The sequence below is a fragment of the Lelliottia sp. genome, assembly GCF_045627565.1.
Classification (GTDB): Bacteria; Pseudomonadota; Gammaproteobacteria; order Enterobacterales; family Enterobacteriaceae; genus Enterobacter.
The window spans coordinates 1-57,671 of sequence record NZ_JAZQNX010000028.1; the positions used below are offsets into that span (position 1 = coordinate 1).

A 57,671-nucleotide genomic window follows, 5' to 3' on the forward strand; every position below is an offset into this window, starting at 1 on the left:
GGAAAACTGATGCCACGCCATGAGCTCACCCGCGGGCTTGAAAACCCAGAGGGCTAACGGGCTGTGGCATCAGGTCAAACGCATTGACAGTTTACCCGTCTGTTGACGGGGAACTGAAGTGACTTTAAACATACAAGGGCAACAGGCCGCAGAGGCCGTATGTTTGTCGGGTGGCGGCTTCGCCTTACCCGACTACAAAAACATCAGGTTCCGTAGGCCGGGTAAGCGCAAGCGCCACCCGGCTTTTTTACAGCTGCACGAACCCTTCCTTTGTGCGCAGCCAGCGCGGCGCTTTTAGCGTATCACTGTAAAATCTCACCAAATCCTGCAACAGATCTCCCGCCACTCTCTCATCACTCTTTGATAGCGAACGCGCCAACAGCAATTGCGTTAACAGCTGGCAGTACCTTCCCAGTTGATCCACTTCCGGCTCGAATTCCGGCACATCCAATGGCAGGTCGTCCACCGTAAGGCTTGTTTTTAAATGTTCCGGAACAGGTTCAAGCAGCGTAGGCTGGAGCAGAGCGAGACAGGCAGAGAGTCGTCCACACAGCGCCATCTTCTGGGCGGGATCGTCACATTCAACCAGCACGTCTACGAATCGCTCACAGTTGTCCGCCAGCGCGGTGAAATCGGTGGTGTGATCGAATGGGGTGGTAAATAAAGCGTGAGAAAAGTTAGGGGTAGTAGTCATACGACAGCCTCCAAAGAGTAGTTTTTATCCACCACTGGAGAGGCTAATCTCGCTGGTGGCGGAACCGAGCAGGGTTAGCCTTACCGGCCTCTTCGGATACCGGCGCGTCTTTCGACGCCCCCGCTCGGCCCACCTTTGGAGTGTAGCTAAGCGCGCGACACAAAAAAACTTGTGTCACCGAAGAAGTAAGTCAGGAGGCTAATCCCGACGCCTGATTTTGCAGGCGCGGCAAGAAGATACTGCTTTGCCGATCGGGTGGCAAGAGAGGCTCTGGAAGGCGGCTCGCAAAACGAAATATTATTTTAGGGTGCGGCCTGATGCCCTCACCCCGGCCCTCTCCCACGGGGAGAGGGAGCAAACACTAAAAACGGCAATCTTAGATTGCCGTTTTGCATTTACCTTGCTAGCCCTTCATCCATGCCCGGATCCCATCCAGGAACATCTGCGTCGCCATCATCACCAGAATTAACCCCATCAGGCGCTCCAGCGCGTTCACCCCTTTCTCGCCGAGCAGGCGCAGGAACAGCGACGATTGCAGCAAGATGATAAACGTCCCGCCCCAGGCGATCAGCAGGGCGATCACCAGATGGCTCATCTGATTAGGGTACTGATGCGAGAGCAGCATAAGCGTGGCAAGAATCGTCGGGCCGGCGACTAACGGGATCGCCAGCGGCACGATAAACGGCTCTTCACCTGCAGGCAGGCCGCTGCTGCTGCCTTCGGCGCTTGGGAAAATCATCTTAATGGCGATCAGAAACAGAATAATGCCGCCGGAGATTGAAACCGTTTCGGCGCGCAGATTGAGGAACGCGAGAATTTTTTCACCGGCGAACAGGAAGATAAACATCACCAGCAGCGCGATAAGCAGCTCGCGGATCATGATCGCCCGACGGCGCTTGGGTTCAGTGTGTTTCAGCACCGACATAAAGATGGGCAGGTTGCCGAGTGGATCCATAATCAGGATCAATAGCACCGCTGCGGAAATGATTTCAGTCATTATTTTTATCCCTGATAAAGCCTGTGGTTTCTATTGTAATTAGTGGTATTACTGATCGCAGCGCCATCATCGATTAATTTCGCTTGCGACTTTGGCAGCATTTTGTAATGTGAAGCATATCCCAGTTGAATACTGGTTTGCACAAACAGCACACACCTCTGCAGGAAATAATAGATATGAAAAACGTTGGTTTTATCGGCTGGCGCGGTATGGTCGGCTCTGTACTCATGCAACGCATGGTTGAAGAGCGCGATTTTGACGCCATCCGCCCGGTCTTCTTCTCCACTTCCCAGTTCGGGCAAGCTGCCCCTGCGTTCGGCGGCGCGTCTACGGGCACGCTTCAGGACGCCTTTAATCTGGAAGCGTTGAAAGCGCTCGACATTATCGTGACGTGCCAGGGCGGCGATTATACCAACGAAATTTATCCAAAGCTGCGCGAAAGCGGCTGGCAGGGCTACTGGATTGACGCGGCGTCTTCGCTGCGCATGAAAGACGATGCCATCATTATTCTCGACCCGGTAAACCAGGGCGTGATCACCGACGGCCTGAACAACGGCGTGAAAACCTTTGTGGGCGGCAACTGTACCGTCAGCCTGATGCTGATGTCGCTGGGTGGCTTGTTCGCGCAGGATCTGGTTGATTGGGTTTCCGTTGCAACGTATCAAGCCGCTTCTGGTGGCGGTGCGCGCCACATGCGTGAACTGCTGGCGCAGATGGGCCAGTTGCATCATCACGTGGCGGACGAGCTGGCGAACCCGGCTTCAGCCATTCTGGATATCGAACGTAAAGTGACTCAGCTGAGCCGCAGCGGCGATTTGCCAGTCGATAACTTTGGCGTCCCGCTGGCGGGCAGCCTGATCCCGTGGATCGACAAACAGCTTGATAACGGCCAGAGCCGTGAAGAGTGGAAAGGCCAGGCTGAGACCAACAAGATTCTCAATACCGCCACGGCGATCCCGGTTGATGGTCTATGCGTTCGCGTCGGTGCGCTGCGCTGCCACAGCCAGGCATTCACCATCAAACTGAAAAAAGATGTGTCGATCCCGACCGTGGAAGAATTGCTGGCTGCGCACAACCCGTGGGCGAAAGTGGTGCCAAACGATCGCGACATCACCATGCGCGAACTGACGCCTGCGGCCGTTACCGGCACGCTGACCACCCCGGTGGGCCGTCTGCGTAAGCTCAACATGGGGCCGGAGTATTTATCGGCCTTCACTGTCGGCGACCAACTCCTGTGGGGCGCCGCCGAGCCGCTACGCCGCATGCTACGCCAGCTGGCGTAATAATTTTTTCAACACAGGGGGTGATTTTCACCCCTTTTTTTTGCGTACTACATGGAGTAAAAACGCAGATGTTACATTTTTTATCGGGAGTGATGTAGAGCGTTGGCTATGCTTTAAGGGAGATTGAATTCTTACCTGAGGGTGGGACGGAGCAGATTGGACAATTTTGCTGCATCGTTCAGGTCACATTAAAAGTCGTTCCGGAGCGCTTAAATAGGGCGACATTAAAAAAAACAGGATGAATACCATGTCCGATCGTATTGATAGAGACGTGATAAATGCGCTAATTGCAGGTCATTTTTCCGACCCATTTTCTGTGCTAGGTATGCACCCAACAGAAATGGGGGTGGAAGTCCGTGCGTTGTTACCGGATGCCACCGAAGTGTGGGTCATTGAACCCAAAACCGGACGCAAAGTGGGCAAGCTTGAATGCCTCGATTCGCGCGGTTTCTTTTCAGGCGTGATTCCCCGCCGTAAAAATATCTTCCGTTATCAACTCGCCGTGCTCTGGCATGGGCAAGAAAACCTGATTGACGATCCCTACAGCTTTGGCCCCCTGATCCAGGAAATGGACGCCTGGCTGCTGTCCGAAGGCACCCATTTACGTCCCTACGAAACGCTGGGCGCACATGCCGATACGATGGACGGCATCACCGGAACGCGTTTTTCCGTGTGGGCACCCAATGCGCAGCGCGTGTCTGTTGTGGGGCAGTTCAACTACTGGGATGGTCGCCGCCACCCGATGCGTCTGCGTCGTGAGTCCGGCATCTGGGAGCTGTTTATCCCCGGCGCGCACAATGGCCAACTGTATAAATTCGAGATGATCGATGCCCATGGCAAACTGCGCGTCAAAGCCGATCCGTATGCCTTCGAAGCGCAAATGCGCCCGGCCACCGCCTCGCTGATTTGCGGTCTGCCGGAAAAAGTCGTTCAGAGCGAGGAGCGCAAACAGGCGAATAATTTTGATGCGCCGATTTCTATTTATGAAGTGCATCTCGGCTCATGGCGTCGTCATACCGACAATAATTTCTGGCTGAGCTATCGGGAACTGGCCGATCAGCTGGTGCCGTATGCCAAATGGATGGGCTTTACCCATCTGGAACTGCTGCCGATTAATGAACATCCGTTTGACGGTAGCTGGGGCTATCAGCCAACGGGGTTGTATGCGCCAACGCGCCGTTTCGGGACGCGCGATGACTTCCGCTATTTCATTAACGCCGCCCACGCCGCCGGATTGAGCGTCATTCTCGACTGGGTGCCGGGCCATTTCCCGTCCGATGATTTTGGTCTTTCTGAATTCGACGGCACTGATTTGTACGAACACAGCGATCCGCGCGAAGGCTATCATCAGGACTGGAATACCCTGATTTATAACTACGGGCGTCGCGAAGTGGCGAACTATCTGGTCGGCAATGCGCTGTACTGGATTGAACGCTTTGGCATCGACGCATTGCGCGTGGATGCGGTAGCGTCGATGATTTATCGCGATTACAGCCGCAAAGAGGGCGAGTGGATCCCGAATGAGTACGGCGGTCGTGAAAACCTCGAAGCCATTGAGTTTCTGCGCAACACCAACCGTATTCTCGGCGAGCAGGTGCCGGGTGCGGTGACGATGGCGGAAGAGTCGACCGATTTCCCTGGCGTGTCGCGCCCGCCGTCAATGGGCGGGCTGGGCTTCTGGTACAAGTGGAATCTTGGCTGGATGCACGACACGCTGGATTATTTCAAGCTCGACCCGGTGTTCCGTAAGTATCACCACGACAAACTCACTTTCGGGATGCTCTACAACAACACCGAAAACTTCGTGCTGCCGCTGTCGCACGACGAAGTGGTCCACGGTAAGAAATCGATTCTCGACCGCATGCCAGGCGACGCGTGGCAAAAATTTGCTAACCTGCGCGCCTACTACGGCTGGATGTTTGCCTTCCCCGGTAAAAAACTGCTGTTTATGGGCAATGAATTTGCGCAGGGGCGCGAGTGGAATCACGATTCCAGCCTCGACTGGCATCTGCTGGAAGGCGGCGACAACTGGCATCACGGCGTGCAGCGTCTGGTGCGCGACCTCAACCTGACCTATCGCTATCATAAAGCTTTGCACGAGATGGATTTTGACTCATACGGATTTGAATGGCTGGTGGTGGATGACCACGAGCGCTCGGTGTTTGTTTTTGTCCGTCGCGACAGTGCGGGCAATGAAATCATTGTGGCCAGTAACTTTACGCCTGTACCGCGTCCGCATTATCGCTTTGGCATTAATCAGCCGGGTAAATGGCGCGAAATCCTCAATACCGATTCCAGCCATTATCACGGCAGCAACGCGGGTAATGCGGGCGCGGTTCAGAGCGATGAACACGAAAGCCATGGCCGACCAAACTCGTTGAGCCTCACGCTGCCACCGCTGTCCACCATCTGGCTCGTCCGGGAGGGTGAATGACCCAACTCACGGCAGGAAAACCCGCACCGCTTGGTGCCAGTTTTGACGGCAAAGGGGTGAATTTCACCCTCTTTTCCGCCCATGCGGAGCGGGTAGAACTCTGTGTGTTTGACCGCAAAGGCAACGAGTATCGCTACGATCTGCCTGCGCGCGAAGGGGATATCTGGCACGGCTATCTTGAAGACGGCAAGCCAGGGTTGCGTTACGGTTTTCGCGTCCATGGCCCCTGGCAGCCTGAGCACGGGCTGCGCTTCAATCCGGCCAAATTACTGATTGACCCCTGCGCGCTGCGCGTGGACGGCGATGTCAAAGACGATCCCCTTTTCCTTGATGGTGAGCAGCAGCCCGATCCCCGCGATAGCGCAGCCATTGCGCCCCGAAGCGTGGTCGTGAGTGATGTGTATGACTGGGAAGGGGATAGCTCACCTGACATTCCGTGGAGCAACACGGTGATTTACGAAGCCCACGTGAAAGGGCTGACGTATCTCCATCCGGCGATCCCGAAAGAGATTCGCGGCACCTACAAGGCGCTCGGCCATCCGGTGATGATTGCCTACCTTAAACATCTCGGCATCACCTCGCTTGAGCTTTTACCGATCTGGCATTTTGCCAGCGAACCGCGTTTGCAGCGGCTTGGGCTGACCAATTACTGGGGCTATAACCCGCTGGCGATGTTTGCCCTTGATCCGCGCTACGCCTCGCATCCCGAGAGAGCGCGGGACGAGTTTCGTGATGCCGTAAAAGCGCTGCATCAGGCGGGCATTGAAGTGATTCTGGACGTGGTGCTTAACCACAGTGCGGAACTGGATCTCGACGGACCCACGCTCTCCCTGCGCGGAATCGATAACCGTAGCTATTATTGGATCAGGGAAGATGGCGATTATCACAACTGGACCGGCTGCGGTAACACCCTCAATCTCAGTCATCCGGCGGTGGCGGAGTATGCGCACGCGTGCCTGAAATACTGGGTTGAGACATTCCATATCGACGGTTTCCGCTTCGATCTGGCTTCGGTGATGGGCAGAACGCCAGCGTTCAGCCAACAGGCGCCGTTGCTTGAGGCGATCAAAAACTGTCCCGTGCTCTCGCGTGTGAAGCTGATCGCCGAGCCATGGGATATTGGTGAAGGCGGCTATCAGGTGGGGAATTTCCCGCCGCCGTTTGCGGAGTGGAACGATCATTACCGCGATGCGACGCGCCGCTTTTGGCTCGAAAAAAGTTTGTCGCTGGGTGAGTTTGCCGGACGATTTTCCGCGTCCAGCGATGTGTTTAAGCGTCAGGGGCGAAAACCGTTTTCCACTGTCAATCTGGTGACGGCGCACGACGGATTTACCCTTCGCGACTGCGTTTGTTTCAATCAGAAACACAATGAGGCGAACGGTGAGGAAAATCGCGATGGCACTAACAACAACCACAGTTTCAATCATGGTATAGAAGGGTTAGGCGGTAGTCAGGATGTCATCGAGCGGCGACGCGCCAGCGTCCATGCGCTTCTGACAACATTGCTGCTTTCACAGGGGACGCCAATGTTGTTGGCCGGTGATGAACATGGTCACAGTCAGCACGGCAACAACAATGCGTACTGCCAGGATAACCCCTTAACCTGGCTCGACTGGGAACAGGCGAACAGCGGACTGACGCATTTCACGGCTGCTCTGATTCAGCTTCGCCAGCGTATTCCCGCGCTCACTGCGGATACGTGGTGGGAAGAGGGCGACGGCAACGTCCGCTGGTTGAATAAAGATGCGCAACCGTTGAACGCGCAAGAGTGGCAGAACGGTATGCCATGTCTGCAAATCCTGCTTTCGGATAACTGGCTCATCACGTTTAACGCGACGCAAGATGTCGTTGAGATTGTTTTACCTGACGGGGAGTGGCGCGCCATTCCTCCTTTTGCTGGAGAGGATAATCCGGTGGTGGTGGCTGTCTGGCACGGGCCTGCACACGGAGTGTGTGTATTCCAAAGATGATAAAAAAGGAGTTAGTCATGGTTAGATTAGAGAAGAACGATCCCTTGATGTTAGCGCGCCAGTTACCCTTAAAAACGGTTGCGCTGATTCTTGCCGGTGGACGTGGTACCCGTCTTAAAGATTTGACCATCAAGCGTGCTAAGCCTGCCGTTCACTTTGGTGGTAAGTTCCGCATTATTGATTTTGCGTTGTCAAACTGCCTTAACTCCGGCATCCGCCGTATCGGTGTGATTACTCAGTATCAGTCGCACACGCTGGTGCAGCACATTCAGCGCGGCTGGTCATTTTTCAGCGAAGAGATGAACGAGTTTGTCGATCTGCTTCCGGCCCAGCAGCGCGTTCACGGTGAAAACTGGTATCGCGGTACAGCGGATGCGGTCACGCAAAACCTCGACATCATTCGTCGCTACGGTGCGGAATACATCGTGATCCTCGCAGGCGACCATATTTATAAGCAAGACTACTCGCACATGCTGATCGACCACGTCGAAAAAGGGGCGCGTTGCACCGTGGCGTGTCTGCCGGTGCCCGTTGCTGAAGCGGCGGCGTTTGGCGTCATGGACGTGGACGAAAACGATCTGATTATTGATTTCGTCGAAAAACCGGCGAATCCGCCGACCATGCCGTCAGACCCAACCAAGTCGCTCGCCAGCATGGGTATCTATATCTTTGATGCAGAATACCTTTACGACCTGCTGGAAGAAGATGACAAAGACGAGAACTCCAGCCACGACTTTGGCAAAGACATCATCCCGAAAATTACCAAAGCTGGCATGGCTTATGCACATCCCTTCCCGTTGTCCTGTGTGCAGTCTGACCCAACGGCTGAACCGTACTGGCGCGACGTCGGCACGCTTGAAGCGTACTGGAAAGCGAACCTGGATTTAGCGTCTGTAACGCCTGAGCTGGATATGTATGACCAGAACTGGCCGATTCGCACGCATATGGAATCGCTCCCGCCCGCGAAATTTGTGCAGGACCGTTCCGGAAGCCACGGCATGACCCTGAACTCGCTGGTGTCGGGGGGCTGTATTATTTCTGGTTCAGTCGTTGTGCAATCGGTGCTGTTCCCGCGTGTGCGGATAAATTCCTTCTGCAATATTGATTCGTCAGTATTGCTACCGGATGTGTGGATCGGGCGTTCGTGCCGCTTGCGTCGCTGCGTGATTGACCGCGCCTGTATTATCCCAGAAGGCATGGTGATTGGCGAAAATGCGGAAGAAGACGCGCGTCGTTTTTACCGTTCAGAAGAGGGCATCGTACTGGTCACGCGTGAAATGCTGCGCAAACTGCAGATCAAACAGGAGCGATGATGCAGGTTTTACATGTATGTTCAGAGATGTTCCCGCTGCTGAAAACGGGCGGGTTGGCGGATGTACTCGGCGCATTACCAGCGGCACAAATTGCAGAGGGCATCGACACGCGCGTGTTATTGCCCGCTTTCCCTGATATTCGTCGTGGCATCCCCGACGCTCAGGTGGTCAGCCGTCGCGACACGTTCGCCGGGCGCATCACCCTGCTGTTTGGACATTATAATGGCGTCGGTATTTACCTGATTGACGCGCCGCACCTTTACGATCGTCCAGGGAGTCCGTACCACGACACGAACTTATTCGCTTACACCGACAACGTGCTGCGTTTTGCGCTGCTCGGTTGGGTCGGGGCGGAAATGGCGACTGGTCTGGATCCGTTCTGGCGTCCGGATATTGTCCACGCACACGACTGGCACGCTGGTCTTGCACCGGCTTACCTGGCGGCGCGCGGCCATCCGGCAAAGTCAGTCTTTACGGTGCACAATCTGGCGTATCAGGGTATGTATCATGCCCATCACATGAATGAAATCGATCTGCCATGGTCGTTCTATAACATGCACGGGCTGGAGTTTAACGGGCAGATTTCGTTCCTGAAGGCCGGACTGTATTACGCCGATCATATTACGGCGGTCAGCCCGACGTATGCCCGCGAAATCACCGAACCTGAGTTTGGTTACGGGATGGAAGGGTTGCTGCGTCAACGCCAGCGTGAAGGACGCCTGACGGGCATTCTGAACGGTGTGGACGAAAAAATCTGGAACCCGGAAACCGATCTTCTGCTGGCATCGCGATTTAACCGTGATTCGGTTGAAGATAAGGCCGAGAACAAACGGCAACTGCAAGTGGCGATGGGACTCAAAGTGAACGACAAAGTCCCGCTGTTTGCGGTGGTTAGCCGTCTCACTAGCCAGAAAGGGCTGGATTTGGTGCTCGAAGCGCTCCCTGGATTGCTTGAGCAGGGTGGCCAACTGGCGCTTCTTGGTGCGGGCGATCCGGTATTGCAGGAAGGTTTTCTTGCTGCCGCCGCGGAACACCCGGGGCAAGTCGGTGTGCAGATTGGTTATCACGAGGCGTTCTCCCATCGCATTATGGGCGGTTCCGACGTGATCCTTGTGCCAAGCCGCTTTGAACCGTGTGGTTTAACGCAACTCTACGGATTGAAATACGGCACGCTGCCGTTGGTACGACGCACGGGTGGGCTGGCGGATACGGTGTCCGACACCTCGCTTGAGAATCTGGCGGACGGCATCGCCACCGGATTTGCGTTTGAAGACAGCAATGCCTGGTCGCTTCTAAGGGCGATTCGGCGGGCATTTGTATTATGGTCGCGTCCCTCTTTGTGGCGTTTCGTGCAACGCCAGGCGATGGCGATGGATTTTAGTTGGCACGTTGCGGCGCAGTCCTACCGCGATCTTTATCAACGCTTGAAGTCGTAAGGCGGAGTTACTGATATGAATGCACCATTTAGTTATGCATCCCCGACGCTCAGCATCGAGGCATTAAAACATTCCATCGCCTACAAGCTGATGTTTACGATCGGGAAAGATCCCGTGATCGCCAACAAACACGAGTGGCTCAACGCCACGCTGTTTGCTGTGCGTGACCGTCTGGTGGAACGCTGGCTGCGCTCTAACCGCGCCCAGCTGTCACAGGAAACACGTCAGGTGTATTACCTGTCGATGGAGTTTTTGATTGGTCGCACCCTTTCCAACGCGCTGTTATCGCTCGGTATTTATGACGATGTCAAAAACGCACTGGAAGAGATGGGGTTAGATTTAGAAGAGTTAATCGACGAAGAGAACGACCCCGGTTTAGGCAACGGCGGTTTGGGGCGTCTGGCGGCCTGTTTTCTTGACTCGCTGGCCACGTTGGCGCTGCCTGGGCGCGGGTACGGCATTCGCTACGATTACGGTATGTTCAAGCAAAATATCGTCGACGGGCGTCAGAAAGAGTCACCGGATTACTGGCTGGAATACGGCAACCCGTGGGAATTCAAACGCCACAACACGCGCTATAAAGTGCGTTTTGGCGGGCGTGTCCAGCTCGAAGGTAAAAAGAGCCGCTGGCTCGAAACCGAAGAGATCCTGGCGGTGGCCTATGACCAGATTATCCCTGGCTACGACACCGATGCGACCAACACATTGCGTCTGTGGAATGCGCAGGCCAGTAGCGAAATCAACCTCGGTAAATTCAACCAGGGCGATTACTTCGCGGCGGTGGAAGATAAAAACCACTCCGAAAACGTCTCGCGCGTGCTCTATCCGGATGACTCCACCTATTCCGGGCGCGAGCTGCGGCTGCGTCAAGAGTATTTCCTGGTGTCGTCGACCATCCAGGATATTCTCAACCGCCACTACCAGTTGCATAAAACCTACGACAATCTGGCAGAAAAAACGGCGATTCACCTCAACGACACCCACCCGGTGCTGTCCATTCCAGAGCTGATGCGCCTGCTGATGGATGAGCATAAATTTAGCTGGGAAGAGGCATTTGAAGTCACCTGCCAGGTCTTCTCTTACACCAACCACACGTTGATGAGCGAAGCGCTGGAAAGCTGGCCTGTCGATATGCTCGGCAAAATCCTGCCGCGCCATCTGCAGATCATCTTTGAAATTAATGACTACTTCCTGAAAACGTTACAGGAACAGTATCCCGAAGATACCGGCTTGCTGAGCCGCACGTCGATCATTGATGAATCCAACGGACGTCGCGTACGCATGGCGTGGCTGGCGGTGGTCGTCAGTCATAAAGTGAACGGGGTATCTGAACTGCACTCGAATCTGATGGTGCAATCGCTGTTTGCCGATTTCGCGAAAATCTTCCCGATGCGTTTCTGCAACGTGACGAACGGCGTCACGCCGCGCCGCTGGCTGGCGCTGGCGAACCAGCCGTTGTCGGAAGTGCTGGACGAAAATATTGGTCGCACGTGGCGAACCGATCTCAGCCAACTGAGCGAACTCGAACAGCACATGGATTTCCCGCTGGTGAACAAAGCGGTGCGTGATGCCAAGCTACTGAACAAAAAGCGCTTAGCGGTTTATATGGCGCAGCATCTGAACGTGGTCGCGAACCCGAAAGCGCTGTTCGACGTGCAGATTAAACGTATCCACGAGTACAAACGTCAGCTGATGAACGTGCTGCATGTGATTACGCGCTACAACCGCATTAAGGCCGATCCGACGGCCGAATGGGTGCCGCGCGTGAATATTTTTGCCGGAAAAGCCGCCTCGGCGTACTACATGGCAAAACACATCATTCACCTCATCAATGATGTCGCAAAAGTGATTAACAACGACCCGCAGATTGGCGACAAACTGAAGATCGTGTTTATCCCGAACTACAGCGTGAGCCTGGCGCAGCTGATTATTCCGGCAGCGGATCTCTCCGAACAGATTTCGCTGGCGGGAACGGAAGCATCCGGAACCAGTAACATGAAGTTTGCGCTGAACGGGGCGTTGACGATTGGTACGCTCGATGGTGCAAACGTGGAGATGCTGGAGCACGTTGGAGCGGATAACATCTTTATCTTTGGTAACACGGCGGAAGAGGTGGAAGAACTGCGCAAGCAGGGCTATAAACCGCGTGATTACTACGAGCAGGATGAAGAGCTGCGCGAAGTGCTAACGCAAATCGCCACCGGCGTGTTCAGCCCCGAAGAGCCTGGACGCTACCGTGACCTGGTCGATTCGCTGATTAACTTTGGCGATCATTATCAGGTGCTGGCGGATTTCCGCAGCTACGTGGACTGTCAGGAAAAGGTGGATGAGCTTTATCGTCATCAGGAGGAATGGGCCGCTAAAGCGATGCACAATATCGCCAATATGGGCTATTTCTCGTCGGACAGGACCATCAAAGAGTATGCCGAGAAGATCTGGCATATTGATCCGGTTAGGTTGTAAAAAATCTCACCCTAACCCTCTCTCACGGGGAGAGGGGACTGCCCCGGGCAGTTTTATAGGGCTGGCACAGCGCACCGAAGCAAAAGCAAAAAGGCAACGTATGTTGCCTTTTTTAATGTTTTCTCCCTCTCCCTGTGGGAGAGGGTATCAGACCGAACGGACTCAGGACGCTAACGACAACTCACGCTTTCCCGCATTTTGCGTCAGCCATTGCGCTACTCGAGACTGCTGCTCGGCGTCCAGCCACATCCCTTCTTTCGTACGACGCCAGATTGCATCGTCAAGGCGACGCACCCATTCGTGCTCAACCAGATACCGCAGTTCCGCTTCATACAGTTCGTGCCCAAAATGCTCGCCCAGATCGGCAATACTTTGCGCTTCACCAAGGATCAGCTCGGTGTTGCTGCCATAGGTGCGCGCGAAGTGGCGGGCCATCGATTCGGTAATGAACGGATAGCGGCGGCGCAGTTTTGCGGCGTAATCATCACGGTTACTGCCGATATCACCGCCAGGAAGCGTGGCGCCTTTCGTCCAGGCCGGACCGATATTTTTGTAGTACGGCGTCAGTTTTTCCAATGCATGTTCAGCCAGCTTACGGTAGGTTGTCAGTTTCCCGCCAAATACCGACAGCAGCGGCGCCTGGCCATTCACGTCATGAATATCGAGCGTGTAGTCGCGGGTGATAGCCTGTGGTGAATCTGACTCATCATCGCACAGCGGACGAACGCCAGAGTAAGTCCAGACCACGTCATCGCGCCCCAGCTGTTTCTTGAAGTGCGCGTTATACACCTTCAACAAATAGCCAATTTCGTTCTCGTCGATCTCGACGTTTTTCGGATCGCCGTTGTACTCCACGTCAGTGGTACCAATGATCGAGAAATCATCCATCCACGGAATAACAAACACGATGCGCTTATCTTCGTTTTGCAGGATATAAGCCTGTTTCTGGGTATGCGCACGTGGAACGACGATGTGGCTACCTTTGATCAGGCGAATCCCGTACGGGGAGGGCAGATGCATTCCTTCGTCAAAGAACTGTTTCACCCACGGGCCGGTAGCGTTGACCAGACCGCGCGCCTGCCAGCTGAATTTCTCGCCGGTATCAATGTCTTCGGCGTCGACAATCCACAGGCCGTTTTCACGGCGTGCAGCGGTCGTTCGCGTGCGGGTTTTCACTTCGCCCTCTTTCTTCACCACCATCTGCGCATTGGCCAGAACGAGGCGGGCATCGTCCACCCAGCAGTCAGAATATTCGAAACCGCGCACGATTTCCGGTTTCAGCACCGAATCTGCGCCAAAACGCAAACCGGTAGACGCGGGAAGACTGGTGCGTTTACCCAGATGATCGTACATAAACAGACCGATACGAATCATCCACGCGGGACGCAAATGCGGGCGATGAGGCAGGCGGAAACGCATCGGAATCGCCAGATGCGGAGCCATTTTCAGTAAAACTTCGCGTTCGGCCAGCGCTTCGCTGACCAGACGAAATTCGTAGTGTTCCAGGTAGCGCAGGCCGCCGTGGATCAGTTTGGAGCTGGCGGACGATGTCGCACAGGCGAGATCGTTGGCTTCCAGCATCAATACAGATAAACCGCGTCCTGCGGCATCTGCCGCGATGCCGGCACCGTTGATGCCGCCGCCTATCACAATCAGATCTTTGGTTTCCATGTCACCCTCATGCACTTTCGTTAAAGCTCATAAATGTTCGATATCGCTCATAATAGCAAAGGAACGCGTTTTTGGTAACATCAAAAAAACAATTTTGAGTGATAGAGATAACATAATGGCGTTTAGCCGCCGCCAGGACGTACACTACGCGGTAAAATAGTGCGGCCTGATACCCTCGCTCCAGCCCTCTCCCACGGGGATAGGGGGCTGATTTCCTCACCATGGGGTAATTTTTCTCTCTGAAGGAGAGGGAAACGTCGCACCAACCTGAATAATGAAAAGAGAAAAGTATGGATCAATTTGAATGCATTAATGTCGAAGAAGCCCATCAGAAAATGCATCAGGGAAAGGCGGTGTTGGTGGATATCCGCGATCCGCAAAGCTACGCGATGGGACACACGCCGGGCGCGTTCCACCTGACGAACGACACTCTGGGCACGTTTATGCGCGATAACGATTTTGAAACGCCGGTGATGGTGATGTGCTATCACGGCAACAGCAGCAAAGGTGCGGCGCAGTATCTGCTCCAGCAGGGTTACGATGCGGTCTATAGCGTTGATGGCGGCTTTGACGCGTGGCATCGCCATTTCCCGGCAGAAGTTGAGCACGCGTTTGGGGGCTAAAACCTCTATACTGTCCCCCTTTGTGTGGAACTAAGCGACTGCCGCCCATGTTGATGATTACCTCTTTTACCAATCCGCGCGTCGCTCAGGCGTTTGTCGATTACATGGCGACGCAGGGCGTCGTTCTGACTCTCCAGCAGCATACGCAAACTGACGTCTGGCTGGCGGATGCAAGCCAGGCCGAACGGGTGAATGCTGAGCTGGCGCGTTTCCTTGAGAATCCCGGCGACCCGCGTTATCTGGCTGCGAGCTGGACCAACGGCCATATGGACAGTGGATTGCACTACCAGCGCTTCCCTTTCTTTGCCACCGTGCGCGAACGCGCAGGGCCGTTTACGCTGTTGCTGATGGCAGCCTGCATTCTGGTGTTTATCATCATGAACGTGGTCGGCGATCAACGTGTGATGATCGCCCTGGCGTGGCCGTACGGTCCGGCGGTGCAATACGACGTCTGGCGCTACTTTACCCACGCGCTGATGCATTTCTCGGTTCTGCATATTCTGTTTAACCTGCTGTGGTGGTGGTATCTCGGCGGGGCGGTTGAGAAACGTCTCGGCAGCGGCAAGCTGATTGTGATCACCATTATTAGCGCACTGCTCAGTGGCTATGTGCAGCACAAATTTAGCGGCCCGTGGTTTGGCGGTTTGTCGGGTGTGGTGTACGCCTTGATGGGATATGCCTGGCTTCGCGGTGAACGCGACCCGGAAAGCGGCATTTATATGCAGCGCGGTTTGATAACCTTTGCATTACTATGGCTAATTGCCGGATGGTTTGATCTGTTTGGTATGTCTATCGCGAACGGCGCACATGTCACCGGGCTGGCCGTTGGGCTGGCGATGGCCTTTGCCGATACGCTGAATGCGCGAAAACGAACATAATTCCAGGGATATTTCATGAAACAGACACAGCGACATGACGCCATTATCGAACTGGTTAAAAAACAGGGATACGTCAGCACCGAAGAGTTGGTTGAGCAATTTGCCGTTAGCCCGCAGACCATTCGCCGTGATTTAAACGATCTGGCCGACCAGAACCGTATTTTGCGCCATCATGGCGGCGCGGCCTTGCCGTCCAGCTCGGTGAACACGTCCTGGCACGATCGTAAAGCGACGCAAACGGCCGAGAAAGAACGTATTGCCCATAAAGTAGCGAGCCAAATTCCTAACGGTGCGACGCTATTTATCGATATCGGGACCACGCCAGAAGCGGTGGCGCATGCGCTGCTCAATCATGAAAATCTGCGCATCGTGACCAACAACCTGAACGTGGCCACCACGTTGATGGTCAAGGACGATTTCCGCATCATTCTGGCGGGTGGCGAATTGCGTAGCCGTGACGGCGGAATTATCGGTGAGGCGACGCTCGACTTTATCTCTCAGTTTCGCCTCGATTTCGGCATTCTGGGGATCAGCGGTATCGACAGCGATGGTTCGTTGTTGGAGTTTGATTATCACGAAGTCCGCACCAAACGCGCGATTATCGACAATTCCCGCCACGTTATGCTGGTGGTGGATCACTCCAAGTTTGGGCGTAACGCGATGGTGAACATGGGCAGTATCAGCATGGTGAATGCGGTGTATACCGATGTGATGCCGCCAGCGGGCGTGTTGCAGGTGATCAACGATAACAACGTGCAGCTAGAACTGTGCTGAAGTAAAAACAGAACGGCAACTCAGTTGCCGTTTTAGTGTTTGCTCCCTTTCCCTGTGAGAGAGGGCTGGGATGAGAACATCAAGCCGCATTCCCCTAAACCCCATACCCCATCATTTTCAGCAGCTGTTGCGCATGCTGCACGGCGTCCTGGCGATGCGCCACGCCCAATTTCTGATATAAATTGCGAATGTGCGTTTTGATGGTGGTCGCCGCGACGGCCAGCTCACCCGCAATTTGCTCATTGCTGTAACCAGAATAAATCAGCCCCAGGACCTGCCATTCACGCTGCGTCAGCGGGCTGGTGCGAATCAATTCCGGCACTTCCGGGTGCGTCAGCAGACGTTCGACAAAGTTCTCATCAAAGTGCGCGAATTTATGTCGGTGATGCTGATTTATCTCACGCAAAATACGCTGGGCGCGGTGCTGGTCCAATTCCGGCAACGTATTGAGCTGAATCAGCTGGCGCAGCTGCTGCGCCATGACTTCGCCTTCAATCACAAAGTGGCTGATAAACCCGGTACGATTCGCCAATTGCAGCGCCTCCAGCAACACACGCTGCGCGTCATTTTTACGTCCTGCCTGCCAGTAAAGCTGATTAAGCAGTAGCAGGTTGCGGTTGAGATCGCTCATCAGACGCAGACTGCGGGCATTTTCGTTCAACTCTTCCAGCACGATTTCTGCCGGGTCAAAGTCCCCCAACAGGATCTGCACACGGGCAATATTGCGCCACTGGCTTTGCAGGAAGTGGTTGTTGGCAAACTCTGGTTTTGGCGTCTGGCGCAGCCAGTTGGCGGCAGATTTTTTATCGCCGATCATTTGCCAGTAAATCACCCGCACTTTATCCGCGTTAGACACCCAGTCGCTGTGGTACTGACCATTGCCGAGCAAGTTTTCCAGACGATTAAGATGATTGCGGGCGTTATCCAGATCGCCACGTGCCAGTGAGCACTGAACCAGCAGCGCCAGGCATTGCAGCTGCTGCTGCGGCTGAAACGCGGAAAGCACTTCGACACCGTGACGGGCGGAACTTTCGGCCTCATCCAGACGCGACCACGCCCACAGAAGCTGAGCGCGAATACGCAACAGGAACTCGTGCATCGGCAGCTGTTCCAGGTGCTGATCGTGAATCAACTGGAACGCTTTTTCCTGCGTCTCCCAGGCGGCTTGCAGGAACCCCTGCGCGAATAAAATTTCGCTTTGCTGGATCATGCTCCACAGCGCGTAATGCCAGATATCATGGCGGCGGGCCATCTGTTCCGTTTGTTGCATCAGCGCCAGCGACCGGCTGAGATCGCCTTTACAGTGCAGCACTTCGCCGTGTACCGACGTGGCGACGATCCGACTGTAGAAATTAGCCAGCGGCAGTTCATCGAGGGCGATCATCGCCAGGCGTTCGGCTTCTTCCGGGTCGCCGTCGTTAATCGCGACCTGCGCACGTAAGGCGTTAAATTCACCGTGCAGCGTCGGATCCATTTCGCCCTTCATCTCTTGTTCGGCGCGCGCCAGCAGCATGTTCACTTCGCTGTAGCGGTGCTGGCTTTGCATCAGCCAGGCCTGCAAAAGCACCAGACGCGGATTTTCCAGCAGGCTTTCCCACGGCAACGCGCGCAATGACTCTTCAAGCAGCGTCAGCTCGCTATGATTAAACAGGCCCCACGCATGGTTGAGCAAAATATCGCGCAGCATATTGGCGTCGCCCGCGGCCAGAGCATGATGAATGGCTTCGCTCGGGAAGCCTTGCGCCATCCAGCTTTCTGCGGCTGAGCGGTGAACTTCAGGTAATTCTGTTGCGAGTTCCCACTGACAGCGTTGGCGCAGGAAGCTGCCAAACAGCGGGTGGAAGCTGAACCATTCGCCCGAGTCGTCCATGCGTTGCAGGAACAGGCCCTGACGTTCAATTTCTTCGAGGCGCATTTGCCCGTTGTCTTCGCCGGTGACGCGCACAATGAGCGCATCGTTCATCGAGCGCAGCAGCGAGCTTTTCAGCAAGAACTGGCGGGTGGCGGGATCGACGCTGTCCAGAACTTCATCGACCAGATAATCGGATAAATGGCTGGCGTTGATACCTGACAGACGACGCGCTGACTGATGCGTCGGGCTGTTATTTTGTCGCGCCGAGAGGGCGATCAGCTGTAACGCGGTCGCCCAGCCCGCAACGTCATCGCACAGGCGGCTGCTTTCTGCGGCTTCAATAGGCGAGCTGAGTCGACAATCGAAAAACTGTTTGGCTTCCTGATGGTTAAAGGAAAGTTGTTGGCTGCCCACTTCCAGCAATTGATCGCGTACGCGCAGGTTGGCGATACCTAACTGCGGCAAGTTACGCGACAGCACGACCAGCGTCAGGTTTTCCGGCTGATGGCGCAGGAAGAAGCGCATGGATTCATGGATGACCGGGTTGGTGATCAGATGATAATCATCAATCACCAGATAAAGCGGGCGATGCCATTCGGCAAGTTCGATAAAAAGCTGTGCGAAAAGCGACGAAAGACTCGCGTACTGGCGCTTTTGCACCATGATTTCGCTGGTGACGCAGTGCCCGTTCGTGGCCTGCTGAATGGCGGCAATCAAATAGCTGGCGAAACGCTCTGGCTGGTTATCCCCTTCATCAAGAGAGTACCACCCTAAATCGCTTTTGCCGGAGGCCCACTGAGAAATGAGCGTCGTTTTTCCATAGCCTGCAGGGCTCGTTACCAGCGCCAGTCGGAAATTATTCGCGCCGGAAAGTTTCGCCAACAGACGTTCGCGGACCACGGTATGGTCAAGACGAACCGGGCGACTTAATTTGGACGGAATCAACATAAGTTTTCACTTCACTGTGGGGAAACGAGGAAATCGATTTTTTTTGGGCTTCGTAATTAATAGATATAAGGTCGGCCAGAAAGAGAACTATTGCAAGTTATGTCCGACTTTTCTGTGCCTTAATTTGCACTCTGTCACAATTTTATTTCGATCGGGGTGGGAACTTTTCGATATGCCCTATAAACCGCGTGGGTGCTGGCTTGTATGCATTTAGTGCGGTTAAACTGAAATCGGTTTCAGTCTGCCAGATACGCGTCAACGTTATAAATTTTCTGTGCCGGAGCGATAATAAAATAACGCGCCTGAATAATTACAAAATTCATAAATATTATTTCACGTAAACATTTATTTCTGGCTCATTTAATTTCATCCGAAACTGCATTTCATTTTTTTGACACTCTTCCGATTTATCCTGACGCCGAATGGGCACACTCGTTCTATGCTCAAGAGTGGCCTTGATCACACTTTAGCGCTCATCCCTGCTACTCCTCCCTGTCTAATCCCCGTCAGGAGGAGGAAGAGATAACATGAGCCAGGCACACTAGCGCCAATATCTTTACTTTATCTACAGGATGCCGATTCCCTATGTCACAGCCTACCTTCAATAAAGATCACTTTCAGGCAGCCCTGACGCGTCAGTGGCAGCGTTTTGGTTTGCACGCGGCAGAAGACATGACGCCTCATCAGTGGTGGCAGGCGGTGAGCGGTGCGCTGGCTGAATTGCTCAGCGCGCAGCCCGTAGCGAAGCCAGTGAAAAACCAGCGTCACGTCAACTACATCTCCATGGAGTTCCTGATTGGTCGTCTGACCGGGAATAACCTGCTGAATCTTGGCTGGTATCAGGAGGTGAGCGAGGTGCTCAACGAGCACAATATCCATCTGACGGATCTGCTGGAAGAAGAGACCGATCCCGGTCTTGGTAATGGCGGTCTGGGGCGTCTGGCGGCGTGTTTCCTGGATTCCATGGCGACCGTGGGACAATCCGCGACCGGTTATGGCCTGAACTATCAGTACGGCTTGTTCCGTCAGTCTTTTGCGGATGGCCATCAGATTGAAGCGCCGGACGACTGGCACCGCGGTACCTATCCGTGGTTCCGTCACAATGCGCAGCTCGACGTGCAGGTGGGGATCGGCGGCAAAGTGTCGAAGCAGGGCCACTGGGTACCGGATTTTGTCATTACCGGCGAAGCCTGGGATCTGCCGGTTCTGGGCTACCGCAATGGCGTTGCGCAGCCGCTGCGTCTGTGGCAGGCGAAGCACGCGCATCCCTTTAACCTGACCAAATTTAACGACGGTGATTTCCTGCGCGCTGAGCAGCAGGGTATCGATGCAGAAAAACTGACCAAAGTGCTCTACCCGAACGACAACCATCTGGCCGGCAAAAAGCTGCGCCTGATGCAGCAGTATTTCCAGTGCGCCTGCTCCGTAGCCGACATTTTGCGTCGCCATCATCTGGAAGGACGCAAGCTGGCGGAACTGCCGGATTACGAAGTGATTCAGTTGAACGACACGCACCCGACAATTGCGATTCCTGAGCTGCTGCGCGTGCTGATCGATGAGCACCAACTGAGCTGGGAGGCTGCCTGGTCGATCACCAGTCGTACCTTCGCGTACACCAACCATACCCTGATGCCAGAGGCGCTGGAGTGTTGGGATGAGAAGCTGGTGAAAGCGCTGCTGCCGCGTCACATGCAGATAATCAATCAGATCAACGACCAGTTTAAAGTGCTGGTGAAGAAAACCTGGCCGGGCGACAAAGACGTCTGGGCGAAGCTGGCCGTGGTGCATGACAAACAGGTTCGTATGGCTAATATGTGCGTGGTCAGCGGCTTTGCGGTGAACGGTGTGGCGGCGTTGCACTCCGATCTGGTGGTCAAAGATCTGTTCCCGGAATATCACCAGCTGTGGCCAAACAAATTCCATAACGTGACTAACGGCATCACGCCGCGTCGCTGGATCAAACAGTGCAACCCGGCGCTCGCCGCGCTGCTGGATAAAACGCTGAAAAAAGAGTGGGCCAACGATCTCGACCAGCTCATCAATCTGGAAAAACAGGCCGACGACGCGAAATTCCGTGCCAAATACCGCGCGATTAAGTTGGATAACAAAGTCCGTCTGGCAGAGTTTGTGAAAGTGCGCACGGGCGTTGAAATCAACCCCCATGCCATTTTTGATATCCAGATTAAACGTCTGCATGAATACAAACGCCAGCACCTGAACCTGCTGCACATTCTGGCGCTGTACAAAGAGATTCGCGAGAACCCGAGCGCCGATCGCGTGCCGCGCGTGTTCCTGTTTGGCGCGAAAGCCGCACCGGGTTACTACCTGGCGAAAAACATTATCCTCGCCATCAATAAAGTGGCTGAAACTGTCAATAACGATCCTGCCGTGGGCGATAAGCTCAAAGTGGTATTCCTGCCGGATTATTGCGTCTCTGCCGCTGAACTGCTGATTCCGGCGGCGGATGTCTCCGAGCAGATTTCTACGGCGGGCAAAGAAGCGTCTGGTACCGGCAACATGAAGCTGGCGCTTAACGGGGCATTGACCGTGGGCACGCTGGACGGTGCGAACGTTGAAATCGCCGAACAGGTGGGCGAAGAAAATATCTTTATCTTCGGTCATACCGTAGAGCAGGTGAAGGCGCTCAAAGCCAAAGGCTACGATCCGCTGAAATGGCGTAAAAAAGACAAAGTGCTGGATGCGGTACTCAAAGAGCTGGAAAGCGGAAAATACAGCGATGGTGATAAGCACGCGTTTGACCAGATGCTGCACAGCATCGGCAAACAGGGCGGTGACCCGTATCTGGTGATGGCCGACTTTACCGCTTACGTTGACGCGCAAAAGCAGGTTGATGTGTTGTACCGCGACCAGGACGCCTGGACCCGTGCGTGCATTCTGAACACCGCGCGCTGCGGGATGTTCAGCTCTGACCGCTCAATCCGTGATTATCAGGCCCGTATCTGGCAGGCAAAACGCTAAGGAAGCGCGATGGATAGCAAACGTCTGGATAATGCCGCGCTGGCGGCGGGGATCAGCCCCAGTTATATCAATGCTCACGGCAAACCGCAGTCAATTGGCGCTGAAACCAAAAGACGTTTGCTGGATGCCATGCACAAGGCAAAACCCGTCGCGAAAGCGGCGGTAAGCCCGGTTCCTGTCGTTAAGGTCTTTACCCATGGCAAAAAAATGCCGTTACCGATTGAAGGCAAAGGGGAATTTAGCTGGGAGCTGACCACCGAAGACGGTCACCAGCATAACGGCCACGCCACGGGGGGGAAAACACTGGCTCTTCCGGCAAAACTGCCGGAGGGCTACCACACCCTGACGCTCACTCAGGACAACCAACGCTTCGCGTGTCGGGTGATCGTCGCGCCGAAACGCTGCTATGAACCGCAGGCGTTGCTTGAAGGCAAAAAGCTGTGGGGCGCTTGCGTGCAGCTTTATACCCTGCGTTCGGACGATAACTGGGGCATCGGCGATTTTGGCGATCTGAAAAAGATGCTGGGAGAAGTGGGTAAACGCGGCGGCGCGTTTATCGGCCTGAACCCGATTCACGCGCTTTATCCGGCCAACCCGGAAAGTGCCAGCCCGTACAGCCCGTCGTCCCGTCGCTGGATGAACGTGATTTATATCGATGTTAACGCGCTGGATGATTTCAAAAAGAGCAAAGACGCGCAGGCGTGGTGGAAACTCAGCACTACGCAGCAGATGTTGAAGCAGGCGCGTGACGCGGATTGGGTTGATTATTCCACCGTCACGTCGCTCAAACTGGCAGCGCTGCGTCTGGCGTGGAAAGGCTTCTCAACGCGCGATGACGACCAGATGACGGCCTTTCGCCAGTTTATCGCTCAGGAAGGTGAAAGCCTCTACTGGCAAGCGGCGTTTGATGCGCTGCATGCGTATCAGGTGAAAGAGGATGAAATGCGCTGGGGCTGGCCGGTGTGGCCAGAGGCGTATCAGTCTGTTGATTCCCCAGAAGTGAAAGCGTTCTGCAAAAAGCACGCTGATGAAGTGGACTTTTTCCTGTGGCTGCAATGGCTGGCCTACAGTCAGTTTGCGGCCTGCTGGCAGCAAAGCCAGGGCGACAATATGCCGATTGGCCTGTATCGCGATCTGGCCGTCGGCGTGGCGGAAGGCGGGGCGGAAACCTGGTGTGACCGCGAGCTGTACTGCCTGAAAGCGTCAGTTGGCGCGCCGCCGGACATTCTGGGGCCGCTAGGGCAAAACTGGGGGTTGCCGCCGATGGACCCGCATGTGATGGTCGCGCGGGCTTACGAACCGTTTATCGATCTGCTGCGCGCCAACATGCAAAACTGCGGGGCATTGCGTATCGACCATGTGATGTCGGTACTGCGTTTGTGGTGGATCCCCTACGGGGAAACGGCTGACCATGGCGCGTATGTGCAATATCCGGTGGATGATCTGCTGTCCATCCTCGCGCTCGAAAGCAAGCGTCACCACTGCATGGTGATTGGCGAGGATCTTGGCACCGTGCCGGTTGAAATCGTCAGCAAATTACGCGACAGTGGCGTTTATTCCTACAAAGTACTGTATTTCGAGAGTGATCATGAGAAGACGTTCCGTTCGCCGAAAGCGTACCCTGAACAATCAATGGCTGTCGCGACAACGCATGATCTTCCTACGCTGCGAGGCTATTGGGAAAGCGGCGATCTCACGCTTGGCAAAACGCTAGGCCTGTATCCTGACGAAGTGGTGCTGCGCGGTCTGTATCAGGATCGCGAACTGGCAAAACAGGGTCTACTGGATGCGCTGCGTAAGCATGGCTGTTTGCCAAAGCGTACCGGGCATAAGGCCTCGTTGATGTCGATGACCGCGACGTTAAATCGTGGAATGCAGCGTTACATCGCCGACAGCAACAGTGCGTTGCTTGGGCTTCAGCCGGAAGACTGGCTGGGCATGGCGGAGCCGGTGAACATACCGGGCACCAGTTATCAGTACAAAAACTGGCGGCGCAAACTGTCCACAACGCTTGAAAAGATGTTTGCCGATGAAGGGGTGAACAAGCTGATTAAAGATTTGGATAAACGCAGAAAGGCCGTCGTCAAAAAGAAATAAAAAAACCCGCCAACCGGCGGGTTTTTTCTTTTAAATCACCATGTTCAGCAGTAGAACCCCGATAAGGCCGCACACCGAGATAATGGTTTCCAGCACTGACCAGGACTTGATGGTCTCGCCGATAGTCAGGTTGAAGTATTCCTTGAACAGCCAGAAGCCTGGATCGTTCACGTGGGAGAAAATCACGCTACCGGAACCGACCGCGATAACCATCAGCTCTGGGCTCACGCCGGTTGTCGCAATCAGCGGAGCCGCGATGCCGCCTGCAGTAATCGCCGCCACGGTCGCAGAACCCAGCGCGATACGCAGAACCGCAGCAATCGACCAGGCCATCAGCAGCGGAGAAATATTAGTGGAATGCATCATGGAGGCGATGTATTTGTCCACGCCGCTGTCGACCAGAACCTGTTTGAACGCACCGCCACCGCCGATGATCAACAGCATCATGGCAATGATTTTGATGGAAGAGGTCAGCGTTTCGTTGATCTGATCCATATTGCGGCCACGATTCAGACCAAAGGTAAACAGGGCAATCAGCACCGCAATCAGCGTCGCCATTACCGGGTCACCCAGGAATTCCGCAACGGACAGGAATGGATGGCCTTTTGGCAGAATCATCTCGGCAACCGCACGCATCGCCATCAGAACAACTGGTACCAGCGAGGTCCAGACGCTGACGCCAAAGCTTGGCATCTCTTCTTCAGTGAAGGTTTTCGCGCTGTACAGGCCTTCAGGAATCGGCTTGTCGATGCCTTTCAGGCAGCGAGCAAATACCGGGCCGGCCAGAATAACGGTTGGGATCGCCAGAATCGTACCAAACAGCAGGGTTTTACCCATATCTGCGTGGAAAATGGTCGCGATCGCGGTTGGACCCGGGTGAGGGGGCAGGAAGCCGTGGGTGACAGACAGCGCAGCCGCCATCGGCACACCGACATACAGCAGCGGAATGTTAGCGGCAGCCGCGATGGTGAAGACCAGCGGAAGCATCAGCACGAAGCCCACTTCGTAGAACAGGGCAAAACCCACCGTGAAGCCGGTTAATACCACGGCCCACTGGATGTGCTGTTTGCCGAATTTGGCAATCAACGTGGTGGCGATACGCTGCGCACCGCCGCAGTCTGCCAGCATTTTGCCGAGCATGGCCCCGAAGCCCATAATCAGCGCCAGGCTGCCGAGCGTTCCGCCCACACCTGCTTTGATTGAGCTAATAACTTTTACCAGCGGCATCCCTTGCATCAAACCGACTGCGAGTGCCACCAGAACCAGAGCGATGAACCCGTTCAGTTTGAAACGGATCATCAAGAGCAGTAATAAGACAACACCGATAGCGACGATAACTAATGGCATGATTGACCTGGCCTATGATTTGTTATGGGTAACGTCATTGTTTCAACGACACTTTCCGATTGTCCCAACTGGGAACAGAGTGGTTACGGCACTAATACTGATTGCCTGCGAAACCATTAAGTTTAGTCGGCTGTTATGAGGGTGCTTAGTGCTTGGGCGAATGATACGGGTAACATCTATCGATTGAGAATCACCCTGGAGGGCAAAATTTGAATTATGAGACACAGGTCATGTTATAGCGGGAAGGGGAAATGCGGCCCGGCAGCGGGAAGATTGCCGGGCTGAGACAGACGGGAGCTTAGTAGTAGGAGTGCTCGCCGCGCTGGTGTTCGGTGAGGTCGCGAACGCCTTTCAGCTCCGGGAACTCGTTCAGCATCTGCTTCTCGATGCCTTCTTTGAGGGTCACGTCGACCATGGAACAGCCGTTACAGCCGCCGCCAAACTGCAGGATCGCTAAGCCGTCTTCGGTGATTTCCATCAGCGTTACACGACCACCGTGGCCCGCCAGCTGTGGGTTAATCTGCGATTGCAGCAGATATTCCACACGTTCCATCAGCGGCGCATCGTCAGACACTTTCCGCATTTTGGCGTTTGGCGCTTTCAGCGTCAGCTGAGAACCGAGCTGGTCGGTAACAAAATCGATTTCCGCATCGTCAAGATACGGTGCGCTCAACTCATCGACATAGGCGGTGAGCAGCTCAAATTTAAGGGCAGTGTCAGATGCTTCCACAGCGTCCGGGGGACAATAAGAAACACCGCATTCTGCATTCGGAGTGCCTGGATTGATCACAAACACGCGGATCTGCGTCCCTTCTTCCTGATTTGCCAGCAGTTTGGCAAAGTGCGCTTGTGCAGAATCGGAAATACGGATCATAGCTTTGGCCTAATAGTTGACTAAAATACTTGGGTATTATTATACGCCCATCGGAAAAGGGCTACAAGGTACGACACAAACACCATACCTGAACCGACGCCGCGCCGCTTTGCAAAAGCAGTCGGGAAAGTTCGGCCACGGTGCTGCCCGTCGTGACGACATCATCCACAATCGCGATATGGCGACCTTTCACCGACAATTCAAGGTGAAAGGCATTTTTAAGGTTTCTTTTGCGCAGTCGCGCGTTGAGCTGGTGCTGGACTGCCGTTGCGTGCACGCGCTTCAACGCGCCAGAGAAGTAAGCACAGCCGAGCCAATGCGCGAGCGGACGGCACAATAAATCGCTTTGATTATACCCGCGACGCCAGTGGCGACGGGAATGTAGCGGTACATTGATAATGAGATCGACCTTCGGCAACGTCCGCGATCGCCTGGCGTGTAAAACCGCGAGCATTAACAGACGGGCAAGCGGCCAGGCCAGTTGGCTCTGACCCGTAAACTTCAGTTTGTGGATCAGGCCGCTCAGCGGCTGGACATAATCATCGACCGCCACCAGAGCGCACCACGGCGGCGGCTGTTGCAGGCATCTTCCGCAAGGCATCTTCATGCTCATCGCCGGTAAACCGCATTGCGGACAGCACGGGCGATGGGTGTTGAACGATCGCGTACAGACCGAACATACGCCCCAACGGCTCATCATGAGTGGCATTCGGCATAGCCAGCACAAGCCAGGCACTGTTAGCATGAGTAACTTCCTTGTTAAAAAGAGAACCATAACCGATGAAGAATCTTTGGTGGCAGACCGTCGGCACAGGAAATTGTCATCTTGTGCTGCTGCACGGATGGGGACTGAACGCCGAAGTGTGGCATTGCATTCAGGAGGAATTGGCCTCGCATTTCACGCTGCATCTGGTTGATCTGCCCGGCTTTGGGCGCAGCCGAGATTTTGGTGCCATGACGCTTGATGAGATGGCGCTTCAGGTTCTGGAACACGCGCCGCAAAAAGCGGTTTGGCTGGGCTGGAGTCTTGGTGGGCTGGTGGCAAGTCAGATTGCATTGCAGCATCCGGAGCGTGTTCAGGCGCTGGTCACCGTGGCTTCGTCGCCCTGTTTTAGCACGCGTGAAAAATGGCCGGGTATCAGGCCAGACGTATTAGCCAATTTTCAGCAACAGCTAAGCGAAGATTTTCAGCGTACGGTGGAGCGTTTTCTTGCGCTGCAAACGATGGGAACTGAAACCGCACGTCAGGATGCGAGGATGCTGAAAAGCACGGTGCTGTCGTTGCCGATGCCGAACGTTGAGGTGCTCAACGGCGGGCTTGAGATCCTGAAAACGGTCGATCTGCGCGAACCGCTGGCAACGCTTGATGTGCCCCACCTGCGGATTTATGGCTATCTTGATGGGCTGGTGCCACGCAAAGTGGTCCCGCTGCTGGATGCGCTGTGGCCGCAGAGCGAATCGCAGGTGATTGCCAAAGCCGCACATGCGCCGTTTATCTCGCATCCCGGTGAATTTTGCGCCGCGCTGGTTGCGTTAAGTCAACGTTTCAACTGATTTTTATCCTCAACCTGGCAAAAGTCACGTGCCGCAACAATACTTCAAATGTCGTTGCGGCGATTCAGCCGACGATAATCAAAACTACAATTTATGGGAGTGATAGCTATGAAGCTTGTTTCAGGTATTGTTGCCTCTTTGGTTATTGGGTCTTTGTCTTTCAGTGTATTAGCAGCGCAAGAGCTGGAGAAAGATAAAGTGGCAGGCATGAATTTGACGAAGATCGGTGATATCACGACTTCAGATACCACGGCTCCGATGGATGCCAAAAAAGAGCTGTCGAAAAAGGCGGATGAGCTGGGCGGCACTTACTACGTGATTACCAGCGCGAACAAGAGCGAGAAATCTGTTCACGCCACAGCTGACGTTTATAAATAATGACAACACGCCGGGAGCGAAATGCCCCCGGCATGTTTGCTTATCGCAGTACCCACCACTCCTTCAGGCAGGCCTTGCCTTCCGGGCAACTCTTGCAACTCCCCGTGAGACAACCGTCGGCATCTTCTTGAATACGTTGGACTCTCCCCATTGCTTCCATTCTTTCGAGCATGGCATCGATCAACGGCTGTGGCGTGTGCAAAGAGAGGCTTAGCTGTTTTGCCTCCATTCGTCCCTGCAGCGCCAGTAAATCTCTCACCTCAATCATGGATGCCATATTGACCTCTTAGTGGCAGTTGCCAGCCGGGCTGTTACAGCAGTTTGCTGCTGTCTTATTGGTGGCCAGCAGGTTGACGTCAACGCGACTACGGGCCCGGCGCAGCAGGCCAAGCAGGACCACGTTAAACAGCACCACCGCCAGAATGCACACCAGACTGTAGCGCGGATGCTGGCTAAAATTGGTCGCCTGATAGAAAACGGTAGAGAGCGAGTAGGCAATGTTCAGCCCCCACAGAACCGAGAAGCCCATCCAGCCGCGGCTGGATTCGCGTGCTATCGCACCCATCACGGAGATACATGGAATGTAGAGCAACACAAAAATCAGGTAGCTGTAAGCCGCCGACGCGCTGCCAAATTTCTCGCTCATCACGCCCATCGCGCCTGTTGCCATTTCGCCGTCGCCTTTGCTGGCTTCGATAGGGTTGGCCAGTACGCTCAGGCTGAAGGTGCCTTTCAGACTTTGCCAGGTTTCATCCACCGCCCCGAGCAGCTCATCTCCGAGATGGAATTCCGCTGGATTGAACTCCTGTTCCTGAATGTTTTCGGCCGTGTAGAGCGTGTTCAGCGTACCGACGACCACCTCTTTCGCCATTGCGCCGGTGAATAACCCTACGGTTGCTTGCCAGTTGTCTTCATGGACGCCAATCGGCTTGAACAGTGGCGTAATCACACGGCTGACGGAGGCCAGCGCGGAATCGTTGATGGTATCCGCCGCTTTACCTTCGAGCGTAAAGCTGTTCAGTGCGCTGAGGAAAATGCTGACAATGACGATCACTTTCCCGGCACGTAAAACAAAGCCTTTCAGGCGCTGCCAGGTTTGGATCAGCAGGCTTTTCACGTGCGGAACGTGATAGACCGGCAGTTCCATCACAAACGGTGACGCTTCGCCGCGCATGATGGTGTGTTTAAGCATCAGGCCCGTGAGGATCGCCATGACGATGCCGAGCACATACAGCGAGAAGACCGCCAGCGCACCTTGCTGGCCGAAGAAAGCAGCGGCAAACACGGCAAAGATGGCCAGGCGCGCACCGCAAGACATAAACGGTGCCATCATGATGGTCATCAAGCGTTCGCGAGGTGCATCCAGCGTACGCGCGCCCATCACCGACGGCACGTTACAGCCAAAGCCGACGATCAGCGGAACGAAGGATTTACCCGGTAAACCCAGCGCTTGCATCAGACGATCCATGACGAACGCCGCGCGGGCCATGTAACCCGAATCCTCAAGGAAAGAGAGGAACAGATACATCATCCCAATTTGCGGCACCAACGGCAGAACGGTGTTAACCCCGCCGCCAATCCCTTGAGCCAGGAAAATGGTCAGCCATTCCGGGAAATGCAACGTGTAGCCCACCCATTGCAGACCGTGAATAAAGATAGCCACGGACCCCACATCAAACAGCGGCTGTAACGCCCCGCCAATGTTGATGGCCAGCAGGAACATCAAATACATCACCAGCAGAAATACCGGCAGACCGAGAAAACGGTTAAGAATGATTCTATCAACTGCTGCGGTGAAACGGCTGGGTTCCGCCGTCAGCGTATTGCTGACCACTTCGCAAATCGCGGCAATACTTTGATAGCGCGCATCGGCGATATGCAGCGCCGGATCGTCAAGTTTTTCAGTGAGCCGCGCCAGGGAAATATCCAGCTTCTGCGCCGCATCCCCCGCGTAGCGACGGCTATAAATATCGCCTTCCAGCATTTGCAGGCCGAGCCAGCGGCGCTGTTTTTCCGGCATTGTCTGCGCCATTTCCTGCGCCAGATGATCGGCTTCTTGCAAGAGCGGTTTAGCGTAATGCACCAGCTCGAGATCGGTATTTTGCGAGTGACGATCGACGGCCAGCTTTAAGGCATCAATACCCCGTGCTCGGGTCGATACCAGCGGCACAACCGGGCAGCCAAGGCGGGCGGAAAGCGCGTCGATGTCGATGCGAATTTGTTGTTTTTCCGCCAGGTCGAGCATGTTTAGCGCAACGATGCACGGAATGCCCAGCTCGAGCAACTGCAGCGTTAGGTAAAGATTACGCTCGAGATTGGACGCATCGACGACGTTAATCAGCAAATCCGCGTCGGCGCTCAGAATGTAATGGCAGGCAATTTGTTCATCAAGCGAGGTCTGAGACGAGATCGTGGTTAACGAATAGGTGCCGGGCAGATCAACGAGCGTGACAAGATTATCTGTCGTTGAAAAATGACCTTCTTTACGTTCGACCGTAACGCCTGCCCAGTTTCCCACGCGCTGACGTGCACCCGTTAACTGATTAAATAACGTGGTTTTGCCGGAATTAGGATTACCAATTAAGCCAATGGTTAATTTTTTCATTGTTGTAGACTCGGAATAACGACTGGCGATTATCGGGTTAAGGCTTCGACTTCTAATAAGGCGAGGTCTTTTTTGCGCAGTACCAGATTGACGCGTCGGGTTTCGATATGAACAGGATCGCCCAACGGCGCAATACGAACGACCTGAAAGGACGAACCAGGCAACATGCCTAATGACAGCAGTTTCTGACGATACGCCGGGCTAATTTCACGGGAAAAACCGGTAATTTTCCAGGCACTGTCTGGTGTGAATTGCATAGACACCACTTTCACCGAAGGTTAAATAATCAACAGATGCAATGATAATGAGAATGGTTTCTACCAGCAATATTTAAAATGTGACGTAATGTTGTAATGGCTATTAATTAGCGGACAGTTTGACCTTGCTCAATATTTAATGATTTTGCAGGTGAGAGGGAAATGACTTATTTGTTAACGAAGTGATACTTGCTGGTTTAAATACGGATATGCAATCGGTTCCACACTGAATAAATAACCCTCCGCCTTTTCAGGAGGAGGGTGAGAGGCAGAATTAACGTTTTTTACCCATCGCCGCAGCCAGCGCATCCATCATGGCGCTGTTGCCCGCAGGCTGTGCTTCGCGACCACGCGGTTGCGCCGGTTTTGCCGCCGGGCGTGCCTGCTCGCGTGCGCCTCCGCCGTTACCACGACGTGCGTTGGTTTCGCCTGGCTGCTCATCCAGACGCATCGTCAGCGCGATACGCTTACGTGGCATATCCACTTCGAGCACTTTCACCTTCACGATGTCGCCCGCTTTCACCACGGTATGCGGATCCTGAACAAACTTATCTGCCAGTGACGAAATATGGACCAGACCGTCCTGATGCACGCCGATATCGACAAACGCGCCAAAGTTGGTGACGTTCGTGACCGCGCCTTCCAGCACCATGCCTGGCAGCAGGTCTTTCATCGTCTCCACACCTTCAGCAAATTTCGCCGTTTTAAACTCAGGGCGCGGGTCGCGGCCTGGCTTTTCCAGCTCTTTGATGATGTCTGTGACGGTTGGGATACCGAATTGCTCATCGGTGAAATCGACGGCTTTCAGGTTGCGCAGTTCCGCGCTGTTGCCCATCAGATCTTTCAGCGCTTGCTGCGTGACGGCCAAAATACGTTCCACCACAGGATACGTTTCCGGGTGAACCGTCGAGGCGTCCAGCGGGTTATCGCCGTGGTTGATACGCAGGAAGCCCGCGCACTGTTCAAAGGCTTTTGGCCCGAGACGGCTGACTTTGAGTAACTGCTGACGATTCTGGAACTGTCCGTTCTCATCACGCCACGAGACGATATTTTGCGCCATCATGCGCGTCAGTCCAGCCACGCGGGTGAGCAGCGCAACGGACGCGGTGTTCAGATCCACGCCAACGGCGTTCACGCAGTCTTCCACGACCGCATCCAGCCTACGCGCCAGCTGAGTCTGGCTGACGTCGTGCTGGTACTGACCCACACCGATAGATTTAGGATCGATTTTCACCAGCTCGGCCAGCGGATCCTGTAAACGGCGGGCGATAGAGACTGCGCCGCGAAGCGAAACGTCCAGATCCGGGAATTCGAGCGCCGCCAGTTCGGACGCGGAATACACCGATGCCCCTGCTTCACTCACGATGACTTTCTGCGCGGTGACTTTCGGGAACTGCTCCTGCACGTCCAGGAAGAAACGCTCGGTTTCACGCGATGCAGTACCGTTACCAATCGCTACCAGCTCGACGTTATGTTTTTCGCAAAGTGCCGCCACGGCCACGGCGGCTTTTGCGGCCTGACCGGTGTGCGGATAAATCGTGTCGGTGGCGACCAGCTTGCCGGTGGCGTCAACGACAGCCACTTTCACGCCGGTACGCAGGCCGGGATCGAGACCCATCGTGGCGCGCAGGCCCGCCGGGGCGGCCATCAGCAGGTCATGCAGGTTACGGGCAAAGACATTGATGGCTTCGTCTTCAGCGCGTTCGCGCACGGTGCCCATCAGTTCAGTTTCAAGGTGCATCAGCACTTTGATACGCCACGTCCAGCTCACCACGCCTTTACGCCAGCTATCAGCAGGCGCGTTATTCAGGCGCAGGCCAAGATGTTCGGTGATGATCTGCTCGCAATAGCTCTCTTTCGGCGGCTCATCAAACTGCGGATCGGCATTGAGTGAAAGCTGCAGCACACCTTCGTTACGGCCACGGAACATCGCCAGCGCACGGTGCGATGGCGCGGTAGAAATCGGTTCGTGATGATCAAAGTAGTCGCGGAACTTCGCGCCTTCCTCTTCTTTGCCGCTGACAACTTTCGCGACGATATGTGCGTTCTTCCACAGATAATCACGCACTTTTGACAGTAACGCCGCATCTTCGGCGAAGCGTTCCATCAGAATATAACGGGCGCCATCGAGGGCGGCTTTGGTGTCCGCTACGCCTTTGTCAGCGTCGATGAATTTCGTGGCTTCCGTTTCAGGATCGTGCGACGGCGTGTTCCACAGCAGATCGGCCAGCGGCTCAAGGCCCGCTTCAATCGCGATCTGCCCACGAGTACGGCGTTTTGGTTTATACGGCAGATAGAGGTCTTCAAGCTCGGTTTTGCTCAGCGTACCGTTGATGGCACCCGCCAGCGCCTCGGTCAGTTTGCCCTGTTCGCCAATGGACTTGAGAATGGCCTGACGACGGTCTTCCAGCTCGCGCAGGTAGCCCAGACGGGTTTCCAGGTTACGTAACTGCGTGTCATCCAGACCGCCGGTGATTTCCTTACGATAACGTGCGATAAACGGCACGGTGTTCCCTTCGTCAAGCAGGCGAACGGCAGCTTCTACCTGTTCGGCCCTGGCCTGAATATCACCCGCAATAATGCGGCAGAGCGAATCTTTCATCATGGCTATTTCATCTTTAGGATCGAAATTCAGGGGGATAGTTATACGGACTGACACGGTAAAATGCCAGTCGCGGAGGGCGCTCTCGGACTATTTTACGTACTCAATTTCGTTCACGTACCAACTCGCTTCGCCCGACGGAGTTTGAACTATCGCTAAATCACCGACTTCCTTTTTCAGCAGCGCGCGGGCCATCGGCGAGTCGATAGAGATGTAATCCTTACGACCAAAAATTTCATCGTAGCCGACAATGCGAAAACGCTTGGTATCGCCGTCGTCATTTTCGATTTCAACCCAGGCACCAAAGAAGATTTTTCCTTCCTGCTGAGGGGAATAATCCACGATCCGCAGGTACTCAAGGCATTTGGTGAGATAGCGCACCCGGCGGTCAATTTCACGCAGCCGTTTTTTATTATACTGGTAGTCAGCGTTCTCACTGCGATCGCCGAGGCTCGCCGCCCATGTCACCTTTTTGGTCACCTCCGGGCGCTCTTCACGCCACAGGTAATCCATCTCTTTTTTCAGTTTTTCGTACCCTTCACGGGTGATCAGCGGCGTTTTCATGGTATGACCTATACGACTCGACTCGGTTGCAAACAATGCGCACATTACGCACCACAAAGCTTAACAGACAGGACGCATTAAGATTTATGTGATGAAATGTGCAGATAAGCTGCTGTTAAATATGCTTTGTAACAATTTCGACTAGAATTTATACCAGAATTAGCTGGTGGTAAACGCGCACTTTTTTAGAATACGTACTGAAATACTATCCGGACCTTTGGGAGTACACATATGCAAGAGAATTATAAGATTCTGGTCGTGGATGACGACATGCGCCTGCGTGCGCTGCTTGAACGTTATCTGACCGAGCAGGGCTTCCAGGTTCGTAGCGTGGCGAACGCCGAGCAAATGGATCGCCTGCTGACCCGTGAATCGTTCCATCTGATGGTGCTCGATCTGATGCTGCCTGGCGAAGATGGTCTGTCGATTTGCCGTCGTCTGCGCAGTCAAAGCAACCCGATGCCGATCATTATGGTGACGGCGAAAGGGGAAGAGGTTGACCGTATCGTGGGCCTGGAGATTGGCGCTGACGATTACATTCCAAAACCGTTCAACCCGCGTGAACTGCTGGCGCGTATTCGCGCAGTGCTGCGTCGTCAGGCTAACGAATTGCCAGGCGCACCGTCTCAGGAAGAGGCTGTGATCGCGTTCGGTAAGTTCAAGCTGAATCTCGGTACGCGCGAAATGTTCCGTGAAGATGAGCCTATGCCGCTGACAAGCGGGGAATTCGCCGTACTGAAAGCGCTGGTCAGCCACCCGCGTGAACCGCTTTCTCGTGACAAGCTGATGAACCTGGCGCGTGGCCGCGAATACTCCGCAATGGAACGCTCCATCGACGTGCAAATTTCTCGCCTGCGCCGCATGGTAGAAGAAGATCCCGCGCATCCTCGTTATATTCAGACCGTTTGGGGTCTGGGCTACGTCTTTGTGCCGGACGGTTCTAAAGCATGAGGCGAATGCGCTTCTCACCGCGAAGTTCGTTTGCCCGCACGCTGCTATTGATTGTCACCTTGCTGTTCGTCAGCCTGGTGACGACCTATCTGGTCGTGCTGAACTTTGCGATTCTGCCGAGCCTCCAGCAGTTCAATAAGGTCCTGGCCTACGAAGTTCGTATGCTGATGACCGACAAACTGCAGCTGGAGGACGGCACGCAGTTGGTGGTTCCACCTGCGTTTCGCCGTGAGATTTACCGCGAGCTGGGGATTTCGCTGTACTCTAACGAGGCGGCGGAAGATGCAGGTCTTCGCTGGGCGCAACATTACGAATTCTTAAGCCAGCAGATGGCGCAGCAACTGGGTGGCCCGACGGAAGTGCGCGTCGAGGTCAACAAAAGCTCGCCGGTGGTTTGGCTGAAAACCTGGCTGTCGCCCAATATCTGGGTGCGCGTGCCGCTCACCGAAATTCATCAGGGCGATTTCTCGCCGCTCTTCCGTTATACGCTGGCGATCATGCTAATGGCGATAGGCGGCGCGTGGCTGTTTATCCGAATACAAAACCGACCCCTTGTCGATCTGGAACATGCCGCGTTGCAGGTCGGTAAAGGCATTATTCCGCCACCGCTGCGCGAATATGGCGCATCGGAAGTCCGTTCTGTGACGCGCGCGTTTAACCATATGGCGGCGGGCGTTAAACAGCTGGCGGATGACCGTACGTTATTAATGGCTGGGGTGAGTCACGATCTGCGTACGCCGTTAACGCGAATTCGTCTGGCGACTGAAATGATGGGCGAAGAGGACGGTTATCTCGCGGAGTCCATTAATAAAGACATCGAAGAGTGTAACGCCATCATCGAGCAGTTCATCGACTACCTGCGCACCGGCCAGGAAATGCCACTGGAAATGGCGGATCTCAACGGTGTGCTGGGTGAAGTGGTGGCGGCGGAAAGCGGCTACGAGCGTGAAATCGACACCGACCTGCAGCCTGGCGAAATTCAGGTACGCATGCATCCGTTATCCATCAAACGCGCGGTAGCGAATATGGTGGTGAACGCAGCGCGTTATGGGAACGGCTGGATAAAAGTCAGCAGTGGTTCTGAGCTGAATCGCGCGTGGTTCCAGGTGGATGATGACGGTCCAGGGATTAAACCTGAGCAGCGTAAGCATCTGTTCCAGCCCTTTGTGCGTGGTGACAGTGCGCGTAGCACCAGCGGGACTGGTTTAGGTCTGGCGATTGTGCAGCGTATTATCGATAACCATAACGGTTTGCTTGAGATTGGCACCAGCGAGCGGGGTGGTTTGAGCATTCGCGCCTGGTTGCCGGTTCCGGTAACGCGTGGACAGGTGAAAGAAAGCTAAAAAAAGTGGTGGAAGCCATCACCCGAAAAAATACGGTCTCAGTGGTCTGATGCCCTCCCCACAGGGAGAGGGAGAAAACATTAAAAAAGGCAACTTGCGTTGCCTTTTTGTTTTTACCTTGGACCCGCACTCACCAACGCCGCGCCTGCTGGCGTATCGGTGTACTTCTCGAAGTTCTCAATAAACAGCTTCGCCAGCGCTTCGGCCTTCTCTTGCCATTGCTCAGGTGAACCGTAGGTGTTACGTGGGTCGAGGATATGGGTATCCACGCCAGGCAGCTCCGTCGGGATCGCCAGATCAAACATGGGCAGAGTGAACGTTTCCGCATCATCCAGTGAACCATCAATAATGGCGTCGATAATGGCGCGCGTATCCTTAATCGAAATACGTTTGCCCGTCCCGTTCCAGCCAGTATTCACCAGATAAGCCTGCGCGCCCGCTGCCTGCATGCGTTTCACCAGCACTTCTGCGTACTGCGTTGGGTGCAGCGACAGGAACGCTGCGCCAAAGCAGGCAGAGAAGGTCGGTGTAGGCTCTGTGACACCACGCTCGGTGCCTGCCAATTTCGCGGTAAAGCCGGACAGGAAATGATACTGCGTTTGGCTGGCCGTCAGGCGAGACACCGGTGGCAGAACGCCAAAGGCGTCAGCGGTCAGGAAAATCACCTTCGAAGCGTGGCCCGCTTTTGACACCGGCTTCACGATATTGTCTATGTGATAGATCGGATAAGAAACGCGGGTGTTTTCCGTTTTGGAGGCATCATCAAAATCGACCGTGCCGTCTGCACGGACAGTGACGTTTTCCAGCAGCGCATCACGACGGATGGCATGGAAGATGTCTGGCTCGGCCTCGGCAGACAGACGAATGGTTTTCGCGTAGCAGCCGCCTTCAAAGTTGAACACGCCGTCATCATCCCAACCGTGCTCATCATCGCCAATCAGGCGACGTTTCGGGTCGGTGGAAAGGGTAGTTTTACCGGTGCCGGACAGCCCAAAGAATACCGCCACGTCGCCCTCTTCGCCGACGTTCGCCGAGCAGTGCATGGAGGCAATCCCCTGCAGCGGCAGAAGGTAGTTCATGACCGAGAACATCCCTTTCTTCATCTCGCCACCGTACCAGGTGCCGCCAATCAGTTGGATGCGCTCCGTCAGGTTGAATGCGATAAAGTTTTCCGAATTCAGGCCCTGCTCTTTCCACTGCGGGTTCGTGCATTTCGCGCCGTTCATCACGATGAAATCAGGTTCGAAATCCTGTAATTCGTCATCGGTTGGGCGAATAAACATGTTCTTCACGAAGTGTGCCTGCCAGGCAACTTCAGTGATAAAGCGAACGGAAAGGCGGGTGTCGGCATTCGCGCCACAGAAGGCGTCGATAATAAACAGGCGCTTGCCGGAAAGTTGTTGAGTGACGAGACCTTTAAGATGCTGCCAGGTTTCCTGGGAGAGCGGTTTGTTGTCGTTCTTCCCTTTGCCTTTATCTGCCCACCACAGCGTATCGCGGGTGGTGTCGTCACGGACGATATACTTATCTTTTGGCGAACGGCCGGTAAAAATACCCGTGTCCACGGCGATAGCACCAGTATTCGTCAACACACCTCGCTCGTATCCTTCCAGTGCTGGATTGAGCTCTTCCTGATACAGCGTATCGTAATCGGGGTTGTAAACGAGTTCCTGGACGTCGTTAATACCATAAGCCTTGAGATCTTGCGGGGTTAAATCGTTAACACGCATATCACTGCTCCTTAGCCAATTTGTACTGCCTAAAATTGTAGGGTTTTTCTGAGGTTGTTGACCGCGACGGGGCTCATAGATTTACGTATTTCGAGAAAACCCTTACTAACGGAAAACGCTGTGACTCCTGTCACGAAGCAGGGCGGATTATCGCAGGAATCGAATTTTAGTTGTGGAAAATGTTCCGAAAAGGTTAAACGATGGTGTATTTAACCAGAGTAATGTGAATGTAATCGCATACATGTAAGAAAGTTACGTAAGAGTTACATCTTGATAATCGATCTACGTCTCCTGGCAAAAGACAGGAAGAGAAGAGTGTTGTGAGTCGTCCGCGAGATTATGATGAAAGCATAAAGTGCGCTTACCAATCAGGGACTGTGAAATGGAAAATACTGAAAGCTTATCTCCTGCAACGCGCGCAGGCATTGTGCTGGTCGGGGCGATACAGGGTTTTATCTGCTATTTGGTGACGTGGTACATCGGTTACGCCGGTCTTCCCGCCGACAGTTTTTGGCTGGTGTGCGTCGTGCCCGCCACCGTGGTGCTCTCGACCACGCTCGCACTGTCGGTCACCTCGTTCAAACAGCGTAGTTTATGGCTGGCACTGGCCGCGATCGTGTTGGCAGTCGCAGGCATGGGCGCATGGCTAAAATGGAATATTCACGGGCTTGAGCGGTGGGGTATCCGGGACGCGCTGGTGTTGTTTGGCTTCAACCTTCTGCTGATGAGTTTTCTGATGCTGCCATGGCTGCAGCGAAAGCTTCACCCGACTTCCGGGAAGGATTTCTACACCGATTTTCATACCAGAAACTGGCATAACGCCTTAACGCTGGCGCTCATTTTTCTCTCTAACGGGCTGTTCTGGCTGGTGCTGTTTTTGTGGGCCGAGTTGTTCAAGCTGGTCGGAATCCGTTTCTTTAACACGCTCTTTTTTGATACCGACTGGTTTATCGCGATTGCGATTGGTGTGGTTTCGGCCTGCGCGGTCATTCTCGCAAGAATGCAGGTGCGATTAATCCAGGCGCTGCAAAATCTCTTAACATTGATTGCCACCGGCCTGCTGCCGCTGGTGGCGCTGCTTTCGCTACTGTTTATCGTCGTGCTGCCGTTTGTGGGTTTAGACGCGATTTCTGCGCGAACGTCGGCGGCGGGGCTGCTGCTGAGCCTGAGCATGTTGCTGCTGATACTGGCCACCGTCGTCTGGAGTCCGCAGCGTATTCTGCTTCCTTATCCGTTCCCGCTGCGCTGGCTTGTTCGGGTGGCGTTACTGGTCTCGCCGGTTTATCCCCTGTTAGCGAGCTGGGCCTTGTGGCTGCGTATCGGGCAATACGGCTGGACACCGGAGCGGTTATACGCGGTGTCGACCACCATCGTGGCGCTGGTTTGGGCGGTTGGTTTTTGCATCAGCGTGATCAATCCACGGCGCAATCCGCTGACGGTGCAGCGTTACGTTACTCCGGCCGTGGGTCTGTTCTCGCTGGCGTTACTGATCCTGATTCATACACCGATTCTCGATCCGTGGCGCATCAGCGTGACAAGTCATATGGCGCGTTATCATGACGGCAGGATCACCGCCGATCAGGTGAGTCTGTACATGTTAAGTCAAACCGGACGCAAAGGCCGAGAGGCGCTGGTCGTGCTACAAAACGATCCGCAGTTCACGTCAGATGCGAAACGTCGGCGGGATGTGAGTCGAATGCTGGCAGGGCAAAAAGAGAAAGCAGAGGGATTGACCGCGGCGATACTGGCGAACGTGGTACAACTCGCGCCTGGGACGTCGCAGCCGGACAATGGGCTATGGCAGGCAATGATGAAATACAAATACCGTTTTGAGACCTGCACGACTGAAAAGGGCGCTTGTCTGCTGGTTTCACAGGATCTGAACGGTGACGGTCAACCGGAGGCGGTTGTCTATCAGTTAGTTGATCGGGCGATTCTGGTGTTTACCCGTCACGATAAAGACTGGTCTCTCGCGGGAGAGTCGTGGAAAATGCCAGAAACGTTATCACGGGCTGAATTTGATCGTGCGCTTGAGCAAGGCAAAGTCGGTACGGCGGTTAAGCCATGGGCGGATATCACGATTCTCGGGGAGCGCGTAAAGGTAGACTACGATTATTAGCGAAAAAACGGCTCCTTTGGGAGCCGTTCTGACAATGATTAATGGACCTGTGGATCGGCCGGAGAAGCGTTATTTCGGATCTCGGCGATGTCCATGGCGTTGAAGACGTAGTGCGAACCACAGTAGTCGCAGTTCATGTCGATTTCACCATCTTCTGCCATGATGCTGTCGATCTCTTCATCCGGCAACGTTCTCAGCGCACCCGCACAGCGTTCACGAGAACAGGTGCATTTGAACTCAACGTCCTGCGGATCGTAAAGCGTCACTTCTTCTTCGTGGTAGAGGCGCCACAGTACTTCATTGGCGGGCAGAGTGAAAAGTTCTTCGGTTTTGATGGTTTCGGTCAGCGTCGCCAGATGCTCAAAATCATTGCCCTGGGCATTTTGCGCAGGCAGAACCTGAAGCAGCATGCCGCCAGCTGCCAGTTGACCTTCAACTTCGCCGGTGCGGATAAACAGGCGTGTTGGCAACTGCTCAGAACGCAGGAAGTAATCTTCCAGGCACTCTGCCAGCGTATCACCTTCAAGACCTACCACGCCCTGATAGCGCTCGCCTTCGTCTGGCGTAATGGTAATCACGAGGAAACCGTTGCCAACCAGCGTTTTCAGGTCAGCGCCTTCTGGCACCTCGCCCTGCACGCGCGCCACACCGCGCATCTGTTGCTGGTTATTACCGTTAATGACCGCCATATTCATTGGGCCGTCACCCTGTAACTGCACGGTGATATCGCCAGCAAATTTCAGTGTTGCGGTCAGCAGGCTTGTCGCTACCAGCAGTTCGCCCAGCACTTTTTTAACAGGCTGCGGATAATTGTGGTTCTCCAGAATCTGTTTCCAGGTTTCGGAGACGGTTACCAGCTCACCGCGAACGGCAAATTGCTCAAACAGATAGCGGTGTAATTGGTCGTGTTGGGCCATAATTTTCTCTCATCAAACGACGATTATTCAATTTCGCCGTGCTTAAATTTCATCAGATCGCGACGTTCTTTTTTGTCCGGTCGTCTGTCCGGGTGCGGCATGGTCAGCGCATTCATCTTGCGCGCCAGCGCCACTTTCTCGCGCTTCTCGACGCTTTCTGTCGTTTCTTCATACATTGCGGTTGCTTCGGTCGCCGGACGACGCTGCTCGGTAATGGATTTGATTACGACCGTTTTTTCATCGTTTCCCTGACGTAACGTCAGAGTGGCGTTCAGTTCAACAAGCTTACTCGGCTTGCTGCGCTGCCCGTTGTAATGCACTTTGCCACCGTCAACCATTTCGCGGGCGAGGGCGCGCGTTTTATAAAAACGGGCCGCCCACAGCCATTTGTCGAGCCTTACCCCGTCAGAGGGTTTTTCTTTCATGGCTTCTCCTTCACGCTGAGTGAGGGGATCATTCTACGGTAATCATTCAACGCCGGATGTCGCTGATAGCTTTTTTCAGCTTGTCCAGAATCGGGATTGGTCACGCCCAGGCAATAACGAATACCAAATTTTGCTGCTGCATCCAGAATCGGTTCACTGTCATCAATGAACAAGGTTCTGTCTGGCTGCAAACCGGTTTTCTCGGCGACGGCCTGCCATAAACGCTGATCCTCTTTCGGATACCCAAATGTGTGGGTAGAAAGTAATAAATCAAGGTGTGACGCTAATCCAGTATGTTCAAGCTTCACGGCCAGATTATGCGGATGCGCATTGGTCAGCAAAATACGTCGTTTGCCGCTCGCCTTCAGAGCATCCAGAAACGGCACCGTATCTTCACGCAAAACGGCGTGCGGCCCCTGAGCGGTGGTCATGGCACAAATATCCAGACCAAGACGGTCGCTCCAGTAATCCAGGCAGTACCAGTTTAGCGTATGTTGCACGGCGTGATACTGCTGACGAATGTAATCCTGCGCTTCTGACGGAGTGATGCCCTGCTGCGCGCCGTAAGTTTCGGGCACCAGCTTTTGCCAGAAATGGGTGTCAAATGCGAGGTCAAGCAGTGTGCCGTCCATATCCAGCAGAACGGTATCAACGTCCTGCCAGGCGATATCAAGATGCATGAGGGGGAACTCTCCAGCCAGAAGAAACGTGCGCGACAGGTTAGCACAACTTGTCGCGCAGAGGCGTTATCCGATCAGGCTCTCAGGCGCGGAGATAAGCTTAGGATTGAGGCAATTATCGTAATACTGCTGGATCTCGGCCAGACGAGTACGTGAGCGCTGATAGCGACGCAGGGCCGCAAAACCGTTCCAGATGATGCAAATCAACATGGCCATCATGAGCAGCGTCGTACCGATGTAACGCCACAGCCCGGCGCTGTCCGGCATGCGATGAAGATCAACGTGTCGCGTGCCGTTCGCGTCGGTAAAGATTCCGGTGACAATACCTTCTGCGCTAAATGGTGTTTGCATCAGCATTTGCGCCAGGCGCTGGAACTCGCCCCACTGTTCCTGGGCCGGATAATCATAAAGCGCCACAGGCGGATACGGCTGATCAACCAGGTCGCTACCCTCATCGCTGGCAATCACAAAACCGCCTGGCGCCGGGCTGTTAAGCGCCTGAGCCGCACGAGAGGTTTCACGCATCACGAACGGTGCGGTTGACGTGGCGACCAGATTTTCCAGGGACTCCGCGCTCACCGGACGTAACAGCACGTTCACGCCGTCCAGCCGTCCTGCTTCGGCGCGTTTGACCAGCGCTTCCCAGTCTTTGCTGTTCCCGAGGTTCACGAGCGCATTTTTGAGGCGCACGCATTCATCTTCTGCTGAACATAAGTCCTGCGTTTTCATCACGATGTCGCCAAAATCATCCAGCAAAACCATTCCAGATTTTTGAATGGCAGAGCGCAGAGACTGGCTCACACGTGAATTCTCTTCGGGTTTTGGATGCAACTGGCGGTTCAGCGCCTGCGTCAATGCCGTCGCTTTACTGACGGTATCGGATTCCGGCAACGGTAGCGGCGGGGCGTCATTCCAGATGATCTGCGAGCAATCGAACGGGGTGAACGGCGAATTCTGGCGCGTATTCCAGGTTCCCGGTGCGTGAATATTACACATGCCAGTGCCTTTCAGCTTGAGGGTATCTCCCACGCGAACGCCAGCCTCTTCCAACTGATTAACGCTTGTGGCCTCAATGGTTTGCGCGCCTTTGATCCACGACACGGTGAATTTAATCGGCATATCAAGGGGAACCAGGAAAATCAGTAACGCCAGAACGAGCGCTGCGCCTCCGGCAATTATGGTGCTGCGCAGCCAGTGCTGGAGCGGGAAGTTTTTCACCTCATCATGCAGCGATAAAAAACGCCCCTGGCGAACCACCTGGCGATCGAGATAAATATCAATATCGGTTTTTTGCCCTAAATCCTGGGCAATCCACGGCTGCCAGTGACGCGGATAAATAAGATCGATAATGCCGAGCGAAATATTATTGATCTGTTCCTGATCGTTCTCACCGAACAAACCCCAGCGTTTTGGCGTACCGCGTAAACAGTGGATTTCACGCAAGGCCGTTTTAGCCGGAGAAGCAAATAGCCCCCACAGCCCTGCGGCGATCAACAGAACGGCCCCCCCCGCAAGCCACGGGGCAAAGACGTCGGGCGTCATCAGGCACAGGAAAAACAGCAGGAAGGCGGCGACAATCAAAATCGCTTCACGGATGCCATCCGGGCGGCTCAGCGCGTGCTCTTCGTGCGTTTCCTGGCGGATATTGAGCAGTTCAATCTGTTCAGTCTCTTCGCCACGGATGGACGCTTGCGTGGAGCTCGCTCGTTCGAGCGCAAAGCGCGGTGCTTCCTGAACATATTCACTCAGGGTATGACCATTCAGGGCGATAACCAGCGGAATGGAATCGGTATGGATCAGCTCGACGCTATTTTCATCATTAATGTATTGCTCCCAAAACGGCGGCAAATGCACTTCGACGGAGTCGAGATAGTATCGCCATTTATTGGGATCGTCGGTGGTGATGCCATAGCGCGTGATCGAACGCGTCACGCACAGCACGGTATCGCTGTGTGCGTTAAGATTGAGAGTGACAGGCGCGGCAGTGGCTCCTGTTGGCCCTGGCGTCTGAAGGATGCGGTTCAGCGTATCGAGATAATTTTCAATGGCGCTGCGTTCATCGGGGGCCAGCGTACGGGTAGTCGCACCGGCGAAGGCGTTTAAAAAGGGCAGTCGTAAACGACGTTGCGCCCGGCGTCTGAGTAACCATCCTGCAATGAATACGCAGGCCAGCATAGCAGCGAAAAATATCAAAATGGTGCTCATGCTTTCCCCATCTTACTTATTTCAGGTGTAGTCAGTCGGACCTATTACCGTGAATGCGTCTCTGTGGTTGGCTATCGGCAAGTATGGAGTCGAACTTGAGCAATCTGAAGCGCATCCCAGTGACCAAAAATGATAGCAAAGGCAACCAAAGCGGAATATCAGCAAATTCCTGGAGTTATTTCAACCTCTTGACTTTTAATTTGAAATAATACTTGATTTAGGATAAGTTGCAAAAATGTAAATTTAGGGCAAATGACATTGCCCAAACCGTGCGTCATATCGCACAATGCACTCAGTTTACCCAGCAAAGACCCGTCAAGATGAGCAAACCCTTACAAAAACCCATTATTCTGAATGTTGAAACAATCGCCAAATCGCGACTGTTTAATGTGGAGAGCGTGGATCTGGAATTCAGCAACGGCGTGCGTCGTGTTTATGAACGTATGCGCCCATCAACGCGCGAAGCGGTGATGATCGTTCCGATTGTTGATGACCATCTTATCCTGATTCGTGAATATGCGGTGGGCACGGAATCCTACGAACTGGGTTTCTCTAAAGGGCTGATCGATCCGGGTGAATCCGTTTTTGAAGCGGCTAACCGCGAGCTGAAAGAAGAAGTCGGTTTCGGTGCAAACGAACTCACCTTCCTGAAAAAGCTGTCTATAGCACCGTCCTATTTCTCCAGCAAAATGAATATTGTGCTTGCTGAAGATCTCTATCCCGAAAAGCTGGAAGGCGATGAGCCAGAGCCGTTACCGCAGGTTCGCTGGCCGCTGGCACATTTGATGGATTTGCTGGAAGAGCCTGATTTCGATGAGGCCCGCAACGTCAGCGCGCTGTTCCTGGTGCGTGAATGGCTCAAAGGGCAAGGGCGGCTGTAGGCCTTCGACGGTTTGCCTTGTTTCGCTCGCATCAGGTAAAAGCACGCATAAAAAAACGGTAACCCAAGGGTTACCGTTTTGCTTTGCGTTTCAGCGGGTGCGCTTCGTCAGAACAGCTCGTGTGTCTCGCCGTTATCAATCAGCTCAGTCCCTACCTCATGCACCGCCTGCGTTGTCGGCTGCGTGCCTTCGATGAAGAACTCTTCACGGCTGTTTCCGCCGTTGGCTAACTGACCGGTGCTACGGTCGATATTGACTGTCACAATACCTGGCGGCGGCGTGAGCGGCTGTTCAGGTACGCCTTCCAGAACCGCTTTCATATAAGCATCCCAGGCCGGCTGCGCGCTTTTCGCGCCGCCTTCGTAACCAGAAATCTGATCTTTAATCGCACCCGATGCCGACGTACGGCCCAAATCGCGACGGTGATCGTCAAAGCCGATCCACACGGACGTCACCACGCCAGGGCCGAAACCGGAGAACCAGGCGTCTTTAGAACTGTTGGTCGTCCCGGTTTTACCGCCGATGTCGCGCCGCTGTAAATCACGGCCCGCACGCCAGCCTGTGCCTTGCCAGCCCGGTTCACCAAAGATATTGGTATTCAGGGCGCTCTTAATCAGGAAGGAGAGCGGCGTGTTAATCACATGCGGAGCGTATTCCTGCGCACCGCTTTGCGCGACCAGCGCCTGGTTTGCCTGCTCCAGCTGCGGTTGCGGAACGGTGGAATTCTGTTGCTCCTGCGACAGGGCGACATCTTCCATGTCTTTATTTTCCAGGACGTTCGATTTTGGTGTGTCGCCGTAAATGACCGGAATATCACATTCAGGACAGGCGATTTTTGGTTTCGCTTCAAAAATCACGCCGCCCTGATCGTTTTCAATTTTACTGATGAAGTACGGATCAATCAGGAAACCGCCGTTCGCCATCACCGAGTAACCGCGTGCCACCTGCAATGGCGTAAAGGATGCGGAACCCAGAGCCAGCGATTCGGTGTGCACGATATTTTGTGCAGGGAAACCGAAACGTTGCAGATATTCAGCCGCGTAATCGACGCCCATCGCCCGCATCGCGCGAACCATGACCACGTTTTTAGACTGCCCCAGGCCCTGACGTAAACGGATTGGACCGGAATACTCCGGCGGGGAGTTCTTCGGCTGCCAGTCGGAACCCGCGCCCGCATCCCAGCGAGAGATCGGCACATCGTTGAGGATGCTGGCGAGCGTCAGCCCTTTATCCATCGCCGCGGTATACAGGAATGGCTTGATGTTGGAACCGACCTGACGCAGAGCCTGCGTTGCGCGGTTAAATTTGCTCTGATTAAAATCAAAACCGCCGACCAGTGCCATCACCGCGCCATTCTGCGGGTTGATGGAAACTAACGCTGAGTTTACATCCGGAACCTGCGCCAGCCACCAGGCGTCGTTCACTTTACGAACCCAGATTTGCTGCCCGGTTTGGACCACATCCGTGACTTTACGCGGCGTTGGGCCTTGCGATGTATCAGAGCGATACGGGCGAGCCCAGCGAATCCCCTCCATGCGCAAAGAAACCGAGGTCCCGTCTGCAAGCGTGGCGGTCGCTTCTTGCGGATCGGCTGCCGTGACGACAGCTGGAAGCAGCGGGCCGTAAATCGGCAGTGCCTTCAGCGAATCCGTGATTTTTTTGCTGTCCCATGCGCTTTCGCCCACTTTCCACAGCACATTTGATGGGCCACGGTAGCCGTGACGCATGTCGTAATCCATCACATTGTTACGTACCGCCTGCTGCGCCGCCTGCTGAACTTTACGCGTGATAGTCGTGTAGATGCGGTAGCCGTCTTCATACGCCTGCTCACCGTAGCGACTCACCATCTCCTGGCGAACCATTTCCGTGAGATACGGGGCCGAGAAGGCGATTTTTGGCGCGTGATAGTTGGCGTCAATCACATCGTTTCGCGCCTGATCGTACTGCGTCTGGCTAATATAACCTTCGCTTAGCATGCGTGACAGCACCACGTTACGGCGCGCAGTAGCACGATCGAGTGAATAGAGCGGGTTAAACGTCGACGGTGCTTTAGGCAGACCCGCAATGGTCGCCATTTCGCTTAAAGTCAGATCCTGGACAGGTTTACCGAAATAAACCTGTGCCGCTGCGCCCACGCCATACGCGCGATAGCCTAGATAGATCTTGTTGAGATAAAGCTCGAGGATTTCGTCTTTGCTCAGCAATTGCTCGATACGAATAGCAAGGAACACTTCCTTGATCTTACGCGTCAGTGTTTTTTCTGGGCTCAGGAAGAAGTTACGCGCCAACTGCTGCGTAATCGTACTCGCGCCCTGCGAAGCGTGACCGGAGAACAATGCCACGCTTGCGGCACGGAAAATCCCCACCGGATCGACGCCATGGTGTTCATAAAAACGGCTGTCTTCCGTGGCGATAAAGGCCTTCACCATCACCGGAGGAATTTCATTTAAGGTCAGTGGAATACGGCGCTTTTCGCCATATTGAGCGATCAATTCACCGTCGGCGCTATAGACCTGCATCGGGATTTGGAGGCGCACATCGCGAAGCGTGGCGACATCAGGCAGTTGCGGCTCAATATATTTGTACAAACCGTAAATCGAGCCTGCTCCCAGCAGAATGCAACAGACTGCAAGGATCAATAAATACTTTACGAACTTCACTGGAGATTTCCCATTTAGTTTCACTTGGGCAGTTTCTAAACAATCGGCCGGTAGTATAAAGGCAAGCCTGAATCATTGATATAGCCGTCAAACGGACGGGCGATAAGGAGATCGTGAAGCATGGCTTTCAAAACGTGGCGAACAGGTGTTCACATTCAACAAGATAGGGTTTTAGCCGTCTGTCTGACAAAGGAGCGAACCGGATGGAATCTGCGCCGTTGGTGGCAAATTCCGCTGCATCCGGGAATTATTCGCGATGGACAAATTATTGAGCCAGAACAATTGGTTGCAGCGCTTCGTACATGGAGCAAGGTCTTACCGCAGCATCACCGGATTTTCCTCGCATTCCCTGCCGCACGAACGTTGCAAAAAACGCTTCCTTGTCCGGCGCTGAACCTGCGCGAAAGTGAGCAAGCCTCGTGGATTGCTTCTGCCATGTCACGCGAGCTGGAGATGGCGCCCGATGCGCTGTGCTTCGATTATGTTCAGGACACACTGACCCGCTCTTTTCATGTGACCGCAGCACAAAACAAAGAGGTCGCGGCATTGTTAACGCTGGCAAAAACGCTTCGTCTGCATGTCGCAGCGATTACGCCGGATGCGGGTGCGCTGGTGAATTTGCTGCTACTTCTTGCGCCTCCTGTCCACTGCGCGGTGTGGCGCGACGACCATCACTGGCTATGGGCAACGCGTCACCAGTGGGGTCGTAAGCCGCTGACTGAGGCGGGAACGGTGGCCGATCTGGCGGCGATCCTGGCGCTTAAACCTGAAGATATGGCTCTTTTCGCCGCCGATAATCTCGATCCTTTTACTTTAGTCTCACGCAATTTGCCGTCATTACCCGAATCTGGGGCGGACTTTACCGTCGCTCTGGCCCTTGCAATGGGGGATATCGTTGAATGAAAACGACTAACTTTTTGCCGTGGCGGCAATGGCGACAACAGCGTTGCTGGCGTTTCTGGACGTTGCTCTTTGCCGGCTCGTTACTGCTATCCCTCGCTGCGATGACAAGTCTGCGTTCGCGCTTTGCGATACGTTCGCACGCGCTTGAGACGTATCTCGCGGGCGATAGGGCGATTCAACATACGCTGGAGGCCCATCGTGCGCGGTGGCGAGCGCAACATGAGCAACAGCAACTCACTCAACAAGCGACTGTTTTGCTGAGTAAAACACAAGCCTGGCAGCCGACGCTCGTGTCGCTGGCGCTGGCATTACCGGAGCAGGCATGGCTTACACAAATGTCATTTCAACAATCCAGCCTGATATTGAAAGGCTATGCCACGACGCTTTTATCCCTTCAGAGACTCACTGAGTCATTGAAGCACTTTGCTGGCTTTACGCTTGGGCCCGCAGGTGAGCTGCAGCAGGATAATCAGGGGCGATGGATGTACAGCTTCACGCTCCAGCGTCAGGAGTGACCTGTGCACAGCTTATTTGAACGCTGGTATGTGTTTGGTTCGAGCACGCGCATTCTGAGCTGGGGTCTGATTTCGGGCAGCGTGCTTTTGACGGCATATCTCATGCTGGCGCGCCCGGCAATACGGCACGTCTCACAGCTTGAAATGAGGCGAGAGCACATCGCCACCGTGGTGAAAGCGCTTTGGGCGAGCGAGGCTCTCCGAGGCCTTGCTGAAGGACAACCTGATAGTTCTGCGCGGCAGGCTTTCTCGCCTCTGGATTTTCAAACGCATGGTGTGCGGTTAGTGCGTTGGCTGCCAAGCACGAAAGGAGGTGAGCTCTCGTTGGATGCAGACTGGATGCAGATTCCCGCTCTGTTTGACGCAATCGCGCAGCGTGGAATGGGGGTGACGGCCTTTTCCGTCGAACCCGGAGAATCACGACTCAAGCTTATTGTTCAGGTGGAGAGTCTACATGCGAACTGAGCTGCGCGGTTTGGTCCTGTGTTCGCTGGTTTTCCTCACAGGGATGCGCGATCCGTTTCGCCCGCCCGTGGATCGCTGTGACATCGGGAAACTCGACAAATGGCACTACCAGGGACTCATCAGCAGTGCAGGTGTTGTGGGCATTATGAAAGATGAGCAGGATCGCTGGCATCGTGCCCACCAGGACGATCACCTGCCATCAGGCTGGCGTGTTCTGGCAATAAATGAAACTGAAATGGTCGTCGAGGTCGGTGATGGATGTGACCCGAAGGAATGGCGATGGAAACGAGAAGGAACGAAAGATGAAAATAACAAGGATAGTCGCCCTGCTAGCGCTGTTCAGCATGTCGGTCTGGAGCAGCACTCAAAAACCAGTGACCCTGTTGGTTGATGACGTACCGGTTGTACAGGTTCTGCAGTCGTTGGTCGAGCTGGAGAACCGCAACCTCGTCGTTTCGCCAGATGTTACCGGTTCGCTGTCGCTGCATTTTACGCGCGTGCCCTGGCGGCAGGCGCTGCAAACCGTAGTCACCAGCGCTGGGCTGGTGTTGCGCGAGGAGCGCGGTATTTTTTATGTGAACACCGCGGCGTGGCAACGTGAGCAGCAGGCGCGTAATGAAGAGGAGAAAACCAGGCTGAAACTGGATGTCCCGCTTGTCTCGCGCGGCTATTCTCTGGCCTATGCCGACGGTACCGAACTACAGAAAACTGCCGAGAAACAGCTGAGCCCAAAAGGGAGTTTGTCAGTAGACAAACGCACGAATCGATTGCTGGTGCGCGATATTCCCGCAGTGCTGGATAATTTTCAGCAGTGGGTGAAAGAGATGGATCTGCCTATCGCCCAGGTGCAGCTGGAAGCGCATATCGTCACGATAAATGAAAAAAGCCTGCGTGAGCTTGGCGTGAAATGGAGTCTTGCAGAGGCGCAAGGTGCTGGGGCACCGGGGCAAGTCACCACGATGGGCGCCGATCTTTCAGTCGCCAATGCCACGACACATGTCGGATTCAACATCGGTCGAATTGACGGCAGACTTTTGGATCTGGAGCTTTCCGCCCTAGAACAAAAGCAACAGCTGGAGATCATTGCCAGTCCCCGCCTGTTGGCTTCGCACATGCAGCCCGCCAGCATTAAACAGGGCAGCGAAATCCCTTACCAGGTTTCCAGCGGGGAGAGTGGGGCGACATCGGTGGAATTTAAAGAGGCGGTTTTGGGTATGGAAGTGACGCCAGTTGTGCTTCCAAACGGTCGGGTGCGTTTGAAACTGCGTATCAGCGAAAATATGCCGGGGCAAGTTTTACAGCAGGCTGACGGTGAAACGCTGGCGATTGATAAGCAGGAGATCGAAACGCAGGTCGAAGTAAAAAGTGGAGAAACGCTTGCACTGGGCGGTATTTTCTCTCAAAAGAATAAAACGGCAAGCGAAAGCGTACCGGGTCTCGGGCATGTTCCCCTGTTGGGCCAGTTTTTCCGCCATGACGGCAAAGATAACGAGCGCCGCGAGCTGGTGGTGTTTATTACGCCACGTTTGATTGATATTCAGTAATCGAAACGATCTCCGCGAGGATTTTGCACCCAGTTTGTTGCAGATGTTTGACGTGAGGCATGAATTAGCATACAAGGAGTACCGATTTGAGATTCAGCTTCTCTTATTCTTACCTCTTGTTGCTCTAAGCATTTGGCATGGTGATTTAATCAGTTGCCAAACAAGCAGGACTACTGAGATAATTTTTAGTCTGACTCTCGCACTATCGCATATGAGGTTTCAGTTCATGTCCTGCTACGTTGAGTACTCGCGAAGCTGGAATTACCATTAACGAATAGTCTTAGTAGTACCGAAAAAATGGCAGAGAAACGCAATATCTTTCTGGTTGGGCCTATGGGTGCCGGCAAAAGCACTATTGGGCGCCAGTTAGCTCAACAACTCAATATGGAATTTTACGATTCTGATCACGAGATTGAGAAACGAACCGGAGCTGATGTGGGCTGGGTCTTCGATGTAGAAGGCGAAGAAGGTTTCCGTGACCGTGAAGAAAAAGTTATCAATGAACTTACGGAAAAACAGGGCATTGTGCTGGCGACTGGCGGCGGCTCTGTAAAATCTCGTGAAACGCGCAACCGTCTCTCGGCCCGCGGCGTTGTGGTTTATCTTGAGACGACTATCGAGAAACAACTCGCACGTACGCAGCGTGATAAAAAGCGCCCGTTACTGCAGGTTGAAACGCCTCCGCGTGAAGTTCTTGAAGCCCTGGCTGGTGAACGCAATCCACTGTACGAAGAAATTGCTGATGTAACGATTCGTACTGACGATCAGAGCGCAAAAGTCGTTGCAAACCAGATTATTCATATGCTGGAAAGCAACTGATTCTGGCTTTATATACACTCGCCCACGGGTAATAGCATTTAAGGTGGATGTCGCGTCATGGAGAGGATTACAGTTACTCTCGGGGAACGTAGTTACCCTATCACCATCGCGGCTGGTTTGTTTAACGACCCAGCTTCCTTCTTACCACTGAAAGCGGGTGATCAAGCTATGCTTGTCACCAACGAGACGCTGGCTCCGCTTTATCTCGACAAAATTCGTCATCTGCTTGAACAGGCAGGTGTGAACGTCGACAGTGTGATTTTGCCTGATGGCGAGCAGTATAAAAGCCTGGCAGTACTTGAGACCGTCTTCACCGCACTACTGCAAAAACCGCATGGTCGCGATACGACACTACTTGCCCTGGGCGGTGGTGTTGTTGGCGATCTAACGGGTTTTGCTGCGGCAAGTTATCAACGTGGTGTTCGTTTTATTCAAATTCCTACCACGCTTTTATCACAGGTCGATTCTTCGGTTGGCGGCAAAACGGCTGTTAACCATCCGCTTGGCAAAAACATGATTGGCGCGTTCTATCAGCCCGCATCGGTGGTGGTGGATCTCAACTGTCTGAACACGTTGCCCCAGCGCGAATTGGCATCAGGCCTGGCTGAAGTGATCAAATACGGCATTATTCTGGACGGCGAATTCTTTAGCTGGCTGGAAGACAACATGGATGGGTTGCTTAATCTTGACGGTAAAGCGCTGGCTTACTGCATCCGCCGTTGTTGTGAGCTGAAAGCCGAAGTCGTTGCAGCAGACGAGCGTGAAACGGGCTTACGTGCTTTACTGAATCTGGGGCACACGTTCGGTCACGCGATTGAGGCGGAGATGGGTTACGGCAATTGGCTTCATGGCGAAGCGGTTGCAGCGGGCATGGTTATGGCCGCGCGTACCTCTGAACGTCTGGGTCAGTTTAAGCAAGAAGAGACTCAACGCATCATCACGCTGCTTGAGCGTGCTGGCTTACCGGTAACGGGGCCTCGCGAGATGTCTTCGCATGCGTATTTACCCCACATGATGCGCGATAAAAAAGTTTTGGCTGGTGAGATGCGCTTAGTGCTCCCGCTGGCAATAGGGAAGAGTGAAGTGCGCGGCGGAGTGCCGCATGATGTGGTTCTTGGCGCTATTGCTGATTGCCAGCAGGCGTAACAACTAGAAAGGTCAGGCTACTGTTACAGGTAGCTATTTAGCTTCAGGTGAAATGCAACGTCGTAAGCATGAACCTTTGAGTGGGGTGTTAAATGGATGAATTCAAACCAGAAGACGAGCTGAAACCCGATCCCAGCGATCGTCGTACTGGTCGTTCTCGTCAATCTTCAGAACGCGATAATGAGCCGCAAATCAACTTTGATGATGTTGATTTGGATGCAGACGATCGTCGTCCGTCACGTAGTCGCCCTGCGCGCGATGAGCGGGAAGAAGAGGATTATGAGTCTGATGATGAGTCATTGGACGAAGAGCCTGTAGAGCGTCGCCCGCGCAAACGTAAAAAAGTGGCGGCGAAACCCGCTTCACGTCAGTACGTTATGATGGGCCTTGGCGTTTTTGTCCTGCTGCTGCTGATTATCGGCATCGGTTCTGCGCTGAAAGCACCGTCTACCCCCTCAAATGAGCAGACCGCTTCAACCGAAAAAAGCATCAATCTTTCGGGCAATAGTAATGATGCAGCAGATCAGGCTAATGGTGCGCAACCTGCGCCAGGCACCACTTCTGCTGAACAGACCGCGGGCAATCCAACGAATGCGCCGCAGGATGTTTCCCTGCCACCCGTTTCGGCTACGCCAACTCAGGGCCAGGCAAGCGCGACACCTGACGGTCAGCAGCGTGTTGAAGTCCAGGGCGATCTGAACAACGCGCTCACGCAGAATCAGGATCAGGTGAATAACGTGGTGGCTAACTCCACGCTGCCAACTGAACCTGCAACCGTCGCGCCAATACGTGGCGGGAATGCTCAACCGCAAACCGCGGCAACGGAAACCAAACCGCGTCAAACTCAGGCTGCCACTTCGCGTCCAGAGCGTCAAAAAGCGGTGATTGAGCCGAAGCGCGAAACGAAACCGCAGGCCGTTGCTAAAGCGACCGAAGCCAAACCGGTTGCCCAGCCTAAGCCAACGGAAACCGCTACCAGCACGCCGGTGAAAACACCAGCGGCCACAGCAGCACCGAAAGTCACCGCTGCAACACCGACTCCTGCAGCGACGGCAACAGCGCCTGGCACTGCATCAGGTAAGTCTGCGGGTAACGTTGGGGCTATGAAGGCCGCACCGTCTAATAATTACACGCTTCAGCTGAGCAGTTCGTCTAACTACGACAATCTGAATAACTGGGCGAAGAAATCGAACCTGAAAAACTATGTGGTTTATCAGTCGACTCGCAACGGACAGCCATGGTACACGCTGGTTAGCGGTGTTTACGCCTCTAAAGACGAAGCGAAACGTGCTGTGGCAACGTTACCTGCTGACGTTCAGGCGAAAAACCCATGGGCGAAACCGATTCATCAGGTTCAGGCCGACTTGAAGTAATGTTTAAAGCGCAGGATGCTGTCGGAGCTTTTCCACAGCTGGAAAAGGTGTAATCAGTTAGTCAGCATGAAAAAAAATCGCGCTTTTCTTAAATGGGCAGGGGGAAAATTCCCCCTGCTTGACGATATTAAAAAACACCTGCCGAAGGGCGAGTGCCTTATCGAGCCCTTTGTGGGTGCCGGGTCCGTGTTTCTCAACACTGACTTCTCTCGTTATATCCTCGCGGATATCAACAGCGATCTGATTAGCCTCTATAACATCGTCAAAGATCGTACCGACGATTACGTTGACGAGGCGCGTAAGCTCTTTACACCTGAGACCAATCAGTCTGAAGTGTACTATCAGCTTCGCGTAGAATTTAACCAAAGCCGCGATCCTTTCCGGCGGGCGTTATTATTCTTATATCTTAACCGTCATGGCTACAATGGCCTGTGCCGGTATAATCTGCGTGGTGAATTCAACGTCCCGTTTGGCCGCTATAAGCGCCCTTATTTCCCGCAGGCTGAGTTGTATCACTTTGCTGAGAAAGCACAGAATGCACTCTTTATCTGCGAGTCCTACGCCGACAGCATGGCGCGCGCGGATCATCAGTCGGTCGTGTATTGCGATCCGCCATATGCGCCGCTGACGGCGACGGCCAATTTTACGGCGTACCACACCAACAGTTTCAATTTGAAAGAGCAGGTGCATCTGGCGGAGATCGCCGAGGGCCTGGTGAAAAAGCGTATTCCCGTGCTGATTTCAAATCACGATACGGAAATGACGCGCGAATGGTATCAGTTAGCGACTCACCGATACGTCGTTCAGGTGCGGCGCAGCATCAGCAGTAACGGCGGTACACGTAAAAAGGTGGACGAACTGCTGGCTCTTTATCGCCCCTGAGCCGTTTCGCCCGCTGGTAAACACATTTCAAGGAGATGCGGATGAAACAGTTTTTGATTGCTCCCTCAATTCTGTCGGCCGATTTTGCCCGCCTGGGTGAAGACACGGCCAACGCGCTGGCCGCAGGTGCGGATGTGGTGCATTTCGATGTGATGGATAACCACTACGTCCCTAATCTGACCATCGGCCCGATGGTGCTCAAAGCGCTACGTAACTACGGAATCACCGCCCCGATTGATGTTCACCTGATGGTCAAACCGGTTGATCGCATCGTGCCGGATTTTGCCGCAGCGGGCGCGAGCATTATCACCTTCCACCCTGAAGCCTCCGAGCATGTCGATCGCACGTTGCAGCTCATCAAAGAGAATGGCTGTAAGGCGGGTCTGGTGTTTAACCCAGCGACCTCGCTGAGCTATCTGGATTACGTCATGGATAAGCTGGACGTGATTCTGCTGATGTCCGTCAATCCGGGCTTTGGTGGCCAATCCTTTATTCCGCAAACGCTGGACAAGCTGCGTGAAGTGCGCCGTCGCATCGACGAGTCTGGCTATGACATTCGCCTTGAAGTGGATGGCGGCGTGAAGGTCAATAACATTGGCGAAATTGCAGCGGCGGGTGCCGATATGTTTGTGGCAGGCTCCGCCATTTTTGACCAACCGGATTATAAAAAAGTCATCGATGAGATGCGCAGTGAACTGGCAAAGGTAAGTCATGAATAAATTACAGGCAATACGCGGCGTCGCGTTTGACCTAGATGGCACGCTGGTCGACAGCGCGCCGGGTTTAACCAGCGCCGTCGATCAGGCGCTGTATGCGCTTGAGTTGCCCGTTGCGGGTGAAGATCGTGTGATAACCTGGATTGGAAACGGTGCTGACGTACTGATGGAACGTGCGTTGACGTGGTCCCGTCAGGAACGTGCCATTCAGCGTTCGGCTCAGGGTAAACCTGGCGTTGACCATGCTGATATCCCGCAGGATGAGCAACTGCGCGTTTTGCGTAAACTGTTTAATCGTTTTTATGAAGAGACCGTGGAAGAGGGCAGTTTTCTGTTCCCGGACGTTGTCGATACGCTGAGCGCGTTGCATGCCCAGGGTATGCCGCTGGCGCTGGTCACCAACAAGCCGACGCCGTTTGTGGCGCCGCTGCTGGAGGCGCTCGATATCGCAAAATATTTCTCGGTGATTGTCGGCGGTGATGACGTGCAGAATAAAAAGCCGCATCCGGAACCGATTTTGCTGGTGGCAGGAAAATTATCCTTAACGCCGGAACAGCTGCTTTTTGTCGGCGATTCGCGTAATGATATTCTGGCCGCCAAAGCTGCAGGTTCGCCGTCTGTGGGATTAACCTACGGCTATAACTACGGTGAATCCATCACGCTGAGTGAACCGGACGCCGTGTTCGATCACTTCAAAGATTTACTGCCCGCACTCGGGCTTTCGCACAGTGAACATCAGGAATCGAAAAATGACTAAGCCCATCGTATTTAGTGGCGCGCAGCCATCAGGCGAATTGACCATTG

At 54.1% G+C, this 57,671-nt stretch carries 47 protein-coding genes (1 of these 47 running past the window's edge); 29 read left to right on the plus strand and 18 right to left on the minus strand.

From position 1 onward, the window contains the following. Positions 1-247: 247 nt before the first annotated feature. Positions 248-694, minus strand: a complete 447-nt coding sequence (locus ACKI5T_RS15410; protein WP_407438553.1) for a hypothetical protein — start codon at positions 692-694, stop codon at positions 248-250. A gap of 403 nt (positions 695-1,097) precedes the next feature. Then, complete coding sequence (gene yhgN, locus ACKI5T_RS15415; RefSeq protein ID WP_015960802.1) at positions 1,098-1,691, minus strand: NAAT family transporter YhgN; 594 nt, start codon at positions 1,689-1,691, stop codon at positions 1,098-1,100. Positions 1,692-1,867: 176 nt separating this feature from the next. Here yhgN and asd point away from each other — a divergent pair, with 176 nt between their 5' ends. From asd to glgP, 6 genes are all read left to right on the plus strand, one after another. Beyond that, a complete protein-coding gene (gene asd / locus ACKI5T_RS15420) occupies positions 1,868-2,974 on the plus strand; it encodes an aspartate-semialdehyde dehydrogenase (RefSeq protein WP_235134220.1) in 1,107 nt (368 codons plus the stop codon). Between the two features lie 247 nt (positions 2,975-3,221). After that, positions 3,222-5,408 carry a 1,4-alpha-glucan branching enzyme gene (gene glgB / locus ACKI5T_RS15425; protein ID WP_407438555.1) on the plus strand — a complete coding sequence of 729 codons (2,187 nt, stop codon included), beginning with the start codon at positions 3,222-3,224 and terminating at the stop codon, positions 5,406-5,408. Continuing rightward, complete coding sequence (gene glgX / locus ACKI5T_RS15430; protein WP_407438557.1) at positions 5,405-7,378, plus strand: glycogen debranching protein GlgX; 1,974 nt, start codon at positions 5,405-5,407, stop codon at positions 7,376-7,378. Before glgB ends, glgX begins: the two co-directional genes overlap by 4 nt. A gap of 17 nt (positions 7,379-7,395) precedes the next feature. Beyond that, complete coding sequence (gene glgC, locus ACKI5T_RS15435) at positions 7,396-8,691, plus strand: glucose-1-phosphate adenylyltransferase (protein WP_015960798.1); 1,296 nt, start codon at positions 7,396-7,398, stop codon at positions 8,689-8,691. After that, entirely contained in the window at positions 8,691-10,127 is a 1,437-nt protein-coding gene (gene glgA, locus ACKI5T_RS15440; RefSeq protein WP_407438658.1) for a glycogen synthase GlgA, read from the plus strand. The genes glgC and glgA overlap by 1 nt, the downstream gene beginning before the upstream one ends. 15 nt (positions 10,128-10,142) lie before the next feature. Further along, positions 10,143-12,590, plus strand: coding sequence for a glycogen phosphorylase (gene glgP / locus ACKI5T_RS15445; RefSeq protein ID WP_407438560.1), 2,448 nt, complete (start codon positions 10,143-10,145; stop codon positions 12,588-12,590). A 162-nt stretch (positions 12,591-12,752) separates the two neighbouring features. On the opposite strand, the gene glpD is transcribed toward glgP, so the two are convergent. Further along, a complete protein-coding gene (gene glpD, locus ACKI5T_RS15450; RefSeq protein WP_407438562.1) occupies positions 12,753-14,261 on the minus strand; it encodes a glycerol-3-phosphate dehydrogenase in 1,509 nt (502 codons plus the stop codon). Between the two features lie 290 nt (positions 14,262-14,551). Between glpD and glpE the strand changes: the two genes are divergently transcribed. From glpE to ACKI5T_RS15465, 3 genes are read left to right on the plus strand one after another with little or no spacing between them, the layout of a single operon-like run. Continuing rightward, entirely contained in the window at positions 14,552-14,884 is a 333-nt protein-coding gene (gene glpE, locus ACKI5T_RS15455; protein WP_015960794.1) for a thiosulfate sulfurtransferase GlpE, read from the plus strand. 47 nt (positions 14,885-14,931) lie between these two features. Continuing rightward, complete coding sequence (gene glpG / locus ACKI5T_RS15460; RefSeq protein WP_407438564.1) at positions 14,932-15,762, plus strand: rhomboid family intramembrane serine protease GlpG; 831 nt, start codon at positions 14,932-14,934, stop codon at positions 15,760-15,762. Positions 15,763-15,777: 15 nt separating this feature from the next. Continuing rightward, a complete protein-coding gene (locus tag ACKI5T_RS15465; RefSeq protein ID WP_235134213.1) occupies positions 15,778-16,536 on the plus strand; it encodes a DeoR/GlpR family transcriptional regulator in 759 nt (252 codons plus the stop codon). 94 nt (positions 16,537-16,630) lie between these two features. On the opposite strand, the gene malT is transcribed toward ACKI5T_RS15465, so the two are convergent. Continuing rightward, positions 16,631-19,336: an HTH-type transcriptional regulator MalT gene (gene malT / locus ACKI5T_RS15470; RefSeq protein WP_407438567.1), complete on the minus strand. Its 2,706-nt coding sequence runs from the start codon at positions 19,334-19,336 to the stop codon at positions 16,631-16,633. A gap of 585 nt (positions 19,337-19,921) precedes the next feature. On the opposite strand from malT, the gene malP reads away from it, so the two are divergent. Further along, positions 19,922-22,315, plus strand: a complete 2,394-nt coding sequence (malP, locus tag ACKI5T_RS15475; protein WP_407438569.1) for a maltodextrin phosphorylase — start codon at positions 19,922-19,924, stop codon at positions 22,313-22,315. A gap of 9 nt (positions 22,316-22,324) precedes the next feature. Then, a complete protein-coding gene (gene malQ, locus ACKI5T_RS15480) occupies positions 22,325-24,412 on the plus strand; it encodes a 4-alpha-glucanotransferase (RefSeq protein ID WP_407438570.1) in 2,088 nt (695 codons plus the stop codon). Between the two features lie 30 nt (positions 24,413-24,442). Here the strand turns inward: malQ and gntT are convergent, their stop codons facing one another. The 3 genes from gntT to gntX form a co-directional block, all read right to left on the minus strand. After that, positions 24,443-25,759 (minus strand): gluconate transporter, encoded by a 1,317-nt coding sequence (gntT, locus tag ACKI5T_RS15485; protein ID WP_015960788.1) that lies wholly within the window; start codon positions 25,757-25,759, stop codon positions 24,443-24,445. A 298-nt stretch (positions 25,760-26,057) separates the two neighbouring features. Beyond that, a complete protein-coding gene (gene nfuA, locus ACKI5T_RS15490) occupies positions 26,058-26,633 on the minus strand; it encodes a Fe-S biogenesis protein NfuA (RefSeq protein WP_015960787.1) in 576 nt (191 codons plus the stop codon). 61 nt (positions 26,634-26,694) lie between these two features. Beyond that, entirely contained in the window at positions 26,695-27,378 is a 684-nt protein-coding gene (gene gntX, locus ACKI5T_RS15495; RefSeq protein ID WP_407438572.1) for a DNA utilization protein GntX, read from the minus strand. A gap of 35 nt (positions 27,379-27,413) precedes the next feature. Here gntX and bioH point away from each other — a divergent pair, with 35 nt between their 5' ends. Further along, positions 27,414-28,187, plus strand: coding sequence for a pimeloyl-ACP methyl ester esterase BioH (gene bioH, locus ACKI5T_RS15500; RefSeq protein WP_407438574.1), 774 nt, complete (start codon positions 27,414-27,416; stop codon positions 28,185-28,187). Between the two features lie 108 nt (positions 28,188-28,295). Further along, positions 28,296-28,565, plus strand: coding sequence for a YdgH/BhsA/McbA-like domain containing protein (locus ACKI5T_RS15505; protein ID WP_407438576.1), 270 nt, complete (start codon positions 28,296-28,298; stop codon positions 28,563-28,565). A gap of 40 nt (positions 28,566-28,605) precedes the next feature. On the opposite strand, the gene feoC is transcribed toward ACKI5T_RS15505, so the two are convergent. The 5 genes from feoC to greB all read right to left on the minus strand — a co-directional run bounded on the left by feoC (position 28,606) and on the right by greB (position 34,593). Then, positions 28,606-28,842, minus strand: coding sequence for a [Fe-S]-dependent transcriptional repressor FeoC (feoC, locus tag ACKI5T_RS15510; protein WP_407438578.1), 237 nt, complete (start codon positions 28,840-28,842; stop codon positions 28,606-28,608). A gap of 9 nt (positions 28,843-28,851) precedes the next feature. After that, positions 28,852-31,170, minus strand: a complete 2,319-nt coding sequence (feoB, locus tag ACKI5T_RS15515) for a Fe(2+) transporter permease subunit FeoB (RefSeq protein WP_407438580.1) — start codon at positions 31,168-31,170, stop codon at positions 28,852-28,854. A gap of 29 nt (positions 31,171-31,199) precedes the next feature. After that, a complete protein-coding gene (gene feoA / locus ACKI5T_RS15520) occupies positions 31,200-31,427 on the minus strand; it encodes a ferrous iron transporter A (protein ID WP_015960781.1) in 228 nt (75 codons plus the stop codon). Positions 31,428-31,701: 274 nt separating this feature from the next. Further along, positions 31,702-34,032 carry a Tex family protein gene (locus tag ACKI5T_RS15525; protein WP_407438582.1) on the minus strand — a complete coding sequence of 777 codons (2,331 nt, stop codon included), beginning with the start codon at positions 34,030-34,032 and terminating at the stop codon, positions 31,702-31,704. 87 nt (positions 34,033-34,119) lie between these two features. After that, the gene (gene greB / locus ACKI5T_RS15530; protein ID WP_407438584.1) at positions 34,120-34,593 is read right to left on the minus strand and encodes a transcription elongation factor GreB; all 474 of its coding nucleotides are present in this window, start codon (positions 34,591-34,593) and stop codon (positions 34,120-34,122) included. Between the two features lie 231 nt (positions 34,594-34,824). On the opposite strand from greB, the gene ompR reads away from it, so the two are divergent. Further along, positions 34,825-35,544 carry a two-component system response regulator OmpR gene (gene ompR, locus ACKI5T_RS15535; protein WP_001157751.1) on the plus strand — a complete coding sequence of 240 codons (720 nt, stop codon included), beginning with the start codon at positions 34,825-34,827 and terminating at the stop codon, positions 35,542-35,544. Then, positions 35,541-36,887, plus strand: a complete 1,347-nt coding sequence (gene envZ / locus ACKI5T_RS15540; protein WP_133632455.1) for a two-component system sensor histidine kinase EnvZ — start codon at positions 35,541-35,543, stop codon at positions 36,885-36,887. The genes ompR and envZ overlap by 4 nt, the downstream gene beginning before the upstream one ends. Positions 36,888-37,000: 113 nt before the next feature. Here the strand turns inward: envZ and pckA are convergent, their stop codons facing one another. Then, complete coding sequence (gene pckA / locus ACKI5T_RS15545; protein WP_407438586.1) at positions 37,001-38,617, minus strand: phosphoenolpyruvate carboxykinase (ATP); 1,617 nt, start codon at positions 38,615-38,617, stop codon at positions 37,001-37,003. Between the two features lie 382 nt (positions 38,618-38,999). Between pckA and ACKI5T_RS15550 the strand changes: the two genes are divergently transcribed. Further along, positions 39,000-40,736 carry a DUF4153 domain-containing protein gene (locus ACKI5T_RS15550; RefSeq protein WP_407438588.1) on the plus strand — a complete coding sequence of 579 codons (1,737 nt, stop codon included), beginning with the start codon at positions 39,000-39,002 and terminating at the stop codon, positions 40,734-40,736. 38 nt (positions 40,737-40,774) lie between these two features. Here the strand turns inward: ACKI5T_RS15550 and hslO are convergent, their stop codons facing one another. The 4 genes from hslO to ACKI5T_RS15570 form a co-directional block, all read right to left on the minus strand. Further along, on the minus strand, positions 40,775-41,653 hold the full coding sequence (gene hslO, locus ACKI5T_RS15555; protein ID WP_407438590.1) for an Hsp33 family molecular chaperone HslO: 879 nt from the start codon (positions 41,651-41,653) through the stop codon (positions 40,775-40,777). Positions 41,654-41,676: 23 nt separating this feature from the next. Beyond that, on the minus strand, positions 41,677-42,078 hold the full coding sequence (hslR, locus tag ACKI5T_RS15560; RefSeq protein WP_015960774.1) for a ribosome-associated heat shock protein Hsp15: 402 nt from the start codon (positions 42,076-42,078) through the stop codon (positions 41,677-41,679). Beyond that, the gene (gene yrfG / locus ACKI5T_RS15565) at positions 42,075-42,758 is read right to left on the minus strand and encodes a GMP/IMP nucleotidase (RefSeq protein ID WP_133632450.1); all 684 of its coding nucleotides are present in this window, start codon (positions 42,756-42,758) and stop codon (positions 42,075-42,077) included. The genes hslR and yrfG overlap by 4 nt, the downstream gene beginning before the upstream one ends. A gap of 66 nt (positions 42,759-42,824) precedes the next feature. Next, on the minus strand, positions 42,825-44,963 hold the full coding sequence (locus ACKI5T_RS15570) for an intracellular growth attenuator family protein (RefSeq protein ID WP_407438592.1): 2,139 nt from the start codon (positions 44,961-44,963) through the stop codon (positions 42,825-42,827). A 320-nt stretch (positions 44,964-45,283) separates the two neighbouring features. On the opposite strand from ACKI5T_RS15570, the gene nudE reads away from it, so the two are divergent. Further along, complete coding sequence (gene nudE / locus ACKI5T_RS15575; RefSeq protein ID WP_407438594.1) at positions 45,284-45,844, plus strand: ADP compounds hydrolase NudE; 561 nt, start codon at positions 45,284-45,286, stop codon at positions 45,842-45,844. A gap of 107 nt (positions 45,845-45,951) precedes the next feature. Here nudE and mrcA read toward each other — a convergent pair whose 3' ends face one another. Next, complete coding sequence (mrcA, locus tag ACKI5T_RS15580; RefSeq protein ID WP_407438596.1) at positions 45,952-48,504, minus strand: peptidoglycan glycosyltransferase/peptidoglycan DD-transpeptidase MrcA; 2,553 nt, start codon at positions 48,502-48,504, stop codon at positions 45,952-45,954. 120 nt (positions 48,505-48,624) lie between these two features. On the opposite strand from mrcA, the gene ACKI5T_RS15585 reads away from it, so the two are divergent. From ACKI5T_RS15585 to trpS, 12 genes are all read left to right on the plus strand, one after another. After that, positions 48,625-49,407, plus strand: a complete 783-nt coding sequence (locus ACKI5T_RS15585; RefSeq protein ID WP_407438598.1) for a DNA utilization protein HofM — start codon at positions 48,625-48,627, stop codon at positions 49,405-49,407. Further along, positions 49,404-49,922 carry a PilN domain-containing protein gene (locus tag ACKI5T_RS15590; RefSeq protein WP_407438600.1) on the plus strand — a complete coding sequence of 173 codons (519 nt, stop codon included), beginning with the start codon at positions 49,404-49,406 and terminating at the stop codon, positions 49,920-49,922. The genes ACKI5T_RS15585 and ACKI5T_RS15590 overlap by 4 nt, the downstream gene beginning before the upstream one ends. Before the next feature lie 3 nt (positions 49,923-49,925). Then, positions 49,926-50,387: a hypothetical protein gene (locus ACKI5T_RS15595; protein WP_407438602.1), complete on the plus strand. Its 462-nt coding sequence runs from the start codon at positions 49,926-49,928 to the stop codon at positions 50,385-50,387. Then, a complete protein-coding gene (locus ACKI5T_RS15600) occupies positions 50,377-50,778 on the plus strand; it encodes a HofP DNA utilization family protein (protein ID WP_407438604.1) in 402 nt (133 codons plus the stop codon). The genes ACKI5T_RS15595 and ACKI5T_RS15600 overlap by 11 nt, the downstream gene beginning before the upstream one ends. After that, the gene (hofQ, locus tag ACKI5T_RS15605) at positions 50,690-51,931 is read left to right on the plus strand and encodes a DNA uptake porin HofQ (RefSeq protein ID WP_407438606.1); all 1,242 of its coding nucleotides are present in this window, start codon (positions 50,690-50,692) and stop codon (positions 51,929-51,931) included. Before ACKI5T_RS15600 ends, hofQ begins: the two co-directional genes overlap by 89 nt. Positions 51,932-52,228: 297 nt before the next feature. Continuing rightward, positions 52,229-52,750, plus strand: a complete 522-nt coding sequence (gene aroK, locus ACKI5T_RS15610; protein WP_015960764.1) for a shikimate kinase AroK — start codon at positions 52,229-52,231, stop codon at positions 52,748-52,750. A 57-nt stretch (positions 52,751-52,807) separates the two neighbouring features. Continuing rightward, positions 52,808-53,896, plus strand: coding sequence for a 3-dehydroquinate synthase (gene aroB, locus ACKI5T_RS15615; RefSeq protein ID WP_407438608.1), 1,089 nt, complete (start codon positions 52,808-52,810; stop codon positions 53,894-53,896). Between the two features lie 92 nt (positions 53,897-53,988). Then, complete coding sequence (gene damX, locus ACKI5T_RS15620) at positions 53,989-55,269, plus strand: cell division protein DamX (protein ID WP_407438609.1); 1,281 nt, start codon at positions 53,989-53,991, stop codon at positions 55,267-55,269. A 66-nt stretch (positions 55,270-55,335) separates the two neighbouring features. Beyond that, positions 55,336-56,151 (plus strand): adenine-specific DNA-methyltransferase, encoded by an 816-nt coding sequence (gene dam, locus ACKI5T_RS15625; protein ID WP_407438610.1) that lies wholly within the window; start codon positions 55,336-55,338, stop codon positions 56,149-56,151. A gap of 41 nt (positions 56,152-56,192) precedes the next feature. After that, entirely contained in the window at positions 56,193-56,870 is a 678-nt protein-coding gene (rpe, locus tag ACKI5T_RS15630; RefSeq protein WP_015960760.1) for a ribulose-phosphate 3-epimerase, read from the plus strand. Then, a complete protein-coding gene (gene gph, locus ACKI5T_RS15635) occupies positions 56,863-57,624 on the plus strand; it encodes a phosphoglycolate phosphatase (RefSeq protein WP_407438612.1) in 762 nt (253 codons plus the stop codon). Before rpe ends, gph begins: the two co-directional genes overlap by 8 nt. Then, positions 57,617-57,671, plus strand: the start of a protein-coding gene (gene trpS, locus ACKI5T_RS15640) for a tryptophan--tRNA ligase (protein ID WP_407438614.1). 950 nt of this gene lie beyond the right edge of the window; only the first 55 of its 1,005 coding nucleotides appear in the window; its start codon is at positions 57,617-57,619; its stop codon lies off the right edge, out of view. The genes gph and trpS overlap by 8 nt, the downstream gene beginning before the upstream one ends.

Excerpts from the sequence above, each read along its gene's own strand:
- ACKI5T_RS15410 (WP_407438553.1), bottom strand. The coding sequence starts at position 694 with ATGACTACTACCCCTAACTTTTCTCACGCTTTATTTACCACCCCATTC.
- yhgN (WP_015960802.1), bottom strand. The coding sequence starts at position 1,691 with ATGACTGAAATCATTTCCGCAGCGGTGCTATTGATCCTGATTATGGAT.
- asd (WP_235134220.1), top strand. The coding sequence starts at position 1,868 with ATGAAAAACGTTGGTTTTATCGGCTGGCGCGGTATGGTCGGCTCTGTA.
- glgB (WP_407438555.1), top strand. The coding sequence starts at position 3,222 with ATGTCCGATCGTATTGATAGAGACGTGATAAATGCGCTAATTGCAGGT.
- glgX (WP_407438557.1), top strand. The coding sequence starts at position 5,405 with ATGACCCAACTCACGGCAGGAAAACCCGCACCGCTTGGTGCCAGTTTT.
- glgC (WP_015960798.1), top strand. The coding sequence starts at position 7,396 with ATGGTTAGATTAGAGAAGAACGATCCCTTGATGTTAGCGCGCCAGTTA.
- glgA (WP_407438658.1), top strand. The coding sequence starts at position 8,691 with ATGCAGGTTTTACATGTATGTTCAGAGATGTTCCCGCTGCTGAAAACG.
- glgP (WP_407438560.1), top strand. The coding sequence starts at position 10,143 with ATGAATGCACCATTTAGTTATGCATCCCCGACGCTCAGCATCGAGGCA.
- glpD (WP_407438562.1), bottom strand. The coding sequence starts at position 14,261 with ATGGAAACCAAAGATCTGATTGTGATAGGCGGCGGCATCAACGGTGCC.
- glpE (WP_015960794.1), top strand. The coding sequence starts at position 14,552 with ATGGATCAATTTGAATGCATTAATGTCGAAGAAGCCCATCAGAAAATG.
- glpG (WP_407438564.1), top strand. The coding sequence starts at position 14,932 with ATGTTGATGATTACCTCTTTTACCAATCCGCGCGTCGCTCAGGCGTTT.
- ACKI5T_RS15465 (WP_235134213.1), top strand. The coding sequence starts at position 15,778 with ATGAAACAGACACAGCGACATGACGCCATTATCGAACTGGTTAAAAAA.
- malT (WP_407438567.1), bottom strand. The coding sequence starts at position 19,336 with ATGTTGATTCCGTCCAAATTAAGTCGCCCGGTTCGTCTTGACCATACC.
- malP (WP_407438569.1), top strand. The coding sequence starts at position 19,922 with ATGTCACAGCCTACCTTCAATAAAGATCACTTTCAGGCAGCCCTGACG.
- malQ (WP_407438570.1), top strand. The coding sequence starts at position 22,325 with ATGGATAGCAAACGTCTGGATAATGCCGCGCTGGCGGCGGGGATCAGC.
- gntT (WP_015960788.1), bottom strand. The coding sequence starts at position 25,759 with ATGCCATTAGTTATCGTCGCTATCGGTGTTGTCTTATTACTGCTCTTG.
- nfuA (WP_015960787.1), bottom strand. The coding sequence starts at position 26,633 with ATGATCCGTATTTCCGATTCTGCACAAGCGCACTTTGCCAAACTGCTG.
- gntX (WP_407438572.1), bottom strand. The coding sequence starts at position 27,378 with ATGCTAACAGTGCCTGGCTTGTGCTGGCTATGCCGAATGCCACTCATG.
- bioH (WP_407438574.1), top strand. The coding sequence starts at position 27,414 with ATGAAGAATCTTTGGTGGCAGACCGTCGGCACAGGAAATTGTCATCTT.
- ACKI5T_RS15505 (WP_407438576.1), top strand. The coding sequence starts at position 28,296 with ATGAAGCTTGTTTCAGGTATTGTTGCCTCTTTGGTTATTGGGTCTTTG.
- feoC (WP_407438578.1), bottom strand. The coding sequence starts at position 28,842 with ATGGCATCCATGATTGAGGTGAGAGATTTACTGGCGCTGCAGGGACGA.
- feoB (WP_407438580.1), bottom strand. The coding sequence starts at position 31,170 with ATGAAAAAATTAACCATTGGCTTAATTGGTAATCCTAATTCCGGCAAA.
- feoA (WP_015960781.1), bottom strand. The coding sequence starts at position 31,427 with ATGCAATTCACACCAGACAGTGCCTGGAAAATTACCGGTTTTTCCCGT.
- ACKI5T_RS15525 (WP_407438582.1), bottom strand. The coding sequence starts at position 34,032 with ATGATGAAAGATTCGCTCTGCCGCATTATTGCGGGTGATATTCAGGCC.
- greB (WP_407438584.1), bottom strand. The coding sequence starts at position 34,593 with ATGAAAACGCCGCTGATCACCCGTGAAGGGTACGAAAAACTGAAAAAA.
- ompR (WP_001157751.1), top strand. The coding sequence starts at position 34,825 with ATGCAAGAGAATTATAAGATTCTGGTCGTGGATGACGACATGCGCCTG.
- envZ (WP_133632455.1), top strand. The coding sequence starts at position 35,541 with ATGAGGCGAATGCGCTTCTCACCGCGAAGTTCGTTTGCCCGCACGCTG.
- pckA (WP_407438586.1), bottom strand. The coding sequence starts at position 38,617 with ATGCGTGTTAACGATTTAACCCCGCAAGATCTCAAGGCTTATGGTATT.
- ACKI5T_RS15550 (WP_407438588.1), top strand. The coding sequence starts at position 39,000 with ATGGAAAATACTGAAAGCTTATCTCCTGCAACGCGCGCAGGCATTGTG.
- hslO (WP_407438590.1), bottom strand. The coding sequence starts at position 41,653 with ATGGCCCAACACGACCAATTACACCGCTATCTGTTTGAGCAATTTGCC.
- hslR (WP_015960774.1), bottom strand. The coding sequence starts at position 42,078 with ATGAAAGAAAAACCCTCTGACGGGGTAAGGCTCGACAAATGGCTGTGG.
- yrfG (WP_133632450.1), bottom strand. The coding sequence starts at position 42,758 with ATGCATCTTGATATCGCCTGGCAGGACGTTGATACCGTTCTGCTGGAT.
- ACKI5T_RS15570 (WP_407438592.1), bottom strand. The coding sequence starts at position 44,963 with ATGAGCACCATTTTGATATTTTTCGCTGCTATGCTGGCCTGCGTATTC.
- nudE (WP_407438594.1), top strand. The coding sequence starts at position 45,284 with ATGAGCAAACCCTTACAAAAACCCATTATTCTGAATGTTGAAACAATC.
- ACKI5T_RS15585 (WP_407438598.1), top strand. The coding sequence starts at position 48,625 with ATGGCTTTCAAAACGTGGCGAACAGGTGTTCACATTCAACAAGATAGG.
- ACKI5T_RS15590 (WP_407438600.1), top strand. The coding sequence starts at position 49,404 with ATGAAAACGACTAACTTTTTGCCGTGGCGGCAATGGCGACAACAGCGT.
- ACKI5T_RS15600 (WP_407438604.1), top strand. The coding sequence starts at position 50,377 with ATGCGAACTGAGCTGCGCGGTTTGGTCCTGTGTTCGCTGGTTTTCCTC.
- hofQ (WP_407438606.1), top strand. The coding sequence starts at position 50,690 with ATGAAAATAACAAGGATAGTCGCCCTGCTAGCGCTGTTCAGCATGTCG.
- aroK (WP_015960764.1), top strand. The coding sequence starts at position 52,229 with ATGGCAGAGAAACGCAATATCTTTCTGGTTGGGCCTATGGGTGCCGGC.
- aroB (WP_407438608.1), top strand. The coding sequence starts at position 52,808 with ATGGAGAGGATTACAGTTACTCTCGGGGAACGTAGTTACCCTATCACC.
- damX (WP_407438609.1), top strand. The coding sequence starts at position 53,989 with ATGGATGAATTCAAACCAGAAGACGAGCTGAAACCCGATCCCAGCGAT.
- dam (WP_407438610.1), top strand. The coding sequence starts at position 55,336 with ATGAAAAAAAATCGCGCTTTTCTTAAATGGGCAGGGGGAAAATTCCCC.
- rpe (WP_015960760.1), top strand. The coding sequence starts at position 56,193 with ATGAAACAGTTTTTGATTGCTCCCTCAATTCTGTCGGCCGATTTTGCC.
- gph (WP_407438612.1), top strand. The coding sequence starts at position 56,863 with ATGAATAAATTACAGGCAATACGCGGCGTCGCGTTTGACCTAGATGGC.